The organism is Methylocapsa sp. S129 (assembly GCF_009765995.1).
GTDB lineage: Bacteria > Pseudomonadota > Alphaproteobacteria > Rhizobiales > Beijerinckiaceae > Roseiarcus.
Genome location: NZ_LMUI01000059.1, coordinates 273,048 through 329,742, shown reverse-complemented (window position 1 = coordinate 329,742; position 56,695 = coordinate 273,048). Strand labels below are relative to the sequence as shown.

The 56,695-nt window shown below is 62.3% G+C and carries 52 protein-coding genes and 2 pseudogenes (1 of these 54 running past the window's edge); 29 read left to right on the top strand and 25 right to left on the bottom strand.

Features of this window, described 5'->3' with window-relative positions; translation table 11 throughout:
* Positions 1 to 1,131 carry the 3' portion of a 5-guanidino-2-oxopentanoate decarboxylase gene (locus GSQ90_RS30120; protein ID WP_210255016.1) on the top strand. The gene continues 624 nt to the left of window position 1, outside the view, so 1,131 of the gene's 1,755 nt are visible here — the last part of the coding sequence; its start codon lies beyond the left edge, outside the window; the stop codon is at positions 1,129 to 1,131.
* Complete coding sequence (locus GSQ90_RS30115; RefSeq protein ID WP_158818667.1) at positions 1,128 to 2,501, top strand: FAD-binding oxidoreductase; 1,374 nt, start codon at positions 1,128 to 1,130, stop codon at positions 2,499 to 2,501. Before GSQ90_RS30120 ends, GSQ90_RS30115 begins: the two co-directional genes overlap by 4 nt.
* A 53-nt stretch (positions 2,502 to 2,554) precedes the next feature.
* On the opposite strand, the gene GSQ90_RS30110 is transcribed toward GSQ90_RS30115, so the two are convergent.
* The 6 genes from GSQ90_RS30110 to GSQ90_RS30085 all read right to left on the bottom strand — a co-directional run bounded on the left by GSQ90_RS30110 (position 2,555) and on the right by GSQ90_RS30085 (position 8,392).
* Entirely contained in the window at positions 2,555 to 2,740 is a 186-nt protein-coding gene (locus GSQ90_RS30110) for a hypothetical protein (protein WP_158818666.1), read from the bottom strand.
* A gap of 348 nt (positions 2,741 to 3,088) precedes the next feature.
* The gene (locus GSQ90_RS30105; protein WP_158818665.1) at positions 3,089 to 4,363 is read right to left on the bottom strand and encodes a D-tagatose-bisphosphate aldolase, class II, non-catalytic subunit; all 1,275 of its coding nucleotides are present in this window, start codon (positions 4,361 to 4,363) and stop codon (positions 3,089 to 3,091) included.
* On the bottom strand, positions 4,360 to 5,313 hold the full coding sequence (locus GSQ90_RS30100) for a sugar kinase (protein ID WP_158818664.1): 954 nt from the start codon (positions 5,311 to 5,313) through the stop codon (positions 4,360 to 4,362). Before GSQ90_RS30100 ends, GSQ90_RS30105 begins: the two co-directional genes overlap by 4 nt.
* A gap of 3 nt (positions 5,314 to 5,316) precedes the next feature.
* Positions 5,317 to 6,087, bottom strand: a complete 771-nt coding sequence (locus GSQ90_RS30095; protein WP_158818663.1) for an L-iditol 2-dehydrogenase — start codon at positions 6,085 to 6,087, stop codon at positions 5,317 to 5,319.
* 40 nt (positions 6,088 to 6,127) lie between these two features.
* On the bottom strand, positions 6,128 to 6,913 hold the full coding sequence (locus GSQ90_RS30090) for a GolD/DthD family dehydrogenase (protein WP_158818662.1): 786 nt from the start codon (positions 6,911 to 6,913) through the stop codon (positions 6,128 to 6,130).
* Between the two features lie 171 nt (positions 6,914 to 7,084).
* A complete protein-coding gene (locus tag GSQ90_RS30085) occupies positions 7,085 to 8,392 on the bottom strand; it encodes a sugar ABC transporter substrate-binding protein (protein ID WP_158818661.1) in 1,308 nt (435 codons plus the stop codon).
* 134 nt (positions 8,393 to 8,526) lie between these two features.
* Between GSQ90_RS30085 and GSQ90_RS30080 the strand changes: the two genes are divergently transcribed.
* The gene (locus GSQ90_RS30080) at positions 8,527 to 9,558 is read left to right on the top strand and encodes a LacI family DNA-binding transcriptional regulator (RefSeq protein WP_158818660.1); all 1,032 of its coding nucleotides are present in this window, start codon (positions 8,527 to 8,529) and stop codon (positions 9,556 to 9,558) included.
* Between the two features lie 631 nt (positions 9,559 to 10,189).
* Here GSQ90_RS30080 and GSQ90_RS30075 read toward each other — a convergent pair.
* A complete protein-coding gene (locus GSQ90_RS30075; protein WP_158818659.1) occupies positions 10,190 to 11,989 on the bottom strand; it encodes a gamma-glutamyltransferase family protein in 1,800 nt (599 codons plus the stop codon).
* Between the two features lie 25 nt (positions 11,990 to 12,014).
* Entirely contained in the window at positions 12,015 to 12,872 is an 858-nt protein-coding gene (locus GSQ90_RS30070) for a GntR family transcriptional regulator (protein WP_158818658.1), read from the bottom strand.
* 219 nt (positions 12,873 to 13,091) lie between these two features.
* Between GSQ90_RS30070 and GSQ90_RS30065 the strand changes: the two genes are divergently transcribed.
* From GSQ90_RS30065 to GSQ90_RS30035, 7 genes are read left to right on the top strand one after another with little or no spacing between them, the layout of a single operon-like run.
* Positions 13,092 to 13,958 (top strand): ABC transporter ATP-binding protein, encoded by an 867-nt coding sequence (locus GSQ90_RS30065; RefSeq protein WP_246731841.1) that lies wholly within the window; start codon positions 13,092 to 13,094, stop codon positions 13,956 to 13,958.
* Positions 13,959 to 13,983: 25 nt separating this feature from the next.
* Entirely contained in the window at positions 13,984 to 14,853 is an 870-nt protein-coding gene (locus tag GSQ90_RS30060) for an ABC transporter permease (protein ID WP_158818657.1), read from the top strand.
* Between the two features lie 34 nt (positions 14,854 to 14,887).
* Entirely contained in the window at positions 14,888 to 15,991 is a 1,104-nt protein-coding gene (locus tag GSQ90_RS30055) for an ABC transporter substrate-binding protein (protein WP_158818656.1), read from the top strand.
* A gap of 28 nt (positions 15,992 to 16,019) precedes the next feature.
* Complete coding sequence (locus GSQ90_RS30050; protein WP_158818655.1) at positions 16,020 to 17,627, top strand: FAD-dependent monooxygenase; 1,608 nt, start codon at positions 16,020 to 16,022, stop codon at positions 17,625 to 17,627.
* A 7-nt stretch (positions 17,628 to 17,634) separates the two neighbouring features.
* Positions 17,635 to 18,423 carry an alpha/beta fold hydrolase gene (locus tag GSQ90_RS30045; protein ID WP_158818654.1) on the top strand — a complete coding sequence of 263 codons (789 nt, stop codon included), beginning with the start codon at positions 17,635 to 17,637 and terminating at the stop codon, positions 18,421 to 18,423.
* A 14-nt stretch (positions 18,424 to 18,437) separates the two neighbouring features.
* Positions 18,438 to 19,625 (top strand): Xaa-Pro peptidase family protein, encoded by a 1,188-nt coding sequence (locus tag GSQ90_RS30040; RefSeq protein WP_174247548.1) that lies wholly within the window; start codon positions 18,438 to 18,440, stop codon positions 19,623 to 19,625.
* Positions 19,626 to 19,675: 50 nt separating this feature from the next.
* Complete coding sequence (locus tag GSQ90_RS30035) at positions 19,676 to 19,954, top strand: chorismate mutase (RefSeq protein ID WP_158818653.1); 279 nt, start codon at positions 19,676 to 19,678, stop codon at positions 19,952 to 19,954.
* Positions 19,955 to 20,208: 254 nt separating this feature from the next.
* Here the strand turns inward: GSQ90_RS30035 and GSQ90_RS30030 are convergent, their stop codons facing one another.
* The 5 genes from GSQ90_RS30030 to GSQ90_RS30010 form a co-directional block, all read right to left on the bottom strand.
* Positions 20,209 to 21,717 (bottom strand): aldo/keto reductase, encoded by a 1,509-nt coding sequence (locus GSQ90_RS30030; protein WP_158818652.1) that lies wholly within the window; start codon positions 21,715 to 21,717, stop codon positions 20,209 to 20,211.
* Positions 21,718 to 21,855: 138 nt separating this feature from the next.
* On the bottom strand, positions 21,856 to 22,803 hold the full coding sequence (locus GSQ90_RS30025) for a branched-chain amino acid ABC transporter permease (RefSeq protein WP_158818651.1): 948 nt from the start codon (positions 22,801 to 22,803) through the stop codon (positions 21,856 to 21,858).
* Complete coding sequence (locus tag GSQ90_RS30020) at positions 22,800 to 23,708, bottom strand: branched-chain amino acid ABC transporter permease (RefSeq protein ID WP_158818650.1); 909 nt, start codon at positions 23,706 to 23,708, stop codon at positions 22,800 to 22,802. Before GSQ90_RS30020 ends, GSQ90_RS30025 begins: the two co-directional genes overlap by 4 nt.
* Positions 23,705 to 24,427 carry an ABC transporter ATP-binding protein gene (locus tag GSQ90_RS30015; RefSeq protein ID WP_158818649.1) on the bottom strand — a complete coding sequence of 241 codons (723 nt, stop codon included), beginning with the start codon at positions 24,425 to 24,427 and terminating at the stop codon, positions 23,705 to 23,707. The genes GSQ90_RS30020 and GSQ90_RS30015 overlap by 4 nt, the downstream gene beginning before the upstream one ends.
* Positions 24,424 to 25,188: an ABC transporter ATP-binding protein gene (locus GSQ90_RS30010; RefSeq protein ID WP_158818648.1), complete on the bottom strand. Its 765-nt coding sequence runs from the start codon at positions 25,186 to 25,188 to the stop codon at positions 24,424 to 24,426. Before GSQ90_RS30010 ends, GSQ90_RS30015 begins: the two co-directional genes overlap by 4 nt.
* Positions 25,189 to 25,380: 192 nt before the next feature.
* Between GSQ90_RS30010 and GSQ90_RS30005 the strand changes: the two genes are divergently transcribed.
* Genes GSQ90_RS30005 through GSQ90_RS29990 form a run of 4 tightly spaced genes read left to right on the top strand, consistent with a single transcriptional unit; the run spans position 25,381 to position 28,748 of the window.
* Positions 25,381 to 26,067, top strand: coding sequence for a GntR family transcriptional regulator (locus GSQ90_RS30005; RefSeq protein WP_246731840.1), 687 nt, complete (start codon positions 25,381 to 25,383; stop codon positions 26,065 to 26,067).
* Entirely contained in the window at positions 26,064 to 26,423 is a 360-nt protein-coding gene (locus tag GSQ90_RS30000; RefSeq protein WP_158818646.1) for a TIGR04076 family protein, read from the top strand. Before GSQ90_RS30005 ends, GSQ90_RS30000 begins: the two co-directional genes overlap by 4 nt.
* Positions 26,420 to 27,475 (top strand): aldo/keto reductase, encoded by a 1,056-nt coding sequence (locus GSQ90_RS29995; RefSeq protein WP_158818645.1) that lies wholly within the window; start codon positions 26,420 to 26,422, stop codon positions 27,473 to 27,475. Before GSQ90_RS30000 ends, GSQ90_RS29995 begins: the two co-directional genes overlap by 4 nt.
* A 13-nt stretch (positions 27,476 to 27,488) precedes the next feature.
* Positions 27,489 to 28,748 carry an ABC transporter substrate-binding protein gene (locus GSQ90_RS29990; protein WP_158818644.1) on the top strand — a complete coding sequence of 420 codons (1,260 nt, stop codon included), beginning with the start codon at positions 27,489 to 27,491 and terminating at the stop codon, positions 28,746 to 28,748.
* A 253-nt stretch (positions 28,749 to 29,001) separates the two neighbouring features.
* Here the strand turns inward: GSQ90_RS29990 and GSQ90_RS29985 are convergent, their stop codons facing one another.
* The 3 genes from GSQ90_RS29985 to GSQ90_RS29975 form a co-directional block, all read right to left on the bottom strand.
* Positions 29,002 to 29,220 carry a hypothetical protein gene (locus tag GSQ90_RS29985; protein WP_158818643.1) on the bottom strand — a complete coding sequence of 73 codons (219 nt, stop codon included), beginning with the start codon at positions 29,218 to 29,220 and terminating at the stop codon, positions 29,002 to 29,004.
* 640 nt (positions 29,221 to 29,860) lie between these two features.
* Positions 29,861 to 31,504 (bottom strand): ABC transporter ATP-binding protein, encoded by a 1,644-nt coding sequence (locus GSQ90_RS29980; protein ID WP_158818642.1) that lies wholly within the window; start codon positions 31,502 to 31,504, stop codon positions 29,861 to 29,863.
* Between the two features lie 57 nt (positions 31,505 to 31,561).
* A complete protein-coding gene (locus GSQ90_RS29975; RefSeq protein WP_371418505.1) occupies positions 31,562 to 32,077 on the bottom strand; it encodes an ABC transporter permease in 516 nt (171 codons plus the stop codon).
* Positions 32,078 to 32,229: 152 nt separating this feature from the next.
* On the opposite strand from GSQ90_RS29975, the gene GSQ90_RS29970 reads away from it, so the two are divergent.
* Positions 32,230 to 32,625, top strand: coding sequence for a LysR substrate-binding domain-containing protein (locus tag GSQ90_RS29970; RefSeq protein WP_158818641.1), 396 nt, complete (start codon positions 32,230 to 32,232; stop codon positions 32,623 to 32,625).
* A 134-nt stretch (positions 32,626 to 32,759) separates the two neighbouring features.
* On the opposite strand, the pseudogene GSQ90_RS29965 reads toward GSQ90_RS29970, so the two are convergent.
* Positions 32,760 to 32,944: pseudogene (locus GSQ90_RS29965) on the bottom strand (IS5/IS1182 family transposase); the annotation flags it as partial.
* A gap of 486 nt (positions 32,945 to 33,430) precedes the next feature.
* Between GSQ90_RS29965 and GSQ90_RS29960 the strand changes: the two are divergent.
* The 4 genes from GSQ90_RS29960 (at position 33,431) to GSQ90_RS29945 (ending at position 39,042) form a co-directional block, all read left to right on the top strand.
* On the top strand, positions 33,431 to 34,933 hold the full coding sequence (locus GSQ90_RS29960) for a HAMP domain-containing sensor histidine kinase (protein WP_158818640.1): 1,503 nt from the start codon (positions 33,431 to 33,433) through the stop codon (positions 34,931 to 34,933).
* Positions 34,930 to 37,866, top strand: a complete 2,937-nt coding sequence (locus GSQ90_RS29955; RefSeq protein WP_158818639.1) for a bifunctional [glutamine synthetase] adenylyltransferase/[glutamine synthetase]-adenylyl-L-tyrosine phosphorylase — start codon at positions 34,930 to 34,932, stop codon at positions 37,864 to 37,866. Before GSQ90_RS29960 ends, GSQ90_RS29955 begins: the two co-directional genes overlap by 4 nt.
* A 200-nt stretch (positions 37,867 to 38,066) precedes the next feature.
* Positions 38,067 to 38,531 carry a YbaK/EbsC family protein gene (locus tag GSQ90_RS29950; protein ID WP_158818638.1) on the top strand — a complete coding sequence of 155 codons (465 nt, stop codon included), beginning with the start codon at positions 38,067 to 38,069 and terminating at the stop codon, positions 38,529 to 38,531.
* Positions 38,532 to 38,541: 10 nt separating this feature from the next.
* Entirely contained in the window at positions 38,542 to 39,042 is a 501-nt protein-coding gene (locus GSQ90_RS29945) for a peptide deformylase (protein WP_246731838.1), read from the top strand.
* Positions 39,043 to 39,070: 28 nt separating this feature from the next.
* Here the strand turns inward: GSQ90_RS29945 and GSQ90_RS29940 are convergent, their stop codons facing one another.
* Together GSQ90_RS29940 and GSQ90_RS29935 are read right to left on the bottom strand one after the other, a co-directional pair.
* Positions 39,071 to 39,862 (bottom strand): SDR family NAD(P)-dependent oxidoreductase, encoded by a 792-nt coding sequence (locus tag GSQ90_RS29940; protein ID WP_158818636.1) that lies wholly within the window; start codon positions 39,860 to 39,862, stop codon positions 39,071 to 39,073.
* A 103-nt stretch (positions 39,863 to 39,965) separates the two neighbouring features.
* Positions 39,966 to 40,562 carry a TetR/AcrR family transcriptional regulator gene (locus GSQ90_RS29935; protein ID WP_158818635.1) on the bottom strand — a complete coding sequence of 199 codons (597 nt, stop codon included), beginning with the start codon at positions 40,560 to 40,562 and terminating at the stop codon, positions 39,966 to 39,968.
* A gap of 86 nt (positions 40,563 to 40,648) precedes the next feature.
* Between GSQ90_RS29935 and GSQ90_RS29930 the strand changes: the two genes are divergently transcribed.
* The 3 genes from GSQ90_RS29930 (at position 40,649) to GSQ90_RS29920 (ending at position 45,817) form a co-directional block, all read left to right on the top strand.
* On the top strand, positions 40,649 to 41,164 hold the full coding sequence (locus tag GSQ90_RS29930; protein WP_158818634.1) for a DUF6622 family protein: 516 nt from the start codon (positions 40,649 to 40,651) through the stop codon (positions 41,162 to 41,164).
* Positions 41,165 to 41,340: 176 nt separating this feature from the next.
* On the top strand, positions 41,341 to 42,657 hold the full coding sequence (locus GSQ90_RS29925; RefSeq protein ID WP_246731837.1) for an efflux RND transporter periplasmic adaptor subunit: 1,317 nt from the start codon (positions 41,341 to 41,343) through the stop codon (positions 42,655 to 42,657).
* 13 nt (positions 42,658 to 42,670) lie between these two features.
* A complete protein-coding gene (locus GSQ90_RS29920; protein ID WP_158818633.1) occupies positions 42,671 to 45,817 on the top strand; it encodes a multidrug efflux RND transporter permease subunit in 3,147 nt (1,048 codons plus the stop codon).
* Between the two features lie 19 nt (positions 45,818 to 45,836).
* On the opposite strand, the gene GSQ90_RS29915 is transcribed toward GSQ90_RS29920, so the two are convergent.
* Positions 45,837 to 47,051: a TIGR03862 family flavoprotein gene (locus GSQ90_RS29915; protein ID WP_158818632.1), complete on the bottom strand. Its 1,215-nt coding sequence runs from the start codon at positions 47,049 to 47,051 to the stop codon at positions 45,837 to 45,839.
* Between the two features lie 422 nt (positions 47,052 to 47,473).
* Here GSQ90_RS29915 and GSQ90_RS29910 point away from each other — a divergent pair, with 422 nt between their 5' ends.
* The gene (locus tag GSQ90_RS29910) at positions 47,474 to 48,136 is read left to right on the top strand and encodes a hypothetical protein (protein ID WP_158818631.1); all 663 of its coding nucleotides are present in this window, start codon (positions 47,474 to 47,476) and stop codon (positions 48,134 to 48,136) included.
* Between the two features lie 139 nt (positions 48,137 to 48,275).
* On the opposite strand, the gene GSQ90_RS29905 is transcribed toward GSQ90_RS29910, so the two are convergent.
* Positions 48,276 to 49,295, bottom strand: coding sequence for a LysR family transcriptional regulator (locus GSQ90_RS29905; RefSeq protein ID WP_158818630.1), 1,020 nt, complete (start codon positions 49,293 to 49,295; stop codon positions 48,276 to 48,278).
* Positions 49,296 to 49,519: 224 nt separating this feature from the next.
* Here GSQ90_RS29905 and GSQ90_RS29900 point away from each other — a divergent pair, with 224 nt between their 5' ends.
* Together GSQ90_RS29900 and GSQ90_RS29895 are read left to right on the top strand one after the other, a co-directional pair.
* Positions 49,520 to 50,098, top strand: coding sequence for a hypothetical protein (locus GSQ90_RS29900; protein ID WP_158818629.1), 579 nt, complete (start codon positions 49,520 to 49,522; stop codon positions 50,096 to 50,098).
* Between the two features lie 14 nt (positions 50,099 to 50,112).
* Complete coding sequence (locus GSQ90_RS29895; protein WP_158818628.1) at positions 50,113 to 50,445, top strand: hypothetical protein; 333 nt, start codon at positions 50,113 to 50,115, stop codon at positions 50,443 to 50,445.
* Positions 50,446 to 50,504: 59 nt separating this feature from the next.
* Here the strand turns inward: GSQ90_RS29895 and GSQ90_RS29890 are convergent, their stop codons facing one another.
* Genes GSQ90_RS29890 through GSQ90_RS29875 form a run of 4 tightly spaced genes read right to left on the bottom strand, consistent with a single transcriptional unit; the run spans position 50,505 to position 53,819 of the window.
* Positions 50,505 to 50,744: an energy transducer TonB gene (locus GSQ90_RS29890; RefSeq protein WP_158818627.1), complete on the bottom strand. Its 240-nt coding sequence runs from the start codon at positions 50,742 to 50,744 to the stop codon at positions 50,505 to 50,507.
* Entirely contained in the window at positions 50,741 to 51,286 is a 546-nt protein-coding gene (gene hutX / locus GSQ90_RS29885) for a heme utilization cystosolic carrier protein HutX (RefSeq protein WP_246731836.1), read from the bottom strand. Before hutX ends, GSQ90_RS29890 begins: the two co-directional genes overlap by 4 nt.
* A 10-nt stretch (positions 51,287 to 51,296) precedes the next feature.
* Positions 51,297 to 51,632 (bottom strand): antibiotic biosynthesis monooxygenase, encoded by a 336-nt coding sequence (locus tag GSQ90_RS29880; protein WP_158818626.1) that lies wholly within the window; start codon positions 51,630 to 51,632, stop codon positions 51,297 to 51,299.
* 39 nt (positions 51,633 to 51,671) lie between these two features.
* Positions 51,672 to 53,819: a TonB-dependent hemoglobin/transferrin/lactoferrin family receptor gene (locus tag GSQ90_RS29875; protein ID WP_158818625.1), complete on the bottom strand. Its 2,148-nt coding sequence runs from the start codon at positions 53,817 to 53,819 to the stop codon at positions 51,672 to 51,674.
* A gap of 269 nt (positions 53,820 to 54,088) precedes the next feature.
* On the opposite strand from GSQ90_RS29875, the gene hemP reads away from it, so the two are divergent.
* The 4 genes and pseudogenes from hemP to GSQ90_RS29855 form a co-directional block, all read left to right on the top strand.
* Positions 54,089 to 54,271 (top strand): hemin uptake protein HemP, encoded by a 183-nt coding sequence (hemP, locus tag GSQ90_RS29870; protein ID WP_158818624.1) that lies wholly within the window; start codon positions 54,089 to 54,091, stop codon positions 54,269 to 54,271.
* A gap of 11 nt (positions 54,272 to 54,282) precedes the next feature.
* Entirely contained in the window at positions 54,283 to 55,248 is a 966-nt protein-coding gene (locus GSQ90_RS29865) for a hemin ABC transporter substrate-binding protein (protein WP_158818623.1), read from the top strand.
* Between the two features lie 41 nt (positions 55,249 to 55,289).
* Positions 55,290 to 56,336 (top strand): iron ABC transporter permease, encoded by a 1,047-nt coding sequence (locus GSQ90_RS29860; RefSeq protein WP_158818622.1) that lies wholly within the window; start codon positions 55,290 to 55,292, stop codon positions 56,334 to 56,336.
* Positions 56,337 to 56,401: 65 nt separating this feature from the next.
* Positions 56,402 to 56,695, top strand: a pseudogene (locus tag GSQ90_RS29855) (ATP-binding cassette domain-containing protein); the annotation flags it as partial.

Below are 56,695 nucleotides of genomic sequence, written 5' to 3'. Positions count from 1 at the left end.
CTGCTTGCGTCCCCTGTCGACGTTCCAGCGGCGCGCAAACCCGTCGTCTATCGGCCTGGACCGCAGCCCGCGGCGGTTCTGGAGGCGGCAAAACTGCTTACATCCGCCCGGCGCCCTCTGATTATCGCCGGAGGCGGCGCTCGAGGAGCTAGCGAAGAGGTAGGCCGTCTAGCTCGACGCTTAGGCGCACCGGTTGTCACGACAAACACCGGCAAGGGAATCTTGCCGGAATCCGATCCGCTTTCTCTCGGGTCGAGTCTGCCTTTTCAGGCAGTCGCCGAGTTCATAGCCGAAGCCGACGTGGTGCTTGCCGTCGGCACTGAACTCAGCGAAACCGATCTGCTCTACACTTGCAACAGATACAGGATCGAGGGGGTGCTGATCAGGCTCGATATCGACCCAAAACAATTGACCATGAACTATCTTCCCGAGGTCGCGATATTGGCGGACGCGACCGCAGGGCTCAGAGCGATTTGTCTCGCCTGCGACGAAAAGCTTCCTCGGGCGGAGAATGATGCGAAAAGACGCGTCGCTGCCGTCAGAGCAAGCCTGGAATCGTGCCACGGCTGGTCGGCGGAAGCGCCGAAGCACAAGCTGGTGTTACGGACTATGGCCAAGGTGTTCGAGCCGGACGCTCTGATCTGCGCCGACTCTACGCAGCTCGCATACACCGGCAATCATTACTTCCCCTCGGCCAGACCCGGCGCGTGGCTGTTTCCCAATGGCTATGGAACGCTTGGAAGCGCGGTGCCTGCCGCCATCGGAGCGAAAATCGGCTGCCCAGACAGGCAAGTCATCGCCATCGTGGGCGACGGCAGCTTCTTATATTCGATCGAAGAGCTGACGACAGCCGTGGAGAATGAGGTGAGCTTACCTATCATTCTCTGGAACAATAGGGCGTATGGCGAGATTCGCGACGCCATGCGCTCGGCCGATATTCCGACAATCGGCGTCGATCTGTACACGCCGGATTTCCAGATGATTGCGCGGGGCTTCGGTTGCCATGCGGTGAACATCGAGTCCTTTCACCAACTCGAATCAGAGTTGCGCGGCGCCTTTAGTCGCCGAAAGCCCACGCTTATCGAAATCGACTCCGGAGCCGCTATGTTCTCAGAGGCGCCGGCAGGATGATTTCGGGCGAGGTAAAGGGGCAGTTTGAGATGATTGTCGGCGGCAAAAACGTGCTGACGAACAAGGCCACGGGGCCGGGCTTGATCGTTCGGCCCGGTTCGACAGAGGAAGTAGCGCAATGTCTGTCGATCTTGCATTCACGATCGCTTCCTGTCGTCACCCTTGGCGGGTTGACCGGTCTCGTTCGGGGAACAGATGTTTCTCCCGACTTCATCGGACTATCGACCGAGCGCCTCAACAAAATCGAGAATTTAGATCCAATCAGAAAGCAGGTTCTCGTCGGGGCCGGCGTCAAATTGCAAGAAGTGCACAGTTATGTCGCCGAACGCGGCCTGCGCTATGGGGTCGATTTCGGGGCTAGAGGCAGTTGCACGATAGGCGGCAACGTCGCGACCAATGCCGGGGGCAATTCCGTCGTGCGTTTCGGGATGACCCGCGCGAACGTGGCGGGCCTCGAAGTTGTCCTTGCCGACGGTAGCGTGATTTCGGACCTCGGCGGACTGGTCAAGAACAACGTCGGTTACGATCTCAAAGAGCTGTTCATAGGATCGGAGGGCACGCTTGGAATCGTAACCCGAGCGCTCCTGAAGCTCGTTCGTGCTACGGCGGGGACGGCCAGCCTGTTGATGGCCCTGAACTCTGTCGAAGATGCGCTGATGGTGATGGATATGCTGCAGGCTAAATGCGGCGGTTCATTGCTGGCGCTGGAAATCATGTGGAATCGATATTTCAGAGCAGCCGGGTCGGCCGTGATGAACAGCTCTCCGCCGCCTCTATCTGATACATATCCGGTCTATCTTCTGGCGCAGGTGGAAGAGAGTGAAGAAGGAACGCCAGCCGAGGAAATTCTCGTGAACGCGTTGGTTGGGGCGGAGTGCATCGCCGACAGCGCCCTTGCGCAGACTACCGAGCAGGAGAAAGTGCTTTGGGCTATTCGAGATGGTTCCGAATTTGTGGAGCGTAGCCATCCGTCTGTTTTGTCTTTCGATGTCGGCATGTGGCCGCAACACTATTCGTCCTACGTTGCGGAGGTTGAGAGGGCATTGAAACGGCGGATACCAGACGCGGCGCCATACTACTTCGGGCACCTCGCTGATGGAAACGTCCACTTTATGATTGGCCACGACAGAACCGTTCCGAACGCAACGGCGATGATCGAGGAATGCGTTTATGGGCCCCTGTCGCATTACTGGCCGTCCTCGATTTCGGCGGAGCACGGCATCGGTCAAGAAAAGGCCCATCATCTCTGGCGCAGCCGGTCAACTTCGGAGATCGCTGTCATGAACAAGATACGAAAGGCTCTAGATCCCACTGGAGTTCTAAATCGGCACATCCAATATCATTCGTTGGCGGTATATGCTCGGACGTGAGCTCCAGCCTAGTTGGGACGAGGAGAGCCGCCCCATGTTGAAGAAGCTCGAATTCAAACGCGAAGAGGCTTTTGTCCGGGCCAGTGGATCGCCGCCGATAGCGGCAAATCGCTGACCATCGACAATCCGGCGACGGGCGAGCGGTTGGGAGCCGTTCCCGATTGCGGCAACGCAGAGACAGCGCGGGCGATCGAAGCGGCAAGCTCCTGCACCGGCTCGCCGACGTGATCGAGCAGCATGTCGAGACGCTCGGCGAGTTGCCAGAGGCGTAAATCCCGCGCCGCTCCATCCTATGCGCCGCGACGAAGCATATGAGGGCGGCCTGAACAGATTCGGATAAGGAGACTTATGGAACCAAGCGTCACTGTTTTGTGGCACGTGGAGAGTCGATCCCACCGCCAAAGTCGAAGGTCAAGATTTGGCGGCGTCACAGGCTTCGGACCCACGCACATGAAAGCTGGCCTTCGTTCCTCGCTCTGACCCGGCCGCTGTCGACGCTGCCGCGCCGATTTGGCTCGGGAGAGCGGCCATCGCCATGCAGAGCAAGTACGCGATCTGACGCAGACATCGCCGGTGAGAGATCTAGTCTAGCGATGACTGCAAGCTTCCTCGTACCGCATCAGAACCTGTTGTATAGCGCCGACCACCAGATTTTTGGGTCTTGCGGTCAACGATCCGTCGACAACTTCCGGGTACAAGGCGCCTAGATATTGGCTGATTAGCGGCTCAGGAATTCGTTCGTCGCCAAGCTTGGTGAAAAGCCTTTCAACGGCGGATCGCGCTTCTGGGTGTGGCCAATAATATCTAATGCGGTCGCTGAAACTGAAGTGACGCTGAAGCCTGAGTTGATCTGCGCTCCCGTCATAATATTTGCGCCAGTTTTCGGGCTCCTTCAGCATCAGGGCTTCCATAGCGGCCGGTAGGCTGTCCTCGCGCGGAGCCGGATTGAGGGCATCCGCGATACAATCGAGTCCGTAGAGCGCCTCACGCAGCGCAAACGTTAGCCAAGGGCCGACCTTGAGGATTGAGAACCCGTCTCCGACCAAAGCTTCGAGGCAGTCGGTGGGTTGATAATCGGTGGAATGCGCCTCGAATATGAACCCGGGTAGGTCGGACAGAGCCGCCGTCAGGTTTTTTGCCTTCTCGGGCTGGTATGGAACGACCTCGGCGCTCGCGAATTCGACGCCCGGTTGCACCACCACGCCGATGGCCCGGCCAAAAGCCGCCTCCAGCCCGGCCTTTTTGAAGGCTTGTCGATGCACGGCGACGGTCTGCAGCGCTGCTTCCGGCCGCGTAACCGCAACGGACGCCAATGCGTGCTGCGCGCCGCCGGGCACAGGCACCTCCGTGCCGATGACATAAACGGGGGCTGGACTGTCTACGACGGCAGTTTCCGCGACTTTCGCCAATGAAGCGGCGCGCTCGGCGGTCAACTCGTCGGCAAGCGCTGCCGGTTCGCCTGCGCACCCCATACTGGTATCGAGATGTAACTTGGTGAAGCCGGACTGGGCATAGGCTTCGATCATCGCTCTTGCCCGATCCATGGCATCGGCCGCGGCCAGATGTTTCCACGGGTTGGGACCGAGATGATCGCCTCCGAGGATGATGCGAGCGGGATCAAAGCCGACGCGTGCTGCGATGGCCTCCACGAACCGCCGGAAGTCAGCCGGCGTCATTCCGGTATATCCGCCGTGTTGGTTGACCTGGTTGCAGGTCGCCTCGATCAGGACGCGCCGGCCGCTGCGAAGCCCAAGGGAGAGCGCCGCCTCAATAACCGTGGGATGGGCTGTACAGACCGACGTAACGCCGGCATGGCCGTCGGTCAGGCGTTGACTAACGAGCGCCGGCAACGGCCGGCTCATGACGGGTGCTTCTGAGAATGAGCGGCGAGAAAGGCGTCGAGATCGCCTTGGCTCGCGGCGCCCTCCATGGGGCCTTGCCGAGTTACCGCCAAAGCGCCGCTCGCCGCCGCATAAGCCAGGCAAAGACTTGGGGGCATGTCGCGAAGCCAGCAACTGACGAATGTTGCGCCAAAGCAATCGCCGGCGCCGGTCGGATCGACCTCGTCGACCTGAAATCCTGGTTGCTGCAAATGTGCAGCCGCGTCGAAATAGCAGGCGCCGTTCGCGCCGCGTTTGTGGACGATCGCTTGCACGCCGTGGCCGAGAATTTCTGCTATGGCGGCTTTCTCTTCCTTGGCGTCGGTGAAGAGATAGAGTTCGGTTCCGCTTGGCAAGTAGAGGTCGCAGCGGCGGAACAGGGTTTCGCAGGCTTGCCGGAGCCCTGGCAGGTTCAAAATCTCCGGGCGAAGATTGGGATCGAACGAAATCGTCCCTCCACGAGCCCGTATGGCCACAACGCAGTCGAGGACAATATCGATAATGCGCGGCGAGAACAGAGCCGTGCCCATCACATGAAGATGGTCGCTGCGGCTTAGAACCGCGCGGGCCGCCCCATCAAGCGCAAGCTGGCCCGATGCGCTGTGTTTGATGTTGAACACAAATGAGCGCGAGCCATCGGGCCGATATCGCACGAATGCGCTGCCGGTCGCCATCTCGGGATCGATGCGAACGCCTTCAACATTGACGCCGTCACGACGCAGACGATCGAGGTTCACTCGGCCGAAATCATCGTCGCCCACGCAACTGATGATCGCGCTTGGCTGACCAAATCGCGCCGCCTGATCGATGAAGATCGCCGGCGCTCCGGACGGGAAGGGGCCAACCAGCGAGACCGGCTCAAGGAAGCCGTCTCCCTTATCGGTCGCCATGATCTCGACGAGAATCTCGCCGATCGTGAGGATCGATTTCATCGCTCAGTTCATCCAGTTGCCGCCGTCTATATTGTATGTTTGCGCGACGATATAGTCGGCGTCTTCGCTCGCGAGAAATGTCGCCAGCCCGCCAATCTCTTCGGGGCGCGCCATTCGCCCGTACGGCACCGATGCCCCGACCCGATGCCTTTTCTCGCCGGGCTTCAGATTCTCGTATTTGGCGAACATTGCGTCGACGTGATCCCAATGTTCGTTATCGACGACGCCGGGTGCGATGCCGTTCACGTTGATGCGGTGCTTGATAAGATCGAGGCCCGCGCTCTGGGTGAGGCTGATGACCGCCGCCTTCGAGGAACAATAAACCGCGACGAGCGGTTCTCCTCTGCGGCCGGCCTGGGAGGCGAAGTTGATGATCTTGCCTCCGCGGCCTTGGCTGATCATCCGTTTCGCGACCGCCTGCAGCGTGAACAGAAGGCCCTCGACATTCACCGCATAGACGCGATGGTAGCTCTCGCGCGTGATTTCGATGATCGGAGCAAGGTCGAAGAGCCCGGCATTGTTGACGAGAATGTCGATGCCGCCAAACTTGGAAACCGTAGCGGCCACCATAGCGTCAATCGAAGTCTGATCGGTGACGTCGAGCTTGCGACCGATAGCGTTCGGCCCCAGCGCCACAGCGACGGCGTCTGCTCCCTGTTCGTTCAGATCGGCGACAACGACCTTTGCGCCTTCGCTCACATAGCGTTCCGCGATCGCCTTGCCGATGCCGCGGGCGGCTCCTGTGATGATGGCGACCTTATTGTTCAGTTTCATGATGGTTGCTTGTTGTTCGGCCAGGGTAACACGAGTCAAATTAGCGAATGGTGTTTCCGCCATCCACAGGGAGGTTGGCGCCATTGATCATCGCCGCGGCGTCGCTCGAAAGAAGCATCGCAGCGTAGGCGATTTCCCTGGGTTTGACGAAGCGACCGACCGGGATCTCCGCTCGGGCGCGCTCGCCTTTCTCGCCGCCCCAATAAATCGCGGTCATTTCCGTATCGACCACAGTTGGGGAGATAGCGTTGACCGTCATTCCACGCGGCCCCCATTCAACTGCCATGGATCGCAACATTCCGAGCAGGCCCGCTTTCGACGCCGCGTAGGCTGCGTGTCCGTCTAGGCCGATGAGCGCCGCCTGGGACGCCATCATCACGATACGCCCGCGTCCAGCCTCCAGCATGTATTTGGCGACCTCGCGGGCTACAAAATATTGGCCGGTGAGATTGATCGAGACGACCCGATTCCAGTCTTCGCTTCGCGTCGCTTCGGCCGGCCAGATTCCTCCGACGCCAGCATTGTTGATGAGCACGTCGATCCGGCCAAACGTCGCGGCGATCTCCCCGACTACTCGCGCCACCTGCGCATCCTCGGTGATATCTGCCTCCCAGGATCGGGCGTCGCCGCCTAGCGCGCCTGCGACTGATTGGATATGCGGCGACTTGTCAATCAGCGCGAGCCGAGCGCCTCGCTCGCTGAACAATTCCGCGATCGCCTTTCCGATTCCGCTGGCCGCTCCGGTTACGACGATGACCTTGCCTGAGAAGTCGAAGACGCGCGAAAACTCTAACGCGCTCTCGTCGGCCAAATTTTCGTGAGACATCTAACGTACCTCGGTTTTTCTCGGTTGGACCCCGGGTCTGTTTGTCGCCATGGTCCCCGATATGCTTGACGCCACGATCCATTCGGCGGCGGCTGACTTTGCCAGGCGGTTGCGGAGAACTCGGATTTGAGAGCGGGTCGCGGTCGTCGCCGACCGTGACCCGCGCCGGCGCTATTTGATGTAGCCAGCTTTCGTCATCGTCGCCGTGGTCGAAGCCTGCGACTTCTGCAGCGCGTCCGCGACGCTTTCCGAGCCGACCAGCGCGGTGGCGATGCTCTGGCCCACACTCGTGCCAATGCCCTGAAATTCGGGAATGGCGACAAACTGCACGCCGGTGTAGGGAACCGGATCCTTGGTTGCGTGGGTCGGGTCGGCGGCCAGGATGGCGTTCACCACGATGGACGCAAACGGCGCGGCTTTCTGATATTCCGGGTTGTCGTAGGTGGACTTGCGCGTGCCGGGTGGCGCGGCGACCCATCCCTCCGTTTCGCCCACCAGCTTGATGTAATCCTTCGACGTCGCCCAACGGACGAAGTCCTTGGCGGCCGCCTCCTTTTTCGAGGAGGTTGGAATGGCCAACGCCCAGGACCACGCCCAGGCCGATCCGTTCGGCGTCACCGCGGTCGGGGATGCAGTGAAGCCGATCTTATCGGCGACGTGGCTTTCCTTGGGATTGGAGACGCGTCCGGCGGCGGAAGTCGCGTCGATCCACATCGCGCATTTGCCGCCCGCGAACAATGCTTGATTTTCATTGAAACCGTTCCCCACGGCGCCGGGCGGTCCGTCAGCCTTCATCAAGTCGATATAGAAGCTGATCGCCGTCTTCCAGGCCTCGGAATTCAGTTGGGGCTTCCAGTCCATGTCAAACCAGCGGCCGCCATAGGTGTTCACCAGGGTGCCGAGAAACGCCATATTCTCGCCCCAGCCGGCCTTGCCGCGCAGGCAGATGCCGTAGGTCCCGTTCGCCTTGTCGGTCAGCTTGTCGGCGAATTGTTTGATCTGGTCGTAAGTCGGGTGCTCCGGCATGGTGAAGCCGGCATTTTGGAACAGATCCTTGCGGTACATCGTGAAGGAGCTTTCGGCATAGAAGGGGACGGCATAGAGCTTCCCGTCGACCGACAGTCCCGCCTTCACCGGCGCAAGCAGATCGTCGTAGTCATAGTCCTTGAAATCGTCGAGTTCGGTCAGCCAGCCCTTCTTGCCCCAGATCGGCGTTTCATAAGCGCCGATGGTAATAATGTCATAAGAGCCGCCCTTGGTCGCAATGTCGGTGGTCACTTTCTGACGAAGAACGTTTTCTTCCAGGATGACCCAATTAATTTTATTGCCGGTCTGTTGCTCCCATTTGGAAGAAAGCCTCTGCATGATGATCATGTCTTCGTTGTTTACCGTAGCAATTGTCAGATTCTCGGCGCTTGCAACAGTAACAACACCCGAGGCCAAGGCTAAACCAGCCGCAAAGGTCTTCAATCCCACCATGACGTTCACTCCTCGTTGTCGGACTTGACGACGCTCCAGTCCTTGTGACCTCTATGGCAGTACGTATCGACCACGTCAATCATATGTAACAAATATTTTTTACATATGTAAAAATTAGTGAGAGAAAGAAACTTATGCACGACGGTGAGTCCAACATCTCAGGCCGCATTCGCACGATGGAGGAATTTTCCGCCGCGAGCGGAATCTCACGTCCGACTTTGTCGAGGTTCTTCAATGATCCAACCAGCGTGCGGCCGGCCTCTCGCGAAAAGATCGAAGAGGCGATGGAGCGATTGGGCTATCGCCCGAATCTGCTCGCCGTGAACTTCAACCGACGCAATCCGAAAACGCTTGGCATTCTAGTCCCCACTCTGATGGACCCGTTCTATGCTGCGCTCGTGCAGCGAATCGAATTGCAGGCTTCGTCCTCCGGCTACTGGACGGTCATCCGAAGCAGCCAGGGCGAGCCCGAACGGGAAGCAGAAGCGGTCGCCACTTTGATGTCGATCAAGAGCGCCGGAGCCATCGTGGTTCCCCTCGGAGAAGCTTCACGCAAGGATCTCTACCGCCAGATGGCGACAGCCATGCCGTTGGTGTTCCTCGATGCGCGCGCGGAGGCCGACGGCGCGTTCGTTGGGACGAACAACTACCTCAGCATGAGCCTCATGGTCGATTATCTCCTGCGATCCGGCGCACCGCCAAGTTACTTCGATATGCCCGATGTCAATCAAAACGCACGTGAGCGACGCGAGGCCTATGTAACCTCAATGCGGGAGCGCGGCGTCGAACCCCGCATCTTTTCCGTTCGCTCGCTCGACTGGGACTTCGAACGCCTGGCTTTCGAAGAGGCGACGCGTCTTTTCAAGGCGGGCGCCCCCGTGGGGGAGACGGTGCTCTGCGCCAATGATCGCGTCGCCTTCGGGGTCATGTCGGCGGCCTGTCAGTCAGGAATATCTGTCGGCCGTCGCTTGCAGTTGCGTATTGCGGGACACGATGACCACCCCTTGAGCCAATACGCATGCCCATCACTGACGACGGTCGCACAAGACGTCGAGCGGTTGGCGACAATAAGCCTGGAGCGCGTGATGCAGGGCATTTCCGACAGAACAAATCAAAATTCGACCGACCTGCTCGAGGCGCGGCTAATCATGAGAGAGTCAGCATAAATGTGCATCGACGTGTCAATCGGAGATCCGCGTCAGCAAGCAGGATCTGTCCGCCCAGAACCTGGCGCATCGCGACGTGGTGGAGATAGCATCCGCCGTCCTGGGCCAGGAACACAGGCGCATTGGCCTCACAGCGATCGCGCATGACATCGCCCCGGGGTTCGATCGGAGCCCATTGCTCCGAGGCGAACAACCACTGTCCGCCGACCTATCGGGACCTGCAAAGCGGCGCGCCGTCGTACAAGTATTTGCCGGTGCGTTGGCGAAAGGTCGCGTAATCCGTTGGGGTCTTCTGCCCGGCGGAAGCTACGTCCAACCGGGCTCTTGCTGCGCGCAGGCCTGCGCACCGGTGAGATTGAAATACGTTGGGATGACGTCGGCGGTCTCGCAGTCCACGCCGCGTACCGCGTCATGGCGCAGTCATCGCCCGGCGAAGTCTGGGTCTCGCGCATCGCGACAGAATTGACCGCAGGCGCCGGCCTCAAGTTCGTCGAGCACGGCGTGCGCGACCTCAAGGGTCGTTTGCGGGCCACATATGCGTCAGAGTCCTTACTGGGCGCGCTTTTGCGGTCCTTGGATAGACGGACTCGAACTCGAGCGTCTCCAATCGCCCTTTGAATGAGGCTCCGCGCTATCGTCCTATCGCGTAGCCTTGCATTCCGCGGGGATTGGCGGCGGCGCGGCGGCGGGCTCCCACCTTGGACGCGGCGGTCAGCCGGCCCTCCGACCAATCGGGACCGATCTCCACGATATGGCCGCGGGCCCGCAGCGCCTCGACGGTCGTTTTCGGCAATTGATTTTCGGCGACCAGCACGCCGGGCCGCGCGGTGCGCGGCCAGAACGAGATCGGGAAATGCTCGGAGTGCCAGGCCGGCGCGTCGATCGCTTCCTGGAGATTCATGCCCGCGTGGACGTGACGCAGGAAGAACTGCGTGATCCATTGATCCTGCTGGTCGCCGCCCGGCGTTCCCCAGGCCAGATAGGGCTCGCCGTCGCGTAGCGCCATGGTCGGGCTCAGCGTCGTGCGTGGACGCTTGCCGGGCGCCAGAGCTGCCGGGTGGTTCTCCTCGAGCCAAAACATCTGTGCGCGGCTGCCCAGACAAAAGCCCAGTTCAGGGATCACCGGCGAAGACTGCAGCCAGCCGCCCGACGGCGTCGCAGAAATCATATTGCCGGCTTGATCGATGATGTCGAAATGCACCGTGTCGCCGCGCACCTCGCCGAGCCGCCCCACCGTCGGCTCGCCCGCGCCCATCCCTCCCGCGCCGCTCTGCAAACCGGTTCCGCGCATCTCGACGCGCGCGCCGAAGCCCTCGACAGAGCCGGGGCGAAACTCCAGCGATGCTTCGCGCGTTATCAGTTTGCGCCGCTCGTCGTTGTAGCGATCGGTAAGCAACACCTCGATCGGAACCTCAATGAAGTCGGGATCGCCGTAAAACTTCTCGCGATCGGCATAAGCGAGCTTGGCGCATTCGACTTGCAGATGCACGAACTCGGGGCCGGCAGGATCGAGCCCATCGAGTTCGAAGCCCTTAAGCAACGCCAGTTGCTGCAGCATAACGGGCCCTTGGCTCCAGGCGCCGGCCTTGCACACCGTGAATCGGCCGTAATCGTAGGTCAGCGGCGCTTCGATCGTCGGCCGCCAGCGCGCCATGTCCTCGCCTGTCAACACGCCCCGATGCGGCGAGCCGCTGACATCCATGACAGCTTGGGTTCGGCAGAATCGATCGATCGCCTCGGCGACGAAGCCTTGCGACCATGCCTTGCGGGCGCGCTCGATCTGCGCGACGCGATCCCCGCCGCCGCTCTCGGCTTCGATCAGGATGCGCCCATAGGCGTCGGCGAGCTTGGCGTTAGTGAAGAGGGAGCCGGGCGCCGGGACCTCGCCGCCCGGCAGATAGATTTCGGCCGACGTCGTCCAATGTTGGCGAAACAAGGTTTCGACGGTTCTGATCGTCGCGCTCGCGCGTTCGACGAGAGGGTGGCCGTTTCTGGCGTAGCCGATCGCCGGCTCCAGCACTTGGCGCAGAGACATCGAGCCGTAGTCGCGCAACAGCAGCATCCAAGTTTCGAACGTGCCCGGCACGCAGGCGGCTAGCAGGCCCGTCCCCGGGATCATATCGAGACCCTCGCGCCGATAATGCGCGATCGTGGCCCCCGCAGGCGCCGGCCCCTGGCCGCAGATCACCTCCGTGCGTCCGCGCGAAACATCGTGGACAATAATCGGAACGTCGCCGCCCGGACCGTTCAGGTGCGGTTCGACGACTTGCAGCGTGAATGCGGCGGCGACCCCGGCGTCGAACGCGTTGCCGCCTCTCTCGAGCACGCCCATGCCTACCGCCGTGGCGATCCAGTGCGTCGAGGCGACGACCCCGAACGTGCCCTCGATCTCGGGGCGAGTCGTGAAGGAAGCAGGCTTCGCCGTGCTCATCGGGATTCCTCTTTTCTGAAGGGCCTTAGGTTTGCGCCTTGGGCGGGCGGCCTCTGCGCTTGGAGCCGACGAGGCTGCCCAGCGCGCCGGCGGGAAGGGTGCGTTTACGTACGAGATGGGCGACGTTGCTCGGCGAGCCATTGCTGGCTTCCGCGTCACTCGCCGCCAGCAGCGCCAACTGGATCTCATAAGTGGCGCAACAATCCTGCACGATGGCCGCGCGCGCCATGATTGGATCGCGGCTCCGCACGCCTTCCAACGCACGGGCATGATTGGGAAGGGTTCCGACCGCTTCTTCGACCGCAACCAGGCGGCTATTCGCGCTGGATTTCACCCAGATGGATTCAATCAACTGGAATAGCGTAGCGGAGCGGCCAGCCCGATAGAGCGTCATGTGGAATTTGAGATTGACAGCGATATATCGCTTGATGTCCGAGCTTTGGACGACTTGCTTCATGACTTCGAAATGGCCTGCGAGTTCGTCGATCTCGCGCTGCGTCGCGCGCTGCGCCGCCTGTTCGGCCGCCAGACCCTCCAACGCGATGCGCACGTCGCGAATTTCGATGATCGACGTGCGCGTGGCGGTGGGAACCGCCAGCGACCGGTTCGGCTGCATCACGAAAATGCCTTCCGCCTGCAGCCGGCTCAAGGCGTGCCGAACCGGCATCTGGCCGACGCCCAACGCCTCGGCGGCGCTGCGCAGGCTGATTGTCTGGCCCGCCCGGAATTCTCCGTTCAGAAGCGCGGCTCGCAGGGCTTCGTAGGTCTTCTGCGCCAGCGAGGTAAAGGGGCCGTGTTCGCGGCCGCCTGAGGCCAATTCCTCCGGCGCTTCGACATTAGGCTCGGAAAGGGCCCCCCGTCGCCTATCTGAACTTTGCCGCATTTTGCTCCTCGATCGCTCGCACTGATCCTCGCCGATTTGGGCTAGGCGCGCCAGAGCGATATCTTTGATCACAAATATCTATAAGCCGCTCGCCGGTGTACAAATTCGTGGCAATTCATCACGACAATACTCTAAAATGAGGTCTCTTCAAGAATTCTGTTGACAGAATTGCGGTGCTGAGCAAAACTTGTGATCACGAATTAAATGGCGTGCGGCGGGATGATATTGACCCCCTCTGTTCCATACTCCGACAGGATGCCGAGCCGCCCGCCCGACGGCGACGACAGTCGTCAGCCTGGACCCTCTCCCAGCCCACGCGATCTGATCCGCATCGACCATCTGCGCAAAGTCTTCGGCGACGGAACCCCTAACGAACTCCTCGCATTGGACGACGTCAGTTGCTCGATCCAGGAGGGCGATTTCGTGTCGATTGTCGGGCCGAGCGGATGCGGCAAGAGCACGCTGCTGCGAATCCTCGCCGGCCTGCTCGATTATTCCGACGGGTCGGTCACCCTCGACGGCGCGCCAGTGCAGGGGACTCGCCGAGACATCGGCGTCGTGTTCCAGAACCCCGTTCTGCTGCCGTGGCGCACGATCCTCGACAACGTCCTGTTGCCCGCCGAGGTGCTCGGCCTCGACATGAACGCCGCGCGCGTTCGCGCCCGGGCACTGTTGGCGATGGTTCGCCTGGAGGGTTTCGAGAACCGGCTGCCGAGCCAATTGTCCGGCGGCATGCAACAGCGCGCGTCGATCGCGCGCGCGTTGCTGCACGATCCGAGAATCCTGCTCATGGATGAGCCCTTCGGGGCGCTCGACGCGATGACGCGCGAACAGATGAACCTCGAACTGCAACGCATCTGGACCGAGAGTCGCAAGACCATCGTCCTCATCACGCATTCGATTCCCGAGGCGGTCTTTCTCGGCGACGTCGTTCTCGTGATGACGGCCAGGCCGGGAGCGCTGCGGCGCGTCGTGCCCATCGATCTACCCAGACCCCGCACGATGGCGCTGACGGCGACGCCAGAATTTGGCGAGAGGGCGCAAGAAATCCGGGCGTTCTTCAACCATGCGGGATCGTTTGACTGACCCCGACGATTCCACGGAGCGAAATATGGCCGAGATAGCGACGCTCGACGCTTCCGCCCCGCGCACGGGTCAGGCGATAGCGACGAAACGCAGGCGCCGGCGATCGATTCCGGCGAAAGTCTATTCTCTGATCCTGCTCGTCCTCCTGATCGCGGTTTGGGAGGGGAGCGTTCGTCTCTTCCACGTGCCGAGTTGGCTCATTCCTTCGGTGAGCGACATCGTCGTGGCGCTCTGGAATGGATTTGCGGTCAGTCCGTTGGCGCGCGACGGGTTCTGGCTCCATAGCTTCGTGACTATTTCGGAGACGGTGCTCGGCTACTTCGTCGGCTGCGGGCTCGGCCTGGCGCTCGGCGTCGCGATCTCGCAAACGGACAAGCTGGAGGCGGTGCTGCGGCCCTATGTCGTCGCGTTTCAAAGCCTGCCCAAGGTCGCCGTCGCACCGATCATCGTGCTTTGGTTGGGCTTTGGTCTGGCCTCGAAAGTGGCCATTATCGCGCTGCTCACCTTCTTTCCCGTGTTGATCACCTGCCTCGCCGGCTTCAAGGCGGTCGAGCCGGAGCGGATCGACCTGCTGCGATCGCTTTCGGCGAGCCGCTGGCACATTTTCACGAAGGTCAAATTCTGGACCGCGCTGCCCTTCATTTTCGCCGGCCTGGAAATGGCCGCCGCTTTCGCCGTGGTCGGGGCCATCGTCGGCGAATTCATCGGCGCGCAGTCCGGACTGGGCGTGCTGATCTTGCAATTGGACAGCGCGATGGATGTCGGCGGCAGCTTCGCGGTGTTCATCATCCTGTCGCTGATCGGCGTCGGGTTGAGCGCCGTCATACGGGTCGTCGAGGCGCGGGTCCTCTACTGGCTGCCGAAGGATCAAGCGCGCCGGAGCATCAACCTGTGAACGCCCATCTGTTCGAGCGCTGAAGGAGGGTGATATGATCAATCGCAGAGAATTCGGCCTGTCGGCGCTCGCACTGACGATGTCGGCCGCCGCGCCGCGGCGCGCGCGCGCGGACGCTCCGATGATGTTTCGCATCGGCAACGCCGCAGGCGTCAACGACCCGCAGCAAATCTTCGCGACGGCCGGGCGCCATCCTCGCCTCGGCTATTATCAGGCCGAGGGCGTCGACATTGAATTTGTCGGCGTCGCTAACCCCTCGCAAGGCATGCAATCGGTCGCGACCGGCGAGACGACGGTGGCGACGCTGGCCTCCGGCATTTACCTCCCCGTCGTCGCCAAAGACCCCTCATTCCCGGTGATCTCGACCTATTGCTGGCTACCGCGAAATGTCGCGGTCGTCGCGGTGAAGCCCGATGCGCCCTATCAATCGATCGCCGATCTACGCGGTAAACGGATCGGCGTGCGCAATCAGGGCGACATCGGCAGATACGTCGCCAAGACCATGTGGAGCGAATTGGGTCTCGACGACGGCGGCGCGGATTACATCGCGATCGGCGAGGGAGGAGGCGCGGGCGCGGCGCTCTACAAGGATGGCGTCGACGTGATCGTGACCTACGATACTTCGGCGGCGCGAGTCGAAATCGCCGGCTTTAAGCTACGCTATCTCCCGCTGACGCCAAAATTCGCGGCGACGCCCTCCGGATTTCTCGGCTTCAACAAGAGCTTCCTAGCCGAGCATCGCCGCCAGATGGTCGGCTTTCTGCGCGCGATGGCAAAGTCGACGATCTTCGCGCACACAAACCCAGAACCCTGCATTTCCATGCACTGGGAGCAATATCCCGAAAGCAAGCCAAAATCGAAATCGGAAGCCGAGGCGAAGGCAGACATGCTGTTTTTGCTGAGCAAGCGGATCGATCACTGGATGCCGAGCCCCGACAATCCCGACCCGCGCATGGGCGCGACCGATGTCGAGGCGTGGAATGCGCTGATCGCGATGACCGCGGAGACCGTGGGCGATCCGCAATTCGCGGCCAAGATTGGCGATCCGCATAAGCTCTTCACCAACGATCTCATCGAGGAGGTCAACGCCTTCGACAAGGCCGCGATCATCCAGCAGGCCAAGACTTTCAAGCTTTAGAGCTGCGCTCATCAACGGAACAGGTCTCATGAAAAACAACGAACGCACGTCTGTGATGATCGTCGGCGGCGGCCCGGTCGGCCTCTCGACGGCGCTGCTGCTCGATCGCTTCGGCGTCGATTGTGTCGTCGCCGAACGCAGCCCCGCGACGACAGAGCACCCCAAGGCGCGCGGTTGCATGGCGCGCACGATGGAGCTGTTCCGTCAATGGGGGGTCGAGGACGCAATCCGCGACCGCGGCCTGCCGAGCGACGCCGATGTCTTCTCGGTCGCCTCGAGCATTGCGGGAACGGAATACGGCCGCTCGCGACCCGAGCCCAACCTCGATCAGACGCCGTCCTGGAAGAGCATCGTCGCGCAAGACGCGGTTGAAGAGGAGCTTTTCAAGAAACTGAAGAACGCTCGCCATGTCCGCGTTCGCTTTAGCACGGAGGTCGTCTCCGTTGAGGAAGATGGCGCCGGCGTCGCCGTCCGAACCCGGTCGGTGGAATCCGGTGAAGAGACTTTGTGGCGCTCGACCTACGTCGTCGCCGCCGATGGCGCGGGAAGCGGCGTGCGGCGCGCCTCGGGCATCGAGATGGGCGGCCCTCCGACGCTCGCGGTGATGTCAAACGACTATTGGAAGGGCGATCTCTCCAGCATCCGCCATTCCAGCGATTGCGCGGGTTGGCTGCTGTTTCCCGAGGACAGGAATGAGCCGCGGCTCACCATCCTCAACACGAACGGCCGCGACCGTTGGTTGTCGGTCATGAAGATCGGCGACGTCAAAGACGAGCGCGAGCGGCCGTGGACGGAGGCCGAGTTCGTAGCGATGACGCGCCGCTATGTGGGACTCCCCAATCTCGGCGTCGAGATGATCAATCGTTCGATCTGGCGCGTGAGCAAGCAGGTCGCGGCGACTTTTCGTAAAGGGCGCATCTTCATCGCCGGCGACGCGGCGCACCGCTTTCCTCCCAATGGCGGATATGGCATGAATTCGGGCATCCAGGACGCGCACAATCTCGCGTGGAAGCTCGCTTTCGTGGTGAAGGGTTTCGCGACAGACCGGCTTCTCGACACCTACACAGCGGAGCGCAAGCCCGTCGCCCAATCCAACGCCAATTTCAGTCTCGGCAATCTCGAACGTTTCAACGCGCTCGAAGAGGCGGTGCGATCGAACAACCAAGATCGCATCCAGTTCTGGACCGACGATATGGACAATCACACCCACAGCATGGGCCAGAGTCTGGGCGTCATCTACGAGGAGGGCGCCGTGATCCGCGACGGGACCGTTCCGCCCCCCTACAACCCCCGCGTCTACACCCCCAACGATCGCGCCGGATCGCGCTTTCCGCATCTGTGGCTGGATCCGAGCCGCAAGCGCACGACTCTCGATTGGTTCGACACCGAATTTGTCGTCGTCGCCGGCCCCCTCGGTTCCGGATGGCTGGAGGCGGGGCGCGACGTCTCGGCGAAAACAGGCGTCCCGCTCGGACTGCGCGCCCTGCCGCGCGCCGACCATCGCGATGGCGTTCGCATGGGGCAACGCGGCGTCGCGTTGGTGCGCCCGGACGGCCATGTCGCCTGGCGCATGCCGTGGATGCCGTCGGATCCCGCCAAGGAACTCGCCGGCGCCCTATCAACCTTGCTTAATTGAGGCGTCGATGGTGGACACGATTGAAGTCAATGGCGTCACGATCGCGTTTACGCGACGTGGCAAAGGGCCGCCGCTGGTCCTCATGCACGGGCAAGAGGCCGATCACTCGATGTTCGACGCGTTGTCCGAACGTCTCGAGGGCGATTTCACGATCGTCGCGTACGATCAGCGCGACTGCGGCGCGACGATAAATCCCGAAGAACCCTGCACGCTCGCGGATCTCGCCGATGATGCGGCCGCGCTTGTCGCAGCGCTCGGAGTTTCCCGGGCGCATATCTACGGCAGCTCTTTTGGCGGCCTTGTCGCGCAATTCTTCGCCGCGCGCTTTCCTGACCGCGTCGACCGGCTGGTGTTGGGCAATACGTGGCGCGCGGGACTGAGTGTGCAGGAGGTTAACCCCGAGGGCGTCGCGCGCCTCGTGCAGTTGCGCGGCGATCTCGACGCGAACGCGCAGAACATTGCCGAATTGTTCTTTACGCCGGACTTCGTCCGCGACAACCCGTCGATCGTCGGCATGTTCCGTTCCAATAGCCGTAGTCCTCAGAAGCGCGGGCGCCGGGCCGCCTTGGCTTCACAAACAATGAGCGCCGATATCTCGACGTTCCCGCGTCCGGTGCTGCTGCTATCAGGCAGCGAGGATCGCGTCATACCTCACGACGCAACCGCCGCGCTCGCCGAAGGCGTCCCGCGGACGCAATTCGCTCTGCTCGACGGCGTCGGCCATGTCGGCGTCATCCAGGCGCCCGACCGAGTTGCTGAAATACTGAAGCGCTTTCTTCTCGATCAACCTCAATAAAGGAGGCACATCCCGTGATTGATCATCCCGAGAAGACCGGCATGCTCGTCCCGTTTGACGCCGCGCGTCTTGACGCGCTGATGGACGACAGGGGGATCGATGTGATCCTCGCCACATCCCCGCACAACGTTCAATATCTGCTGGGCGGCTATCGTTTCTTTTTCTTCGAGACGATCACGGCGATTGGGGTAAGCCGTTATTTGCCGATCGTCGTCTATTTCAAAGGACGACCTGACGCGGCGCTCTACGTCGGTTCCGTGATGGAAAAACACGCCTGGAGCATCGGCGCCTTCTGGACACCGCATTGCGTCGCTGGATCTTGGGGTTCCACCGATGCGATGGCGACCGCGATCGACCATATCAAAACGTCAGGTTTGCCGGCTCACCGTATTGGCGTCGAGGCAGGCTTCATGCCCGCGGATTCGAAGGACGCGCTGACGTCGGCTTTTCCGAGCGCTGAAATCGTCGACGCGCTGCGAGTCCTCGAACTGCTGCGCGCGATGAAGACGCCAGAGGAACTGGCTCTGCTGAAAAAGGTCGCCGAGGGCGTCGAAGGCGGAGTTCTGGCGGCCTTCGCATCCGCGCGTCCCGGCATGAACGGGCATCAGTTCGTCGAGCAGGTCCGCGCAGAGCAATTCGCTCGCGGCGTGGACTTCGCCTTCTGTCAGATAGCTATCGGGTCGAGCTTCAACAGGGTCCCATCCGACCAGATATTGAAAGAGGGAGAGATCGTCTCGCTTGACGCCGGCGGCACTTTTAAAGGCTATGCCGGCGATCTTTGCCGCATGGGCGTCGCCGGCGAACCCGACGCGGAGCTCATCGATCTGCTGGAGGAGGTCGACATCATCCAACAGGCCGCACGCCACGCAATACGCGCCGGGGTCGCGGGCGGCAGCCTCATCGCCGCCGGCGACGCCGCGGTCGAATCCTCGCCGCATCGTTCGGCAATGGATTTCACTGTCCACGGCATGGGACTTGTGCTGCACGAGGCCCCGCGTCTTGCAAGCGGCCGCCCGTTGCCCTATCCCGCCGACGACGCGGAGCGGCCCCTGGAAGTCGGGATGCTGCTGTCCGTGGAAACATCGATCCGCCACCCGACGCGAGGTTTCATCAAGATGGAGGATACGCTCGCAGTGACAGCGGATGGCAGCGAAGCCTTCGCCGACAACGGACGCGGCTGGAACATCATCGGCGTCGGGTGATCCCGAACCTATCAGCGCCAGCAAAGTGCGATCGGACGCGAGGAAGCACTATGATAGTGAACGAAGTTCTGGCGCTGCAGCAGGCGATTGATCAGATCGACGATCAACTCATTGAGCTTTTGAGGCGGCGTTTCGAGCATTCGAGGCGGATCGGCGTCATCAAGAAAAGCGCGGCGCAACCGCCCGTCGATCCCTCCAGGGTTCAAAGCCAGCGCGATCGGTTCCTTCGCCATTGCGCCGAGAGCGGACTCGATCCCGAAATGTCAAAGCAGCTTCTTCTTGCGATCACCGACCGAGTGATCGCCGAGCGTTTGGCGGCGGCGGATTAGGGACATAGGCCGGCTATGCTCGGGATGAATTCCCGCGATGCGAAACGATCGCAGCGCTGTCGGCGGGCTGCGATATTTTCGATCGGTCCGCTATGAAACCTGCGGCCGAACAATCTCGGCGCTTTGACCGAAAAGAATTCGTTCGGATTCCTCAGAAGCGCTTGGGGTCACAGTTGGAGGCCGATTCGCGATAACGCAGCCGCAGGACCTCCGACCGAACTCTAACGGCAATTCGGCCTGGAAAAACAAGCTCATCAAAGCGGGTCGTTCTCGATGGGGCGTCCCGGCGCGACAACGGCTTCCGCCTCTATCTCGACTTCGTAGTCACCGACGAGCCGGGAAATTTCGAGCAATGTATTGGCCGGGCGAATATGACCAAAATATCGACCGTGGGCGCGCGAGACAGGCTCCCACTGATCGGCATCCTTGAGGTAGACGCGCGTGCGAATCACGTCCTCCAACTTACCGCCCAATGCCGCCAGGCTGGCGGCGATCTTGTCGAGAATGAACACGGTCTGTCCGGCGGCGTCGCCGGGACAAACAACTTCTCCCGATCCATTCGTCGCCGTGGTGCCGCTCACCAATATCCGCTCGCCGACCCGCACGGCCCGGCTGTAGCCAGCAATGGGCTCCCAAACGCTGCCCGAGTCGACGCGCCATCGGTCCGCGCGCCCCTCGACGCGTTCGGCTTTGTACACCTTCGGCAAAGTTTCGAGATGATGGCTGAGATCGCCCGAAGCCGTGAGAAAGGGCGGACGGCGGTATTCGTCGCCGCAATCGCCGTGAAGTGGCCTCGTCGTGGCCAATGCGGCTGCGATCGCGTCCTTGTCTCGCGCATCCAGGGTGAACGCGAAAGCCCTCGCATTGTCCGCGCTGTGATCGCGCTCGCCCAGCCGCGCCCCGACAACGACCGCGGCGACGGCAGGGTGATCAAGAGTCCAGCGCGTGGCGATATTGGCGAGCGAAACGTCGTTCTTGAAAGCGATTTTCGCTAGCGCTTCGAGGATACCCTGAAGCGCGGACCAACCACCGATCGCATCGACGAAGCGCTTGTATTTTGACTTACTCCAATCGGCGATGGCGCTTGGAGCCGGTTCGGGCTGGCCGAGCCAACGCTCGGAGATGAGCCCACCCGCGAGAGTTCCGTAGGCGAGCAGGCGAACGCCATGCTCCAAACAGAACGCACTCATCTCGCCGGCGGCGCGACGATCGAGCAGCGAAAACGAAATCTGGTTGGAGACCACCGGAATCCCATGCTTCACCAACACGCGCAAATGCGCAGTGTCGAAATTGGTGACGCCGATATGGCGGATGAGGCCTTCCCGCCGAAGCGCCTCGAGTTCTTTCATCGCGTCGAGATAGCCCGGGTGATCGAAGCTCCACCAATGAAATTGCATCAGGTCGATCGTCTCGACGCCCAGTCTTTTCCTCGCGCGGTCAACGCCCTCGCGGACGATCTCGCGCGTCATGGATCCCGGGACGGGGCACCATTTGGTGAACACTGCGGGACGCGCGCCGCCGGCCGGCTCGCCCGAGGCGACGCGTTGCAGGAACCGTCCGGCGATGATCTCCGCGCTGCCGTAGTGATCAGCCATGTCGAAGCTGTCGAAACCCGCGCGCGCATAGTCCAGCAGAGTGGAAGACGCCGACTCTGGATCGAGCGGACCGTTTGCGCGCTCCTGGTCTGCGACCTGCCAGAGTCCGGTGACGATGCTGCTGATTTCGAAATCGGGAGCGAGCAGGGAGCGCAAAGGGTGGGTCATCGCATGTTCGCCTTGTTCAAATCGTCTAACCTGGCCCGCGTCTTTCTCGCCTGCGGGCCGCCGCGCGAAGAAAGGTACTGCGCAGAGCATGATGGATGAGAAAAGTCGAGCGTCGCGAAGTGGGATCGCCAATGTTTCTCATTCATCCAAATGCCGCGAAACCACCGTCCGCTCTCCAATCAACCCACGCGGGCGCAACAGCAACGCCAGCGCCAGGAAGACTCCGACTGCAACGATCTTCAAGGCCGCCGCACGGGCCTGTTGCTCGGCGGGAACAATCGCGCCTATCGCGACGCCCGACGCGCTCCACAGCGCCCAGACAAGGACGCCGCCGAGGATGGCGCCACGATTGTTGCCGGAGCCGCCGATGATCAGCATCGTCCAGACCAGAAACGTCAGGCTCGAGAGGTAATTGTCGGGCGCGATGAAACCGATGAAATGCGCTTGCAGGGCGCCCCCGAGCCCCATGACCGCGCCGCCCAGCGCGAAGGCTTGCAGGCGATAGAGGCTCGGACTCTTGCCAAGCGAGGCGGCTGCGCGTTCGTCCTCGCGAATCGCACGCAGCACACGCCCCCAGGGAGACCGCACGAGCCGTTCGCTGGCGATGTAGAGCACGAACGTCAAAGCCGCGACTAACGCGAGATTGAGGCCGTTGAACAGCAGCGGTCGATCCGCGACTTCATTGAAGGGCCTCGGAATAAAGGCGATGCCATAGGGACCGCCGGTCAGCCTCTGGGCGTTGAGAGCGATGAGATGGATCGTCACCGCAACGCCGAAGGTTGTGATCGCCAGATAGTCGGATCGCAGCCGTAGGGTCGCGAAGCCGATCAAGGCCGAGGCGGTCCCCGATACGAGCATCGCACCGAGCCAGCCGGCAGCGATCGGCAATCCCCATCCCATGAGGTGCGCGTCCGTCGCGGGGGTCGTCAACAACGCTGATGCGTACGCGCCGATGCCGACGAAGCCCGCGACGCCGACGTTGAACAGCCCCGTCTGCCCCCATTGGAGGTTCAGACCGAGGCAGATGATCGCGTAGGAAAGCGCAGTCGTCAGAAAGAAGAAGGCATAGCTCGCAAAGCCGATCATTCGCGCGCCCCAAACAGGCCGGCTGGGCGGATCAACAATATGCCGATCAGCAGCACGAACGCCGCCGCCGCGCGCCATTCCGCCCCGACCGTCGCGGCCGACAGCGCCTCGGCGATGCCGACGACAAGGCCACCCATCAGTGCGCCGGGAATGCTGCCGATGCCGCCCAGGATCGCCGCCGCGAACAAAGGCAGCAGCATGTCGAAACCCATGAACGGCCGGATTTGGACGACGAGGCCAATCATCACACCGGACGCGCAGGCGAGCGCGCCGCCGATCAGCCAGGTCACGCGCACGACATGATCTACATCCACGCCCGCAACGCGGGCGAGCGCACGATTCTCGCTCACCGCGCGCATCGAGCGCCCGATCTGCGTGCGCGAAAGCACCAGATTCAGAGAGATGACCAGGATCGCCGTCAGGGCGACGAGCGCCAGTTGATCCGCCGTCACCCGTACGCCCCAACCCAAGCGGATCGCGATCTGCAATTCCCGGCTGAAATATGCGGGGCGCGAGGTGAACAGGAATTCGAGCAGGTTTCGCAGCGCCATCGAGGCGCCAAAGCTCGCCATCACGACGGTGATGCTGCTCGCCTTGTCGCGCAGCCGCGCGAATAAAGCCCAATCCAACGCGAGCGCGAGCAGCCCGGTGAGCGGCATCGCGATGAGCAACGCCAGGACAAGCCCCCAACCAAACGAGAGCGGTCCAATTGGAATCGCCGCGCCGGCAACGAGCCACCCTGAAGCGCTCGCAACGCCGAGCGCGAGATAGGCGCCCCAGGCGATGAATTCGCCATGTGCGAAATTGGCGAATCGCAGGATTGAATAGGTAAGCGTCACGCCGATCGCGCCCAGGCCGATCATCGCGCCCGTGAGAATCCCGTCGGCAAGGAATTGCAGGTTCACGCCCTAACGCCTCCGAGATAGAGTTCGGCCACGCGAGGATCGCCCCACAGCTCCGACGCCCGTCCTTCGTGGCGCTCGCGGCCTTCGACGAGGATCAAGCCGCGATCGGCGATGGCAAGCGCGGCGCGGGCGTTCTGCTCTACGAGCACGATCGCGACGCCGTGCGCGCGGATTTCGGCGAGTCGTGCGAATACGCCTTCGACGAGTTTGGGCGAAAGCCCGGCGGAGGGTTCGTCGAGCATCAGCACGCGCGGCGCGACGATCAGCGCGCGAGCGATCGCCGCCATCTGACGCTGACCGCCAGAAAGACGCCCTGCCGCAAGGCGCCGCTGGCGCGCCAGATCGGGAAAGAATCGGTAGATCTCGGCGATGCGCCCAGCGCGCTCCGTAGGCTTCAATATGCCAGCCGCCAGCAGCAGATTGTCCTCGACCGAGAGCCCCGTGAAGATGTTTTCGGTCTGCGGCACGAACGCGAGGCCGTGGCGAACCATGCGATGGGCGGGAAGGCGGGTGATATCTTCCTCGCCGAGAAAAACGCTGCCCGATTGTACCGGCGTCACGCCCGCAATAGCTTTGATCAGCGTGGATTTGCCCGCGCCGTTGGGGCCAAGCACCGCAACGATTTCGCCAGCTGCGACCGTCAGGGATGCCCCATTGACGATAGGCACGCCGGGGTCGTAGCCCGCGACGAGGTCCGTGACAGCCAGAGCCGCGCTCACGCGGCGCTCCCGCCTAGATACGCCTCAATGACGGCCGGATTGCGCGAGACCTCGGCCGGCGCGCCTTCTGTGAGCCGCTTGCCGCTCGCCATCACCATCACGCGCCCACAGAGTCGGACGACCATGTCCATATTGTGCTCGATAACGAGGAACGTCACGCCTCGTCGGTTGATGTCGAGAATGCGTGCGATGATCGTCTCGAGTAGGCTCGGATTCACGCCCGCCGCTGGTTCATCGAGAAGGATGATCGAGGGCTCGGCGATAAGCACCCGGGCGAGTTCCAGCAGTTTGCGCTGCCCGCCCGATAGGGTGCGCGCGGGTTCACGAGCGAGGCGCGAGAGCGCCATAAAATCAAGCAGAGCCATTGCTTTGTCCCGCGTCTCGCGCTCTTCGCGCGCCACGCGGCGCGGGGCGAGCCAGTTAGGGAGGATGCGCTCGCCGATCTGTCGCTGACGTCCCAGCATGACGTTTTCAACGAGGGTCATCTCAGGGAAGGGCCGGGGGATCTGAAATGTACGCCCCAGCCCCGTGGCGATGCGATGATACGCGGGGGCGGCCTGTACCTCTCGGCCTTTGATGAGGATGCGTCCAGAATTCGCAGTTAGGCTGCCCGCGAGCAGGTCAAACATCGTCGTCTTGCCGGCGCCGTTAGGGCCGATCAGTCCCGCGATTTCGCCGGGGCGCACGCTCAGCGAGACGCCGTCGACCGCCGCGAAGCCGCCGAAGCGCTTGACGAGGTTCTCCGCCACCAGGATCGGCATGGCCTCTTCCGCTTTTGGCGACTCGCTCAATTTTTCAGCTTACATTTTGTGATCACACTTGTTATGATCAAATAACAGGTCGCGTGGCGCGGCGGAAGAGGGAAAATGCTCGCGGACGGAGGGACAGGCGTGAGGCGATCGGGTCGGCAACCCTCTCGGTTGAACAGCGCGACCTCGGCGAGGCTCACGCCCGTGCCTCGAGAGACTGTCAACGATCGCGTTTATGGCGAATTGCGCCGCGCGCTGATCAAAGGTCTGTTCGATCCCGGCCAAGTGCTCACGATCCAGGAACTCGCTACGACGCTGGAAACGAGCACGATGCCGGTGCGCGAAGCGCTGAGTCGGTTGATTTCCGAGCAGGGCCTGGAGGCGATGCCGAACCGTTCGGTACGCGTGCCCCCGGTCGACGCGACGCGGCTGGAAGATCTATTGCAGGCGCGGATTGTCATTGAAGGGGCGACGCTGGCGATGGCCGCGCCCCGATTGTCGTCTCCGGATCTTGACGAACTCGAATCGCTGGTACGTCGGCACGACGCGCAGCCGCGGGCGCCTGCGGCGATTGATTTGCAGCTTGAACTCAATCAGGCCTTCCATTTCCGCATCTATCAGGCCTCGGGCTCGACCGTGATGATCCCGATCATCGAAAGCCTTTGGCTACAGTCCGGTCCCTATATCCGGGCTGCTGCGATGGCGTTCGATCCCAATAGCGAGATATCGACCTCGCATTTTCATGCCAAAATCGTCGGCGCCCTTCGGGCGAAGGACATTCCCGCCGCTCGGGCTGCATTGGCCTCGGACATCGGGCGAGCGTTTGACCTGTTGCGTGACAAGCGGCGAGGCGCCGGGGTGAAGACGCCGCAGGCGGGAGCAGCGGGATGAGCGCGCCGATCGATGACTATTTCGAACTTTACGACCTGCGCGTCGAAGTCGTCGCGCCGGCGGGAACGAAGCTTTTTTGCGGGGCGGCGCCCGGCGACTATTTCGAATTGCGCGGTGAGATGCTGACGCTGCCGCCGGGTCAAGGCATGTCGATCTATTCGATCGCCTCGGTCATCCCGTTCCTGGCGGCCAAGCAGCGCCCGACGCATGCGCACGATTGGATGACCAGCGACGCGGAAATCGCTTGTCCAGACCCGAATTGTCCAAGCCGGTTGCGGATCACCCGCATGGGTCTCAGACGCTTCAGTCATGCGCAGACAACGGCGACGCCAATGCTGGGAGCCGAAGTCCCATGAGCGCAATCGCGCAGATCAATCTTCGGCCGGACTACGAGATAACGCGCGTGATCCGCGGCGGTTGGCAACTGGCGGGCGGCCATGGCCCGATCGATCGCGAAGCGGCGATCGACGATCTTGTCGCTGCCTTCGACTCCGGCGTGACCACCTTCGATTGCGCGGACATCTACACCGGCGTCGAGGAACTGATCGGCGCCTTTCGCGCCCGCGTCGCGACAACGCGCGGAACGCAGGCGGCGCGTTCTATCCATATTCACACCAAGCTCGTGCCCGATCTCGCCACGCTGGAATCCATCGACAAGGCCTATGTCGAGCGCATAGTCGATCGCGCCCTCAAACGGCTGCGAATGGAACGGCTCGATCTTGTGCAGTTTCATTGGTGGCGCTACGCGGCGCCGGGAATGATGGATGTCATTGGTTGGCTGGATGAATTCCGCCGCGCGGGGAAGATCCGACATGTCGGGCTTACGAATTTCGACACAGCGCATCTGCGCGAAGTGCTGTTGTCCGGTGTCGATATCCTGAGCGTGCAAACGCAATACTCTGTCCTCGATGGGCGGCCGGGGAACGGCGTCGCTGCGTTATGCGAAGAGTATGGCGTCTGGTTGCTTTGTTACGGCTCGGTGGCGGGTGGCTTCCTGAGTGATCGCTGGTTGGGCGCGCCCGAACCCGTAACGCCCTTGGAGAACCGTTCGCTCGTCAAATACAAGCTCATTATCGACGATTTCGGTGGCTGGGACCTATTTCAGGAGCTGCTGCGCGCTCTGCGCCGCGTCGCGGATCGGCACGCCGTCGATATCGCCACGATCGCGAGCCGCTATGTCCTCGACAGACCGCGCGCGGCCGCGGTGATCGTCGGCGCGCGCAATCGTGCGCATGTCGATGACAACGCGCGCATCATGGCCATAGCGCTCAGCGACGCCGACGAGGCGGAGATATCGCCGGTGACTGCGCGCGCAACAGGGCCGCTCGGCGATTGTTACGAGCTGGAACGCGATTTGACCGGGCGGCATGGCTCAATCATGCATTACAACAATAATGCGAAGACATGAGACGGAGGGCGTGATGGTGAAATTGATGGGAACGACAGCGGCTTTGGCTTTGCTGCTTGGCGCAGCGCCTGCGCGCGCCGCCGACTGCTCGATTGTGGTCGGCGTCGTTATGGAGCTGACCGGCCCTGCGGGCGAATATGGTCAGGCGGGCGCGAAGTCTGTCGAAATGGCCTTCCGCGATCTCAACGACGCGGGTGGTGCGCATGGATGCAAGCTCGTCACGGACACGCGCGATTCGCAGAGCGCGGGCAACGTCGCGGTAGATGTCGCGACGCAACTCGTGCAGGTCAAGAAGGTCCCCGTCATTATCGGCGGCATCATTTCCTCTGTGTCGATCCCGATCCTGACCTCGGTGACGGCGCCGGCGAAGGTCGTGCAAGTCTCGCCTGCGTCATCCTCGCCGACGCTGACGGCTCTTGGGCGCGACGGCAAGAGCAATGGCATCTTTTTCCGCACCATTACCTCCGATGCATTGCAAGGCGTCGCGGCGGCGAAATACGCACTTGATCAAGGCTTCAAGAGGATCGCCGTCATCCACGTCAACAATGATTTCGGCGCCAATCTCTTCAAGGAATTCGCGCGCGCTTACAAAGCCCTCGGCGGCGAGATCGTCTCTGTCACGCCCTACAACGAGAAGCAATCGAGTTACCAGGCCGAGGCGACCGCTGCGATGTCGGGTGATCCTGACGGGCTCTATCTCATCAGCACGCCGGTCGATGGCGCAACCATCGCGCGCGCGTGGATCAGCCAGGGCGGCGTCGCGAAATTCCTGCTTAACGACGGCATGAACAGCCCGGACTTCATCACGAGCGTCGGCGCTAAATATCTCAACGAGGCCTACGGCACGTCCTCGGGCACAAGCCCGACCGCTTCAACCGAATATTTCAACGCCAACTACAAGGCCTTCTCCAACATCGACCCCGCCAATCCCGCGGCGGACCGCTCCTATGACGCGGGTGCGATCGTTGGCCTTGCCATCGCCGCCGCCCCCACACAGGAACCGCTCACCATTCGCGACGCCATCTTTAAGATCGAGGACCCGAACGGAACGGTTATTCACGCCGGAAAGGCGGATTTCGAGAGGGCGCTCAGCCTACTGAAAGAGGGTAAGCCGATTCGCTATGAAGGCGTAATCGGTCCGGTGTCGTTCGATAAATACGGCGACATCACCGGACCGTTCAGGCTGTGGAAGATTGCCGACGGCAAGGTGACGACGACGGGCGAGATGAGTACCGCAGACGTCAATGGATTGATCGCGAAGATCGCGAAGTAATCTGTCGCGCGACGGGATCGCGATTCGCCTTAACCCGCAGGACCACGCTTGTCTCTGCCTCCAGCCGCGACAAACTAATTGCGGGTCGACAAGGTCAACGGGACTGCGTGTGTTGCGGCTTCGAGTTGGACTATCCCGTAGAGCCGCCATCACCCTCTCCCTTAGCCCATAGAGCCTTGCAAGCAGCATTCGGCGTCGGGCGGGATCAATGCGAAGGCGGCCTTGGTCGAGTGGCGAGGGCGGGGCTCCCGAGTTACCGCGCTTTATCCAGATCGCGCTTGATCATCCACTCGCCGGCGATGCCTTTCGCTGACGCGAGCGCCACAAGCGCCCTTACCGTCAATTGCTCGCTACCCCTCGTTCCCGCGCCGACCATCTCGACGATGGCGCCAGCGAGATGATGGCTAACCGCCGCGCTATCCTCCGGCGCGACATGAACTCTGGCCCATACATTGGCGAAAGCGTCTTTCATCAACTTGGCGAGTTCTGGATCGAAAGCGCCTGAATCAAACCGCTTCGGTATCGTAATTCCTCTTCCTAAGCCTCGTGCCCGCACCTTAAGGTGCGAACCCATCGCAAGCCAACAAGCCCACGACGACGGCGCCCACACAATTCAAGCCGATCACAACGCGGCGGCTCAGCGCTCGTTTCCTTTCATCAGCGGTCTGGGCTCGTGTCTTCATCACTCGGTCTTCCTCAGCCTTGCGCCAGAGACGCCGTCGATAAACTCGATGCCGGTGTCCTGGGGGTTCGCGAGCCGCGCTCGAAAGTCGAAAGCGAAGATTCTATGGTTTGCGCCTTAATAGATGGCTTAATGCGGGGCCATCGCAGGAGATCGCGTCCAGCTCTGACCTGCGCCCGTTGAACGGGAACCTTCGCGCGTAGATCACGGCCGCGCCGGCCATCCCAACCATAGCGCCCAGGCCCTTCATTAAACTTCAACTCCGACCACCGATCGGGAGGTGGCCACATGGGTCAGTTTATTTTCGTATCCTATTGATTCGACCAAAAATTGATGTTTCCTAACTTAGGTCAATGTTACATATCTAATGCCTATGTAGAATAGAAGCTAGTCGTGGCCCATGGGCATCGTTGCACCGCGCTAAACAGCTTCAGATTCGTTGTAAGGGCTGGGATTTGTTTGGGTTGCGGTTGGCTAGCAGGGTCGTCAACCAGGCCGCATCCAGCTGCGGAACGGACGATAGCAGCAATTCCGTGTAGGGCGCGTGCGGTGGTTGGAGAATAAAGTTCTTGTTTCCTTGTTCAACAACAACGCCCCGGTGCATCACGACGACTTCGTTCGCGATTGCGCGGACCGTCGCGATGTCATGAGTGATGAATATGTAGGCGATACCAAGCTCGTGCTGCAGCCGCATCAGGAGCAGGAGAATGTCGCGCTTTACGATTTGATCGAGGGCGGAGGTTACTTCGTCGCAGATGATCAGGTCCGGTTTCGCCGCGATCGCGCGCGCGATCGCGACGCGTTGCTTTTCACCCCCGGACAGTTCGCTGGGGAAGCGGTCGAAATGCCTGTCCTGCAACTCGACAAGCCGCAGCAGTTCCCGCGATTCGCTTTCGAGCGCGTCGCCTCTCAATGAGCCATAGATATGGAGCGGCCGCCCGATGATCTTCCTCACCGTTTGGCGAGGGTTGAGCGCTGTGTCGGCGGACTGATAGATCATCTGGATGCGTCGAAGAAGGCTTCGATCTCGTGCTCGGTAGTCGTCGGCCAGGGTCTCGCCGTCAAATTTGATGGTTCCGCTGGATGGCGCAAGAAGGCCGGCGATGGTCCGGCCCAGTGTCGATTTGCCAGAGCCGGACTCACCGACGACGGCGACCGTATGTCCCTTGGGGACGTCGATCGTGGCGTTCTGAAGGACCTGCTGCTCCGCGTAGCCGGCGGAAACGTTCTCGATTCTCAGGAGGATGGCCGACTCCGAAACCGGATCTTTCGACAGATTCCGCACCGCCCACAATGACTTAGTGTATTCTTCTCGGGGCGCGGCCAGCATCGTTCGCGTCGGGGCCTCCTCGATCGTCTCGCCGTTCTTGAGAACCATGATCCGATTCGCGATTTGGGAAACCAACGCCAGATCATGCGTGATATAGATCGCCGAGAGATTGCGTGCGGCGATCAAGTCGCGGATCGCCACAAGAACCTCGATCTGCGTCGTGACGTCGAGGGCAGTCGTCGGCTCGTCAAAAACGATGAGGTCGGGATCTGACATCATGGCCATCGCCATAATCGCTCGCTGCAACTGGCCGCCTGAGACCTGGTGAGGAAAGCGCTTTCCGAAGTTATCCGGGTCCGGCAACTGAAGCTGTCGGTAGAGCGCGATTGCACGCCGGGTGGCGTCAGCGCGTGTTGCCACGGCGTTGATCACTGTGGTTTCGATGGTCTGGTCAAGCAGGCGATAGGCAGGGTTGAATGAAGCCGCGGCGCTCTGGGCTACATAGGCGATCCGCGTTTCTCTCAGTTTGCGGGTGACCGCGTCGGGCGACCGAACGAGATCGACGCCGTCGAATTCGATGCTGCCGCCTGTGATTCGACAGCCGGGCCGAAAGATTCCAGTGGCGGCGAGCCCGATCGTCGACTTGCCGGCGCCGGATTCTCCAATCAGGCCCAGAACCTCGCCATGATGAAGATCAAGGCTGATATCGCGCAGGATCGGATGGTGAACGCCGTCAACCTCACCGGTCACGTTTAGGTTGCGGATCGAGAGCAGGGGCGCTTCGACCAATTGCTCACGCCTCATCGCGAAGTCCACTTATGACATGGAGATACCAGTCGACCACCACATTGACGCTGATCGTCAAAACTGCGATGGCGGCGGCCGGAAGTAGGGGGTAATGTCTCCATAGGTGATCAGTGTTGCGTTTTCCCGGACCATTGAGCCCCAGTCTGCGGTCGGCGGCTGGATGCCGACGCCCAGAAACGACAGGGCCGAAATCGGAAAGACAAAGCAGAACCTCAGCCCAAATTCGGCGACCAGTGTCGGAAGAATATTCGGCAGCACCTCGTGGCAGAGGATCCACCATTGTCGTTCGCCGCGCAGTTGCGCGGCTTCGACATATTCCAAGACGACCACGTTCATGGCGACGGCGCGCGAGAGGCGAAACACACGCGTCGCGTCCAGAACCGTAATGATCATGATGAGATTTGGGATCGACGCCCCAAAGATCGCCAGGAGGACGAGGGCGAAGATCAGTTGCGGGATAGCCATCAGTATGCCGATGGCCCGTGACAGGAGATGATCGACCCAGCCCCGCGACAGGGCCGCGAATATTCCGAGCACCCCGCCGAGGATAAATGCGGCGATGGTGGTCACGAGGGCGATCCCCAGCGAATTGCGCGCGCCATAGATAAGTCGGCTCAGCATGTCGCGGCCTAGTTGGTCCGTGCCGAGCAGAAAATTCGCCGACCATTCCCCGAACGGCTCGGGCGCTCGGTGAGGGGTATCTCGCCTTCCATGAGCTTTGCGTGGCCGATATCGGGTGCGTCGTTCCCCGCAACCACCGTCTCGCTGGCTATGTCGCGATCGAGCCGGAAGACTTGCGCGGCGAGGTTCTGATCACCTTTGCGGAAACGACCGTCATTGGCTTCCTGTTGCGGGAACGGCTCAGGCAGTTGGATGCGCCGATCAATATTTCGATCACGACCAATCAAGCGCTCGTCGCGTGTACGCTTGCTGCGATCGGGGCTGGCCTTAGCCTGATCGACCCATTTCTGTTGCTGTCGGACATGTTTCCGTCACTGATGATCATTCCCCATCAAGCCGGCTGTTCAACTGCGCCCAAGGATCGCGTTTCCGCCCAATCGACCGCTCTCGATCGTCGCAAGGGAATTCGTGGAGACTGTCAAGGAGACGGTCAATGAGCTCATTCCGCAATCGACTCTCCTAAAGCATGCAGTGCCATCAATCGGTCAATAGTGTTGAAAAACACTATCATTGGTCAGTTCGGCGTATTGCATTGATGGCCTTTGTCGCGGTCGATGAAGCTCTCTGCGCCTCACCCCGCCATGATTGACGCTTCGACGGGGATCAGCTTGACCAGTTTCTGCAGGTTCTGGGCGATGGAGGCGAGGGGGAACTCGTCGCGGGCGCCGCAGGGACCTCGCAGTCGCAGGCGGTCGAGCCCAAGGATGCATTTACGGTGGGCGAACAGCATCTCGACTTCTTTCGCTCTCGGCGTGAGACGAGGTAGGCCTTCCACCTCACTCCGTTTCGTCGTGCTGCGCATTCCGCGGATGAGCTAACGGATCCATAGGTGAGCGGCTCGCATTCGAAGGTATATGGCCCGGCGGCCGAAGACGCTCGGGCCGCACCTGCGATTCGCATAATGTTGTGCACGGAACGAGGTTCAGACTGGCGGCGCGTCGCGTTGTCGCAGCGGATCTATCGCCGCCGCTTTGGGTCGTCGCAATTCGTCTCCAACCCCAGAATGAAGGCCCAGTGGGCCAACCACCTCAACGCCAATCTCCGATCAGGGGCTTTTTCGGGAGATAGGGCTCGCAAGCGCGTCATGTCTGGCTATAGTGATCGATAGTCACTAGATGCGGCGGTGGGTGGTGAGGAACGGAGAATGGCGGCGTCAAATCGTGAGCCTGCGACTCTGGCCCTTGGACACGCGATCGCGGGGGATCTGACCGCGGTCCTGGTTGCCGTCACGGTATATGATTCGTGACAGCGCTCGGTAAGCTTTTCCGCACGACCGCTTTCAAGCTGTCGCTGGCCTTTCTCGTCCTCAGCGCGATCGGCGCCGGACTGGTGCTCAGCGTTGTCGCCTGGCAGGTGCAGGAATTGGTCGACCAGGAGACGGCGAGCACGATTGATGCGGAAGCCGCCGGCCTGTCCGAGCAATATGCACAGGGCGGCATCCGGCAACTCGGCATTATCATCGATGGGCGCTCGCGCGAGCCGGGATCTTCGGTCTATCTCTTGACCAATTTTGCCGGCCAGCCGCTGGCGGGCAATGTCGCGCGATTGCCGCAAGGCGTGCTGGACCGGCCGGGATTTGTCGAGACGCCTTATGAAACGGTTGACCAGCCGACGGCCGATCGGCGCGCTTTGGCGAAAATCTTTCTTTTGCCTGGCGGCTTCCGGCTGCTGGTCGGTCATGACTTGCGCGATCGCGCCCGCATCGGCGCCGTCATGGTTCGCGCCTTGGCGACCTCGCTGATCTTTCTGACGGCGCTCGGCGGCCTCGGCGGCCTGTTCGTTGCGCGCCGGGTGCTGCATCGCATCGACGCGATGAGCACATCGGCGCGGGCGATCATGGCGGGCGATATGAGCCAGCGGCTCGCCGTCATCGGTTCGGGCGATGAACTCGACCGGCTTGCGCTCAATCTCAATGAAATGCTCGGCCGCATCGACGAATTGATGGCGGGCCTGCGCGAAGTTTCCGACAATATCGCCCATGATCTGCGCACCCCGCTGACGAGGTTGCGCAACCACGCCGAAGCGGCGCTTCGTCGCGAAGGCGACAAATCCGACTATCGCGCCGCACTCGAGAGGACGATCGAGGAATCCGACGGGCTCATCAAAGTGTTCAACGCGCTGCTAATGATCGCGCGGGCGGAGGCGGGCACAGAACGCGCCGGGATGAGCGAATTCGATATCGGCCAGGCGGCGCGCGGCATTGCAGAGCTTTACGAGCCTTTCGCCGAGGAAGCGGGCGTCGCGTTGCGCATCGATGTCGAGCCGGGGCTGACGGTCGTGGGAAACCGCGAACTGATCGGCCAGACCATTGCCAATCTACTCGACAACGCCTTGAAATACGGTGCGCCGGCGCTGCCGCACGCCCTGCCTTCTCTTCCGGGCCCCGCTTCTGAGGTCGGGGAGGGGCCCAGCAGGCCCGACGCGGCGCCCGCTTCGCCAACGGATGTGACTCTCAGCGTCCATCGCGTCGGCGCTGAGGTTGAGCTTGCCGTCGCCGACCATGGACCGGGAATCGCGGCGGCGGACCGCACGCGCGTGCTCGGCCGGTTCGTTCGGCTCGAGGGCGCCCGTTCGCGGCCCGGCTCGGGCCTTGGCCTGTCGCTGGCGGCGGCGGTCGCGCGCATGCATGGCGGCGCCGTGCGGCTGGAAGACAATGCGCCGGGTCTGCGCTTCATCCTCGCCTTGCCGGTGCGTCCCCGCGCTCTTCCCGAACCTGCGATGGCGAGACTGGAGCCGCCGCGATGAGCGGCGTTCTCGCCGACCTGATCCGCGCGTCGCCGCGTCTGTCGAGTCCTGCGACGGCCAAGCGTCGCCTCGCCAGCCTCATGCGGGAGGCGGGCGCCGCGCCGCTCGCTGAATTTCTCGCCCGGGCGCTGCTGCGCGATCTCGCTTTGGGTCTCGCCGATCACTCGCCCTATCTGTGGGGCCTTGTCACGGAAGATCCCGCGCGGCTCGCACGTCTGCTTGGCGCGCCGCCGCAGCTTTCGCTTGATCGTCTCGTCGCTGATATGGCCGGGCGGCGCGACGAAAGCGAAGGCGATCTCATGCGCGCGCTGCGTCTGGCCAAGCGCGAATCGGCGCTGCTGATCGCGCTCGCCGATATCGGCGGCGTGTGGGATCTTGTGGAGGTGACGGAGGCGCTGTCGCGCTTCGCCGATGCCGCCGTATCCTGTGCGTTACGTTTTCTGCTGCGCGAGAACGCCGCCGCGGCCCGGCTCGCCATCGATGCGGATGAGGCCGATCCCGAGCGCGGCTCGGGGCTCGTGGTGCTCGCGTTGGGCAAGCATGGCGCCCGCGAATTGAACTATTCGAGCGACGTCGATCTGATCGTGCTGTTCGATCCGCAGGCGCGCGCCATCCCCGAAGGCGTCGAACCGGGGCCGCTGTTCGTGCGCGTCACCAAAGCGCTGGCGCGCCTTCTGCAAGAGCGAACGGGCGAGGGTTATGTGCTGCGCGTCGACCTGCGTCTGCGACCAGATCCCGCCGCTACGGCGGTCGCGCTCTCGATTCCCAGCGCCTATTCCTACTATGAGACGCTCGGCCAGAACTGGGAGCGCGCGGCGATGATCAAGGCGCGGCCGGTCGCGGGCGACAAGGCGATCGGCGAGCGCTTCCTGCGGGAATTGTCGCCGTTCATCTGGCGCAAATATTTCGACTATGCCGCGATCGCCGACATTCACGCGATGAAGCGCCAGATCCATGCTTTCCGCGGGCATGAGCAGGTGACCGTGCCTGGCCATGACATCAAGCTCGGGCGCGGCGGCATTCGCGAAGTGGAATTCTTCGTGCAGACGCAGCAGCTCATTTTTGGCGGGCGCCGGCAGCGCATGCGCGGCGCTCGCACGCTCGACATGCTCGCTGAATTGCACGCCGACGGTTGGGTGAGCGCGGAGGCGGTGAAGGAATTGTCGGAGGCTTATGAATTCCTTCGGCGCGTCGAACATCGGCTGCAAATGGTCGCCGACGAACAGACGCAGCGCCTGCCGTTCGAAGCGCTCGAACTGACGCGTTTCGCCAAATTCTGCGGCTATAACAGCCTCAGTCGTTTCAGCGACGACGTCGTCAAGCATTTGCGCGACGTCGAGACCCATTATGCGCGCCTGTTCGAACATGCGCCGGGCCTCGATGTGAGCGCCGGCAGCTTGGTCTTCACCGGCGTCGTCGACGATCCCGAGACGCTGACGACTTTGCAGCGCCTTGGTTTTCGAAGACCCGAGCAAGCCGCCGAGACGATCCGCGGCTGGCATTTCGGGCGCCGGCTCGCCGTTCGCGGCGCGCGTGCGCGCGAAGTGCTGACCGAGCTGACGCCCGCCTTGCTCGACGCCTTTTCGCGATCGGGCGATCCCGACGCCGCGCTGGCGGCGCTTGACGCCGCGCTCGGCCGGATGACGGCGGCGGTGGAATTATTCTCGATCCTGCGCTCCAACGCCGAGTTGCGCGAATTGTTCGGCGACATCCTGGGCAGCGCGCCTCGCCTCGCCAATGTCATCGCCACGCGCCCGCATGTGCTCGATGGCGCGATCGATCCGGCGCGCGCGACGCTGATCGCCGAAGGCCTGGATGAATCCTTGGTTGCGCGCCGCATCGCCGCCTATGTCGCCAGCGCGGCGACGATCGAGGGCGTGCTGGACCGGGCGCGCGATTTCGCCGCCGAGGAAATGTTTCTGATCGGCGTCCGGCTGCTTTCCGGCGTGCTCGATCCTGATCAGACGGGGCGCGCCTATAGCGCGCTCGCTCAGGGGATAACGGGCGTGCTTCTCACCCATGTCATGGCCGCTTTCGCACTTGAATATGGCCATTTGCCGGGCGGTCGCGTCGCGGTGCTCGCGCTGGGCAAGCTCGGCTCGCGCGAGATGACCGCCGCCTCGGACCTCGACCTGATCCTGATCTATGATTTTGCGGAAGACGGCGAGTCGGACGGGCCGCGCCGGCTCGGCGCGGGGCAATATTATTCGCGCCTGACGCAGCGCTTGCTCGCCGCGCTGACGGCCCCGACCAAGGCCGGGCGGCTTTATGAGGTCGATTTGCGCCTACGTCCCTCGGGACGCAAGGGGCCGGTGGCGACGCAATTCGCCGGCTTCGTGCAATATCAGCGCGACGGGGCGGAGACGTGGGAGCATATGGCGCTGACGCGCGCCCGTGTGATCGCTGGGGACGCGGAATTGGCCGGGGAGATCGAGGGCGCGATCGCCGCGACACTCTGCGCGAGGCGCGCCCGCGCCGCTCTCGCCAAGGACGTGCGCGACATGCGCGCGCTGATCGCGCGGGAGAAGGGCGATGCCGACCCCTGGGATTTGAAGCTCGTTTCGGGCGGACTGCTCGACATCGAATTCATCGCGCAATTTCTTGTGCTGGCCTGCGCGTATGACCGGCCCGCGATTCGCGACGTCTCGACGCGCGCCGTCCTCGTGAAAGCCGGCGCGGCAGGCTTGCTGACGCCCGCGCAGGCCGAAGCCCTGACGAATGCGCATCGCCTGTTCACCGACACGACGCAGATCATGCGCCTCGCCGTCGATGGGCCGTTCGATCCGGCCTTGGCCGCCGGCGGCGTCAAACGCCGCATCGCCGCCGCCGCCGCATTGCCCGATTTCGACGCGCTGGCGGGCGCGATCGTCGAGGCGCGCGAGAAGGCGCGGGAGGTTTTTCGCGACGTGTTGGGGACGGGGAAGCGGCGATGATCGAGTCTTGTGAATCCCCCCACCCCCAGCCCCTCCCCGCAAATGCGGGGAGGGGAGGCGCCAAGATTTCCCCGTGCAACGGGGAGGGGTTAGGGGTGGGGCGGAGCGTCGGTATAAGCGGACCCATAGAAGGTGCTATATTTCTGCGCGCTCCGTGCGTCCCGCCGAGAACTCAGCATCAAACCGAGCGATCCCCCAACATGAGCCTTGAGTCCGTCCGCGCCTTTCTCGTGCAGAATGCGCCCGACCTTCACATCATTGAAAGCGATGCGAGCACCGCGACGGTCGCGCAGGCGGCAGCGGCGCATGGCGTCGCGCCGCGCCAGATCGCCAAGACGCTGTCGCTGCGGATCGGCGAGCAGGTTGCGCTGATCGTCGTGGCGGGCGATGCGCGGCTCGACAACCGGAAATTCAAGGCGGCCTTCGGCGCCAAGCCGCGCATGCTTGACGCGGTCGAGGTGGCCGATATCACTGGTCATCCCGTCGGCGGCGTCTGTCCGTTCGGCCTGGCGCGGCCGCTGCCGATCTATTGCGATTCCTCGTTGCGGGATCTTGGCGAGGTCGTGCCTGCGGCGGGCGCGGTGAACGCCGCCTTGCGCATCGATGCGCTGCGCCTCGCCGACCTCGTCGGCGCGCAATGGGTCGACGTCTGCCAGGATCTCTAGGGCGAGGCGCGTGACCATCCGCGCGATCCTGCGGTTTCCCGATCCCCGGCTGCGGTTGGCGGCCGCGCCGATCGTCGCCTTCGACGAGACGCTCGCCGCCTTGGCGGACGAACTCCTCGCCGCGATGCGCGCCGCGCCGGGGATCGGCATTACGGCGCCCCATATCGGCGTTCTGCTGCGGCTCGTCGTGATCGAACTTTCCGCCGCCGACGGCGCTCGGATTTATGCGAATCCGTGCATCGAATGGGCTTCCGCCGAGCGCGCCCGCCACGAAGAGGGCAGCGTCTCGATGCCGGGCGTCATCGAGACGATCGAACGGCCGGCGCGCGTGCGCCTGCGCTATCAGGACCTGACCGGCGCGACGCGCGTCGAGGAGGCCGACGGCTTGCTGGCGGTTTGCTTGCAACACGAAATCGACCAGCTCGACGGCATGTTCTGGATACAGCGGCTGTCGAAGCTGAAGCGCGATCGCGTGGCGAAGCGGTTCGAGAAGATGGGGCGGGCGGGATAGGGCGCTTGCAAGCGCCGCCGCGCCGGCCTCAAGGCATCAACTGCCCGCCATTGACCTCGATGATCTGGCCGACGACATAGCCGCTGAGCATTTCGGAAGCGAGAAACAGAAAGGCGCCAACGCATTCTTCCGGCGTCCCGACGCGGCCGAGCGGTATTGTGAGACGCTGCGTCTCGAGCTGCGCGGCGCTCGTGTAGCGGTCGTGAAACGGCGTCGCGATCACGCCGGGCGCGACCGCGTTGACGCGGATTTTCCTGCCGATCAATTCCTTGGCGTGACCGCGCGTCAGCGTTGAGACGAAGCCCTTGGCCGCTGCGTAGATGACGGCGCCATTGCCCCCGCCGTTGCGCGCCGCGACGGAGGTCGTGTTGATGATGAAGCCGCCCTGGCGTTCCAGCCAGGGCGCCGCCGCGCGAGTCACCCGGAGGATCGAGCGCACGTTGAGATCGATGACGTCCTGAATATGCTCGTCGCTCGCCTCAAGCGAGGGCAGCCGGCCCAGCATCAGGCCGGCATTGTTGATGAGGCCGTCGATGCGGCCAAAATGAGCGGCGGTCTCGCCGACGATGCGCGCGCATGCGGCGGCGTCGGTGACGTCGCCCTGCACCAGCAGCGCCTCGGCGCCCGCGCTCGCGATCTCCCGCGCGAGCGCTTTGGCCGGCGTCTCGCTGGAATGATAATGGATCGCGACGCGCGAGCCCTGCGCGCCAAAACCCCGCGCCAATGCGGCGCCGATGCCGGTGGAAGCGCCGGTAATAAGCACGACCTTGCCCGCGAGGTCGGGAATGATCGGATGTATGGGAGCGTCGGAAAGCGCCATAGGTTTCGAGCCTCGATGAGAGCGTTTGTATGATGTCATTGTCTCTTTCGGACGCTGGCGTCAAACGACCGGCCCGGGAGACGCCTCGCGGCCGTCGAACCCTTCACGCCGAAGGCGGCAGGCCAACGCCCGCGAGGCGCAAGACGCTGCGGATCACCGCCTCCGCGTCCGCGCCAGCGTCGACTTGCCTGTCGATCATCAGCAAAGCGAGGCCATGCGCCAGGGACCACAGGAACAGAGCGGCGACGGGGAGTTCGTCGGCCGGCAGGCGCGTTCGCAAGCCCGCCACCACCTTTTCATAAGCGCGCTCGCGCAGCGCGTGAACGGCCTGGCTACCTTTGGAGGCGTCGCGAAATCCCTCGCCGAACATCAGCCGGTAGAGCCCGGGGTTGGCGCGCGCAAAGGCGATATAGGCGTGCCCGGTCGGGGCGAGCTGGCCCTCCGCATGGATCGGAGCGGCTTCAAGCCCCTCAGTCAGCTCGGTGAATCCTTGTTCGGCCAGAGCGACGGCGATGGCATCGAGGCTGGAGAAATGGTGGTAGACAGAGGGTGCCGAGACGCCGACGCGCCGCGCGAGTTCGCGCAGGCTCAGCGCCGCCGGCCCGCGCTCCTCCAGCAGCGTCCGCGCGGCGTTAAGGAGCGCCTTGCGCAAATCGCCATGGTGATAGCGGTCGTCAGCGCGCGTCGCGGGGGACGGCATGGCTTGGGGCGCTCCGTATCTTTACATCGTTAGGATGATAGTCTATCAAGCGCCGTCGCTCGTCAAACAAAACACGGGACGCCGCCATGTCGCATATTCCCGCTTATGTTTATGTGCTGTTCCTGGCGCTGTTGTGGATGGGCGTCGCGCGTTGTTATCCGCGCACCATCCGCGTCGAACGTCTCCTCATTCTGCCGGCGCTGATGGTCGTGCTAGGCGTGCGAGGGTTTTTCGGCCTGTTTCCGGCGCCGGTTCTCGCCGATCTCGCGGCGGCGTTGGCGGGCGGCGCGATCGGGCTGGCGATCGGCTGGCGCCATGCCGGGCGCTGGGCCATCGGGATCGACAGAAGCGCGCAGACGATCGCAACGCCCGGCGACGTCATGATGCTCGCCATCATCCTGGGCGCGTTCGTCTTCGAATTCGTCCTCCATTACGGCGTTGAGTCGCATGCCGGATGGACCGAGGTTTTGCCGATCGAGCTGCTCGCGGCGGCCTTGTCGGCATGGTTCGCAGGCATGTCGATCGGCCGCAACGGCAATCTGGCGCTGCGCTACTGGAGCGCGGCGCCCGAGCCGGTCGGCGAGAATATGCGCGTGCGATGAGAATCGCCCATTGAAAACGAGCGTGCGGTACGGATGCCACATGCGATCGTCGCAGCGAAACATTCGCTCGGCTCGGACTTGTTTATCTTTTGACCGGCTCCCTATATGAGGGCGCTCCAATCACGAAAAGTTGACGCCAAGAGCGCGCGTCATCGGCACGAAGGACAGTCCGCCGCATGAATCGAATTCTTTTGGCGCTCGTGGTGTTGGCCGCCGCCGTTGGCGGCGCGGCGAGCTCGAATCTTTTCAAACTTCCCTTTCCCGCCGCGGTTCTTTTTGTCCTGGCTGGCGTGTTGGCGCTGCTCCTGGTTTTGAGGCTGTTGCCTCTGGGGGTGCGCCGGCCCGTGGTTTTTCTGCTGACCTTGGCGATTCTGGCGGGACTCGGCGGCGGCCTCTATTATTTTCAGTTTGTCATCAAACCAGACATGGTCAAAGGCTTCATCTCCGCCGCCTTCGCGCCCAAGCCGTCGGCGGTGTCGGCCGAGCCCGCGAAAATGGAAAAATGGACGCCGCAGATGCCGGCCATCGGCAGCTTGCGCGCATACCAGGGCATTGACATCGCGCCGCAGGTGGCCGGCGTCATCAGCGCGATTCACTTCAAGTCGAGCGACGATGTCGCCGCCGGCGCGCCCCTTCTTCAAATCGATGATTCTGTCGACCAGGCGGATTTGAAGAACGGAATGGCGCAGCTCAGGAATGCCGACGCGACGCTCGAACGCCAGCAGACGCTGGTGCAAGGCGGCAATACCGCGAAGTCGCAAGTCGATTCGGCGGTCGCCGCTCGCGATTCGGCCGCCGCGACCGTCGAGCGCACGCGCGCCATCATCGCCCAAAAAGCCCTCGCGGCGCCCTTCGCGGGACGCCTTGGCATCAGCAAAGTCGATGTCGGGCAGTTTTTGGCGGTCGGCACGAGCGTCGTCACCCTGCAGCAACTCGATCCGATCTATGTCGACTTTCAATCGCCCGAACAGTCGTTGCGCACATTGGCGGTCGGCCAACAGGCGACGATGACGCTGGACGCGTTTCCGGACCGGACATTTACCGGCAAGATCGCCGCGATCGATGCGCGCATCAGCCAGGACACCCGCAACCTGCTGGTGCGCGCCGAATTCCCCAATCCCGATCACAAGCTTCTGCCTGGCATGTTCGCCAATATTGCGGTGACGACCGGCGCGCCCGCCGATGTCCTGACTTTGCCGCGCACGGCGATCATCTTCAGCCTCTACGGCGACAATGTTTTCGTGGTCAAGCCGGCGCCGCCTAAGGCTAGCGAAGCGCAGGCGGCGGGGAAAGACGACAAACCCAATCTCATCGCCGAGCGGCGCTTTGTGCGGGTCGGCGACACCCGCGGCGAGCGCGTGTCGATCCTCGAAGGCGTGAACGCAGGCGAGCTCGTGGTCACCTCCGGCCAGATCAAGCTCCAGCCCAATGGGCCGGTCACGATCGACAGCACGGCCGGCCTGCCGACGCCGGCGCAAACGCCCAAGCCGTGAGCCTCGAGCGATCATGAACCGCTTCACCGATCTTTTCATTCGCCGGCCGGTTCTCTCCACCGTGGTCAGCCTGCTCGTTCTGCTGGTTGGCGCCATGGCGGGCCTTAAATTGCAGATCCGCCAGTTTCCCGAGATGTCGAATACGACAATCACGATCACGACGACCTATCCCGGAGCCAATGCGGATCTGATCAAGGGATTCATCACGACGCCGCTTGAGCAGGCCGTCGCCAGCGCGGAGGGCATCGACACCCTCGTTTCGAATTCGCAGCAAAACGTCTCGACGATCACCTTGAATCTGCGGCTGGACGCCAATCCGGACCGCGCCGTGGCCGACGTGCTCGCCAAGACCAATCAGGTGCGCGGCGTTCTGCCGCGCGACGCCAACGACCCGATCGTCATCAAGCAGACGGGCCAAGGCTTCGCCCTGATGTATATATCGTTCAACTCCAAGGTGATGAATTCTTCGCAAATCACCGATTATCTGACGCGCGTCGTCCAGCCGCGCCTGCAAACGATCGACGGCGTCGCCACGGCGCAGATCTTGGGCGGCCAGACGTTCGCAATGCGCATCTGGCTTGATCCGACCAAGATGGCCGCGCTCAGCGTGACGCCCGCCGACGTGAGCCGGGCGCTCAGCGCGAATAATTTCACGACGGCGGCGGGAGAGATCAAGAGCGACTATACGCAGGTCAGCGTCAATGCGCTCACGTCGCTCGACAATGCGCAGGCCTTCGGGCAGCTCGTCGTGGCCACGCGCGGCGACGCGCTGATCCGCCTCGGCAATATCTCGAAAATCGAATTGGGTCCGGAAAATTCCGACAGCTCGTCGGTCTTCGACGGGCTGAAGGCGGTGTTTATCGGCATCTACGGAACGCCCGAGGCCAATCCGCTAACGGTTATCGATGGCGTTCGCGCCGCCATGCCCGACATCCAGCGCCAATTGCCCACCGGACTGCAATCGGCGATCGCCTATGATTCGACGCAGTTCATTCGCGCCTCGATCTATGAAGTCGCCAAGACGCTCGCCGAAGCCGCGGTCATCGTCATTGTCGTGATCTTCCTGTTTTTGGGCAATTTCCGCTCGACGATCATCCCGATCGTGACGATCCCGCTGTCGCTGGTCGGCGTGATGATTGCGCTGCTTGCGCTTGGCTATTCCATCAATCTGCTGACCCTGCTCGCGCTTGTGCTGGGCATCGGCCTGGTGGTCGACGACGCGATCGTCGTGGTCGAAAACATCCACCGCCATATCGAAGACGGCATGACGCCGTTCGATGCGGCGATAAAAGGCGCGCATGAAATTGCACTGCCTGTCATCGCGATGACGATCACGCTGGCGGCGGTTTATGCGCCGATCGGCTTCGTTTCGGGCGTCACCGGCGCGCTATTTCGCGAATTCGCCTTCACTCTGGCGGGCGCCGTCGTGGTCTCCGGCTTTATCGCGCTGACGTTGACGCCGATGATGTGTTCGAGGCTGCTGAAGCATCAGACCGGGGAGAGCGGCGGATTCGCGCGTTTTCTTGATCGTCGCTTCGAGGGCTTGCGCCGCGTCTATCAGCGCCGGCTGCACAGCACCTTGAATTTTCGCGCGCTGACCTTGCTGATCCTCGTCGGCGTTCTCGGGCTGACCGGCCTCCTCTATATCTCGACTCCAAAAGAACTCGCCCCTGAGGAAGATCAAGGCGTCGCCCTCGCGCTCGTCAAGACGCCGCAAGTCGCCAATCTCGACTATCTCGAACAAGCGACGCAGACGCTGTACGAAAAAGTGCGCGACATTCCCGAAGTCGCGCATGTCTTCACCATCAATGGTCTAAACGGCGTGCGGTCCGGCTTTGCGGGCATTCTCTTCAAGCCCTGGGACGAGCGTGTCCGCAGCGCGAAGCAATTGCTCGCCGCGATGGGGCCGAAATTTCTGGAAATCGCCGGCGCGCAAGTTCTCGCCTTCTCGCCGCCCGCGCTGCCCGGCTCAACCGGCGGGCCGCCGATGCAGTTTGTCATTCGCACGACCGGCGACTTTCAGACTCTGGCCAACGTGACCGCCCAATTGCAGAAAGAAGCGCGTGAAAGCGGCCTGTTCCTGTTTACCGATACCGATCTGAAATTCGACACGCCGCAATATCAATTCAAGGTGGATTTCGACAAGGCGAACCGCATCGGCGTCAATATGCAGGACATCGGCACAGCTTTGTCGACGATTCTGGGCGGCAATTACGTCAACCGGTTCAATCTCTACGGGCGCAGCTACGAGGTCATCCCGCAGGCGCCGCGCGAATTCCGGCTGACGCCCGATTGGCTGACGCGCTATGAAGTGCGCACCAGCAATGGTGAACTCGTGCCGCTTTCGACAGTGGCGAGCGTGACCCAATCGGTGCAACCCAATGCGCTGACGAGTTTTCAGCAATTGAATTCCGCGACCCTTTCAGGCGTGCCGTTCCCCGGCCGCACGCTCGGCGAGGCGCTCGATTTCCTCAAGGAGAAGGCCGAGAAAATATTCCCTGAGGGCTACACCTATGATTTCCAGGGCGATTCCCGCCAATACGAGCAGGAAGGCAATGCGCTGGTCTATACCTTCATCTTTGCGCTGATCATCATCTATCTCGTGCTCGCCGCGCAATTTGAGAGTTTCAGGGATCCGCTCATTATTCTGATCGCGCTGCCGACGGCGATGTTCGGCGCGCTATTGCCGCTCAATATTGGCGGCGTCCTGGGCGCGACCAGTATCAATATCTACACGCAGATCGGCCTGGTCACGCTGATCGGCCTGATATCCAAGCACGGCATTCTGATGGTCGACTTCGCCAATCACCTGCAGATGGACCAGGGCTTGTCGCGCCGCGAGGCGATCGAGCGGGCGGCGGGCGTGCGGCTGCGCCCGATTCTGATGACCACGGCGGCGATGGTGGTGGGCATGCTGCCGCTGATCCTGGCGGCGGGCGCGGGGGCCCGCAGCCGCTTTTCGATCGGGCTGACGATCTTTGCGGGCATGAGCATTGGCACGCTGTTCACGTTGTTCGTGACGCCGGCGGTCTACACATTTGTCGCGCGCGATCATCGCCTGGGGCATGGCGCGGCGGACTCTCACGCCGCGCCAGCCGACGATGCGCCGCATCCCTTGCGGCCTTCTTCTGTTGGCGAAGTGAAGGAAGCGGCGGAATAGCGAACGCGTCGCGCGGCGCTTACCTTTCCAGCCATTTCAGCGCGCCTCGGCCCGCCGCCGCGCCTGTTGCAAAGCACGCCTGCAGGAGATAGCCGCCTGTCGGCGCTTCCCAATCGAGCATCTCGCCAGCCGCAAAGACCCCAGGCAGGCGGCGCAACATGAAATTGTCGTCGAGTTCGCTCCATGCGACGCCGCCGGCGCTTGAGATCGCGCGCGCGATCGGCGCGACGGCGGTGAGGCGAACGCCGGCATGCTTGATACGCTGCGCCAGCGCGGCGGCGTCCGAGGGCGGAGGGCCCGCTTCGCGAAGAAGCGCTATTGCGATCGGCGCCAGGCCGACCGCCTTGCGCAGGAAAGTCGCAAAGGATTGTGCGCCGCGCGGCTGCTCAAGTCGCCGCGTCAGCGCGTCTATGGCGATATCCGGCTTGAGGTCGATTTCCAGCAGCGCCTCGCCATGCGCGTTGATCGCCTCGCGCAACGGCGCGGAAAGCGCATAAACGGCGCCGCCTTCCAGCCCCGTCGCTGTCACGACAGCTTCGCCGCGAACGCGGGCGCCATCAAAGCTCATGGCGATCGATTTCAGCGGGGTCCCTGCGAAGCGCTCTTTGAACGGCGCCGACCAACCCACCTCAAGGCCGCAATTGGCCGGCTGCAACGGCGTGGTTTCAACACCGACCCTCTGCAACCCTTCCACCCAGGCGCCATCCGACCCAAGACGCGGCCACGAGGCGCCGCCGCAGGCGAGAACGATCGCATCGGCGCTCTCATCAAGCCGCCCTTGCGGTCCGTCCAGAATGGGATTGCTGGCTTCGCCAAAACCGAGGAAACGGCAGCGAGGACGCAGCTCGACGCCGAGCGTTGCAAGCCGACGTAGCCAGGCGCGCAGCAGCGGCGAGGATTTGAAGCTTTTGGGAAAGATGCGCCCGCTCGTGCCAACGAAGGTTGGCTCACCGAGCGCCGCGCACCAGTCGCGTAAAGCTTCCGGCGGGAAGGCCTCGATGGCGGACGCAAGATGGTGCGCCGCCGCGCCATAGCGCTTCAAAAAGTGGTCGGGCGGATCGCTATGCGTCAGATTGAGGCCGCCGCGTCCCGCCAGCAGAAACTTGCGCGCGGGCGATGCCGCCTGATCGAATATGGCGACGCGGCGGCCTGCCCGCGCGATGACTTCAGCCGCCATCAGCCCCGCGGGGCCGCCGCCGATGACGATCGTGCGAGCGCTGCGGGAGTGGTCCATGAGCAAGTGGTCTCGCGGTTTCCTGAGCGCGCGCCGATAATCCGAACCCCGTCGCCATCGACATGAACAACGATATCAGAATCGTCGACGGCGGTAGCGCAGATCGCCAAATTCCGGCGGTGGGGGCTCCGGCCGCGTCAAGGCGGCCGTGATTGACGGCCTAGTCGAGGATGCGCTGCTCAGTGAGGCGGCCCGCCTCGGAAATCGGGCGCGTGGAACGTCGACAGCCGCTTGAATGCGCCATCGATCGCAGCGCGATCTCCGGGGGCCAGGGCCTCTATCCGCCCTTTGACATAACCGAGGACCTTTTTCCAATCGCCTCCGTGCAGGCAAACAGCCTCTTCGAAAAACCTATTAAGTAAATTCAATTTGATCTCTTCGGGAGGCATGACGAATCCGCTTTTACTCGCTGATGCACAAATATGAACAACGGCGGTTCAAATCAATCGCTTCCGGTATGCCGCCGACTCACCCATGTTTGGCGGAGCGAATCGACAATCCAGAGCGCCAAGATGAGCGGCCCAGCAGCCCATAAATCCGACAATACGATCCGCGTCGTCATCGTCACGAATAACGAGCAGCTTCTACATGCCTATGCCGTGCGGAGCATCTGCTTTATGGAGGAGACCGGACTCGCCGCACGGCGAGCTTTCGATGGCAATGATTTTCAGGCGACGCATATCGTCGTCTATGCGGAAGACGAGCCCATCGGAGCCTGCAGAATACGTTGGTTCAATGGTTTTGCCAAGGTCGAGCGGACGGGGTTCCGTCAAGCCTACCGCAATGTGCGTGTGATCAAGCAGATGACGGACTTCATCTTCGCGCACATCGCCCGCAAGGGCTATTCTAAGGTGGTGACGCTGGCCAAGCCTAAATATGCGACGATATGGGTTCGTATGTTCGGATTCCGTGAGGTCAGGGATCGACCGCCTACATTGTCGGGAGACGGGGAGCCGTTTCTCGAATTGGTTAAAGACCTGTCGCTGCCCGCCGACGCAATTTCAATCGATACCGATCCGAACGTTCTTTTCCGGGTGGAGGGATCCTGGCATGTGCCCAGCGCATTCGAAGGCGGTGATGGTTGACGCCTTGCGCCGGAGCCCGTGGGCTCCGGACCCCGAAGACGAGCTCCGATCCGCTGGCGAGGCGGCGGATTTCAATTCTCCATCCACCTTGATCCCGGACATAACAAGCCAAGACCATGAACCGCTCGCGCGCCGGCCGCTAAAGATTGAAAAGCCTCTGGTAGCCTTCGTTGAACGGAGAGTCGCGGCCCACTTCGAGAGTCATCTGCTTGGCGAACCACGGATTGTCCGCGCTCAGAAGAGACAAAAGCAAATCGAAGACGACCTGCACGGGTTTGGCCTGGAGACGCTCGGTCAAGGCCGTCAAATAGAGCGGGATCGCGACCGTACAGTCGAGGTCGAGCCGAATGAATGCGGGCTCCTGAACGTTATAGCTGGCGAGCAGGCCGATGCCGAGGCCAGCCTTGACCATCATGGCGTAGGTGATCGGAGCATCGCAGCGATGCGAGACGGTCCCGCGTTCAACGAGGTTTCGCCACGGGCTCCAAACCTCCACCTTCGACGAATATCGATCAGAATCGATGAACAGATGATTCTGAAGATTGTCGGGCGTCGGCAGACCCATTCTCTCGACATAGGATCGGCTGACGAGCGGCATGTAGCGAAACGTCCCCATGCGCACCGACGTCAAATCCTGATGACTCTCCCGCGCAAATCCGACCATCAGGTCGGTCTGGTTTTCGACCAGGCTGAGATAGTTCTGGGGGCTCTTCAACTCCACGCGAATGCGAGGGTGGTCTAGCGCCAACCTCCTCAGGCCAGGAACAACGAATATGACGCCGATCCCATCGGTAACGCTGAGCCGCACGGTGCCTTCCGCCTGGCCGAGTTCGGCGCGAAGATCGTTGGTGAGCGTATGGATTTCCTGGTCGACTCGTTGCAGCGCCTGAGCCAATCCCTCGCCTCTTCGGGTGAGGGCCGCGCCGGTCTTGCTGAACACGACAAGCTGAGCGCCGATCGCGTCCTGCAGCCGCCTGATCTCGCGCCCCGCGGTCATCCGGCTGACGCCTAGTTCGTCGGCCGCCCGATTCAGGCTCTTGGCCTTCGCCACCGCAAGAAAAGTGCGCAATTCCCCCCAGTAGCGACCGCTTAGCAGACTCCCGTCTTCGATCGCCAATTTGCTAATGGACGGTGCTCCAGTCCTGAAGGGATGGTCCATGACAATGTTCCCGGCAATCGGTTGGGCGCCGCTGACGAACGATGCGGCGACGTCCAAATATCGGCTTCGCTGCGCAGAATTCCTGGCAGTCGAATTAAGTATACGCGTTCTAACAGAACACATGCTGGCGGCGAGAAAATGAAATGGTTAATTCAAATTAAATGCTTGATCCACAAGTAATTTATTTCACGGCGCTCGCCCGATGGACGGGCGTTGGCGCCCTCATGCCATTTTTGGCGGTTGCGGCGACCTTCACAGTGGTCCGGCTTTGCAAGCCGGAAATCGAGTGCTTCCTAGCAAGTCGCGATCAGTTGTTTTCGCAGAGTTTCCGATCCATTGCCGTGCGGCGTTTCGATCTGGCTCACGGCCGTCTCTCAATCTTCACCGCGCATAGCGCAGCCAGTCGAAAGTCACGATGGATGGTTTCGGTTGGCGCTTTGAGGGGTGTGAAAGACTGGCGTTGGCGATTGATGCACATTTTTGAACAGTCGCTGTTCAAATGGATCGCTTCCGATACGAAAGCTCATGCCTTAACTCATTATTGTTATCTGCGGCGCGGGGCGAAAGCATGGCGCGCCGGGACACGGCGATTTGGTCGCGGCCAAGAGCCGGGATTACGCGGGGAATGCGCCTTGCTCATCAGCGCGTCGGAACCGATGCCCATATCATTCAATCGGCTTGGGGGAGCCGGAATGTCAAGTCTGGGCACAGGAGACCTCGTTCCAGATTATGACCCTGAACGCCGCTGGGAACGAATCATCGCCGCAATATTCGACGCGGCGCAGACGGACTGCGGCGGGTGACTGCCGATTCGACAATGACCTCAATCAGCGACCTGCGAAAATTGGCGGATCAGCTTGAGGAATGCGCTCAAGCCGGCGCGGGCGCTCAATTGTCGCCACATTCGACCGAGCTTCTGCTTGGCGTCATCCATACCCATTACGATAGCGATGAGGCGGCGCGGCGAACGATCGTCGAGCATGGGTTTCGCATCGTTGCCGCCGACGCCGAAGGCGAGTCTGAGGAAATTCTGGGGAGCGCCTCCGATCTCTCGATTGCGAGAGCGATGTTTGACGAGGCCGTCAGACAAAAACTTGATCGGAAGATCAGCTTGAAAAAGGGCTCAGACGTCCTCGACGAAATACGATAGCGAGCGTGAATCGCACGACTCAGGCGCTCTCTGCCAAGCCCGCCTCGTCGCGCGTCACTCTAACGATTGAACCGGATCGGCACAGTCAGCGTAATGACGTGGCCGTGACCAAATTCGGGCGGCGGGAACGGAACCGGGCTGCAGCGACGGGGCAGCGCGACAGCCTCCGCGTCAAGCGCGGGATCGCCCGATGATGCGACAAGGCGCTCGGAGATCACGAGGGCGAGCAAACTCAACGACGCTGCGGCGAGGCGCCAGAGCGGATTTGTCCGTCGCCCACTCGCACGTGCGCCGTTCACGCGTCCGCCGCCTCTTCCATCGTCTTCGCGCTCAGCGCCTCGGTCTGGCGCAGACGCTCAAAGCGATCGAGCTGATCGGCGAGAAGCTCCCGCTTATTGTCACGCGCGACGAAGACCTTGAACATCGCGCCGCCGTCCAGGTTGATGAACTGAAGCGAGCAGGAGCGACGCTTGAAGAAAGGCCTGTCGATGAAATAGATCGCCGCGCAGCGATCGGCGCGGATATGCCCGCCGAGCGGGCTGTCGCCATGAATGTTGAAATAGCCTCGCCCCGCCTCTCCCGGCGGCAGTTCGGCCTTCGTTTCGAAAACGCCGTCCTCGGTATGGACGATGAACATGACCGGCCCCCAGGTCGTCAGTTCACGCCAGACGGCCTCGAATCGCGCGCCGGCCGCGGCGAACGCCGCGCCAGCCGGCAGACGATCGAAGACCGCGCGCAGCGGCGCGCCATGGCGGCGCGCGATCTCATCGAGGACGCCATCGGGCTCGACCGCCAGCGCCGCGCGAATCGCCTGGTCTGTTTCGGCGGATAGGGCGAACATGGTCATATCCTCAGGCGACATCTTGCAGGCGAGGATTCCTAATGAGCTGGATCGTCTCAAAACCCTCGAATTCGGGATGGCCGAGATGCAGCGGTTTATTGCCGCCAGCTTTGGCGTGAGCGGCGCGGAACTGTTCCGATTGCGTCCAGGCGGCGAACATCTCCTTGTCAGCCCAGAGCGTGTGCGAAGAGTAGAGCGTGTGATCGTCTCGCTCGGGTCCGCGCAACAGTCGGAATTCGATGAAGCCTGGCAATTGATCGAGATAGGTCTCGCGCGAAAGCCAGAGATGCTCGAAGGCCTTCTCTTCGCCTTTGATGACCTTGAACCGATTCATGGCGATAAACATCTTGCAACTCCGTGAGGTAAAATAGCGCTGGGGATCAGATCATTTCGAAGCGAATTTGATGGTCAGGCCGGCTTTGACGGTGATGCCGGCGTTGGGTTCGACGTCGAGAAATTGGGTGTATTGCTTGTTGAACAGATTGGTGATGCTCAGGTCGCCGCTGACCCGATCGTTGTAGGCATAGGACGCGAAGAGGTCGACGAGGCCATAGGCGGCGCTCGGCAGGGGTGTCGTTCCGTCGCTGTCCGCAGCGATCGGCACGTTTTTCGCACTGGCGCCGACCAGCGTGAAGCGACCGCCGACGGTTAGCGAATTGTCGTTGAGGAAGCGGAACCCCAGCGTCGTGCTGGCTCGATAGGGGGGGACGGTGGCGAGCGCCAGGCCGTCGACCAGATTCTTGCCGTCGATCGCCGAGCCAGCGACGGAAAGGAAGCCACGGCCCCAGTCGTAAGCGCCTTCGAGCTCGACGCCCTGAAGCCGCGCCTTGGCGACGTTGACATATTGATACGACGTGATGGGAAAACAGAGAAATGGCTCCGCCCCGCAAAGCGAAGCGGGCGCTCCCGGGATGAACGGCACGAGATAGGGCGAGCCGACCGGCTCTATGTCGATGTAATCGTCGACCCGGTTGGTGAAGGCCGTGATCTTGCCCCGAAAGCTGTCGCCGGACTTGAACACGTCATCGTACTTTAAGTTGACGCCGGCCTCCAGATTATGCGCCGTCTCCGGCCGCAGCGTTGAGTTGGGCAGGATGTCGAAGGCCGGAAAGGGATGCACGCCTTCGATCAAGGTCTCGGTGACCGAGGGCGCGCGATAGCCTTCCGCATAGGTGCCGTAGAACTCCAGGCCCTTGATTGGCGTAACGCCGATCGTCAGTTTGGGCGAAACATGCTCGCCGCTCGATTCCACATCGCCGCCGTGCAATTGATAATCGTCATAGCGGATCGCGCCCAGCACGCGCAGCCAGCCGCCATAACTCATCTCGTCCTGGATGAAGGCGCCCGAAAGCGTGCGCCGCCCCGAAGGCGTCAACGCCGCGACGTAGCCGCCAGCGTCGTCGAATGTATGAACGTTGTCCAGCACGCCGTCGCCGCCAATCGTCAGAGCGTGGTTGACCGCGCCCGTGCTGAACCGTGACGTGTTGTGAATGTCGAAGCCGTAGGTGTCGACCTTGTCGTCCAGAGCGTCGCCAGGCATGACGCCGAGCGCCGAATAAACGCCGAGCGCATCGGGCGCGACGAAGGTCTGGCGGTTCTGGGTCGTCGAATAATAGATCTTCGAATCGAAATCGATCAGCGGCGTGTCTGGCGACGCGAACTTGTAGCCCAGCGTGTAAGTGCCGGTCGTGACGTTGTTGTCGAAGCGGGGGCCGGCTGTGCTCGTGCCATCATTCGTGAAGCGATTGTTCTGCGTCAGCGCGGTCGCGGAGATCTGTTGTCCGTCGGAGGGCCGTACGTTAAGCTTCAGCAATCCGCCGAGCAACTGGCTGCCGGTATCGGGCGCCGTGTCTCCCACGCCGTCCTGAAAAGAGTCGGCGTTGCGGTAGATGAGCTGCCCATAAATATCGGCCGCCGTGCCGATTCTGGCGCCGGCTGATGTCGAGGTGACGACGCCAGCGCCGTTCGTGCCGACGACGACATGCTCTTGCACGCCATAATTTTCGTCTGGCTTGAGGAGGTCGTTGATGTCGCGGGTGCGAAACGAGACAACGCCGCCGATGGCGCCTGACCCATAAATGTTCGACACCGGGCCGCGCACGACGTCGGCCTGGCCAACAAATTCCGGATCGAGATAGAACGTGCCGTTCGCGTTGTGGCCGGAGATTTGATAATCCTGCCGCGCGCCATCGACGAGCACATTGACGCGGCCGAAATCCTGCATGCCGCGGATGTTGATCGACTGTCCGGGATCGTTTGGCGTCACCTGCGCGGCGACGCCGGGAACGTTCTGCAGCATCTCGGAAATCGAACCCGGCTGCTGCTGCTTGATCTGCTTGCCTGTCACGACGCTGGCGCCCGCCATCGTGTCGACGACCGATTCTTCCGTCTTTGTCGCGGTCACGGTGATCGTGTCGAGATTGACGTCGACGCCGCCCTGCGCGGGTGCGCTTGCGGCCAAGCTGCCGGCCTGTTGCGCTGACGCCGCCCCGACGGAAAGCGCGAGCGCCGCCAACACGGCGGATGAAGACATGAGCAACGATACGCGGCGAACAGAATCCATAGCCCTTAAACCCCCAGCTTTATTGAATATTTGCTGGCTGGCTTGACGCTTCTAAAGCGTCGCTGGCTGGCTCGCCGCCGCGTTGGACGATCCATGCGGCTTGACTGGATTTACTAACTCATAATATTCGTGTCAACACGACTTACGAAATCCACTTTTATTCAATTCTAAACTGAACGTTGTTGAGAAAAATTCTAAGGAATCGTAGTTTTGACACATTCTAAACTTGCGAAGCAACAATGATCGGCGAGACGCTAAATCCGCCCGCGGCTGGAAGCCAGAACAGTCCGCAGCGACCGGGCGCGCCCGTCATCGACGTCCGCGATCTCCTCGCCGGTGGTCGGGAGGCGACCATCATCCATGCCGGCGAGCGTTATCGACTGCGCATCACGGCGAAAGACAAACTCATTCTTACGAAATGACGAGGTTCGAAATGCTAGCTGGAAGTCGCGCGCGCATTGCTCATATCCTGTCGGGCGCTGAATGTTGCGCCATTCCGGTCGTGCTGGCGGCTTGTCTTTTCTGGACGGGACCGATCGGCGTGATCAACGCGCCCGTCGAGACGGCGCGCGCCCAGACGGTCGGCGCCAATCGGGTCGTGACGATCGGGGGATCGATCACCGAGATCGTCTATGCGCTGGGTCTTCAGAATCGTATCGTCGGCCTGGATACGACGAGCGTCTATCCGACCGAGGCGCTGAAAAACGCGCCGAACGTTGGCTACATGCGGGCGCTATCGGCCGAAGGAATCCTCTCGCTCAAGCCACGTTCGGTGATCGTCATCGACGGCTCGGGTCCGCCCGCGGCGCTCAAGCTCGTGACCGATGCGGGCGTCCCGTTGACCTATGTGCATGACGAGCCGAGTGCAGACGGCGTAGCCCAGAAGATTGAGGCCGTCGGCCGCCTGCTTGGCGAGAGCGACCGCGCCGCCAAACTCGCGGACGAGACGCGCGCGCGCTTTACGCTCATCGACGCGATGCGCGCCAAGATCGTCAAGCCGGCGCGCGTTCTCTTCGTGCTTTCGTTGCAGAACGGCAGGCCCATGGTCGGCGGCCACGGCAGTGCGGCCGATGCGATCATCAAGCTCGCCGGCGCGGTGAACGCGGCCGAAGGCATAGAGGGTTACAAGCCGATGACCGACGAAGCGGTGATCGCCGCCGCGCCTGATGCGATTTTGAAAATGACCAATGGCAATCTTGTCGGCGCAGCCGATGAAATGTTCGCCCTGCCGAGCTTTGCCGCGACCCCGGCCGCGACAAAGAAGACGCTGATCGGGATGGACGGGCTCTATCTTCTCGGATTCGGTCCGCGCACGCCCGACGCGGCGCGCGATCTGATGACGGCGCTCTATCCCGATCTCGCCCTGCCGCCTCTGCCCAAGGCGACCGCGTGGCGGTGAGCGAACAAGGGGACGAAGCGCGCTCCGGCGCGCGTATAACAATGGACGAACCGCCGCGAACGGCGCAGGTCGGCGTGGCGCTGGCCGCGCTGCTCGCCGTCATCGCGATCCTGTCGCTGACGCATGGCGCAATGTCGGTCGCCCCGTCGCGCGTCTTCGATATCCTGTTCCGGTCGGGCGCCTATGGCGCCGGCGATATCGGCAGAGACGCGCTCGTCGTCCTGAACATCAGGCTGCCCCGCCTGCTGCTCGGCGCCATGATCGGCTCGGCGCTCGGCGGCTCCGGCGCGCTGATGCAGGGCCTCTTTCGCAATCCGCTCGCCGATCCCGGCCTCGTCGGCGTCTCGGCCGGCGCCGGTCTTGCCGCCGCGGCGACAATCGTGTTGGGCGAAAAGCTGCCCGCGGGCTTGACCGGCGGTTCGTCCTTCTCGCTTCTGCCCGCCGCGGCCTTCCTGGGCGCGCTGGCCTCGACCGCGTTCCTTTATGCGGTGACGACGCGCGGCGGCCGGACCTCGATTGCGACGATGTTGCTCGCCGGCGTTGCGCTCGCCGCTCTTGCCGGTTCGCTCACCGGGCTGCTGGCCTATGTGAGCGACGACCGGCAATTGCGCGATCTGACCTTCTGGTCGATGGGCTCGCTCGGCGGAGCGACTTGGGCGAAAGTCGAAGTCCTCGCACCGGTCTGCGTCTTGCTCGTCGCCGTCGCCCCCTTTCTATCGCGCGGCCTCAACGCGATGGCGCTCGGCGAGGCCGAGGCCTTCCATCTCGGCGTTCGCGTGCAGCGCTTGAAGATCGCGATCATTCTTCTTGTCGCGATCGCGGTCGGAGCGAGCGTCGCGGCCGCGGGCGTCATCGGCTTTGTCGGCATTGTCGCGCCGCATCTTCTGCGCCTGGCGATCGGCCCGGATCATCGCGCGCTGCTGCCGCTCAGCGCCGTCGCCGGCGCGACTCTGATGGCGGGAGCGGATATTTTGGCTCGCACGCTCGTCGCGCCCGCTGAAATGCCGATCGGCATTCTGACCGCCGCCATCGGAGCGCCCTTTTTTCTCTGGCTGCTGCTGCGCGGCGACTGGAGCCTTCGCTCTTGAACGGGTTCCTGTCGGCGCGGGGCGCGAGCTATCATTGGCGCCGCCGTGCGCTCGTCAACGCGGTTTCACTCGAGATAGCGCCTGGCCGCGTCACGATCGTCATCGGCCCCAACGGGGCTGGGAAATCTACCCTTTTGCGAATTCTGAGCGGCGAATTGACGCCGACCGCCGGCGCGATCTGCTGCGACGGCGTAGCTATCGAGCGCTTGGCGCCACGGCTGCTCGCTTGCAAGCGCGCGGTGATGACGCAAGCCGCTCAATTGTCCTTTCCCTTCACGGTCTACGAGGTCGCGCGGCTCGGGCTTGACGGCATCGGCAAAGGCCTCTCGGCGCATCGGCGTGCGCAGCTCATCGCGCAA

Coding starts and splice junctions, on each gene's coding strand:
- GSQ90_RS29865 (WP_158818623.1), top strand. CDS start 54,283: ATGCTAGCTGGAAGTCGCGCGCGCATTGCTCATATCCTGTCGGGCGCT.
- GSQ90_RS29925 (WP_246731837.1), top strand. CDS start 41,341: ATGAATCGAATTCTTTTGGCGCTCGTGGTGTTGGCCGCCGCCGTTGGC.
- GSQ90_RS29985 (WP_158818643.1), bottom strand. CDS start 29,220: ATGAAAGACGCTTTCGCCAATGTATGGGCCAGAGTTCATGTCGCGCCG.
- GSQ90_RS29915 (WP_158818632.1), bottom strand. CDS start 47,051: ATGGACCACTCCCGCAGCGCTCGCACGATCGTCATCGGCGGCGGCCCC.
- GSQ90_RS29875 (WP_158818625.1), bottom strand. CDS start 53,819: ATGTCTTCATCCGCCGTGTTGGCGGCGCTCGCGCTTTCCGTCGGGGCG.
- GSQ90_RS30075 (WP_158818659.1), bottom strand. CDS start 11,989: ATGAGCACGGCGAAGCCTGCTTCCTTCACGACTCGCCCCGAGATCGAG.
- GSQ90_RS29950 (WP_158818638.1), top strand. CDS start 38,067: ATGAGCCTTGAGTCCGTCCGCGCCTTTCTCGTGCAGAATGCGCCCGAC.
- GSQ90_RS30060 (WP_158818657.1), top strand. CDS start 13,984: ATGGCCGAGATAGCGACGCTCGACGCTTCCGCCCCGCGCACGGGTCAG.
- GSQ90_RS29895 (WP_158818628.1), top strand. CDS start 50,113: ATGACCTCAATCAGCGACCTGCGAAAATTGGCGGATCAGCTTGAGGAA.
- GSQ90_RS29980 (WP_158818642.1), bottom strand. CDS start 31,504: ATGAGGCGTGAGCAATTGGTCGAAGCGCCCCTGCTCTCGATCCGCAAC.
- GSQ90_RS30065 (WP_246731841.1), top strand. CDS start 13,092: ATGATATTGACCCCCTCTGTTCCATACTCCGACAGGATGCCGAGCCGC.
- GSQ90_RS30025 (WP_158818651.1), bottom strand. CDS start 22,803: ATGATCGGCTTTGCGAGCTATGCCTTCTTCTTTCTGACGACTGCGCTT.
- GSQ90_RS29880 (WP_158818626.1), bottom strand. CDS start 51,632: ATGTTTATCGCCATGAATCGGTTCAAGGTCATCAAAGGCGAAGAGAAG.
- hemP (WP_158818624.1), top strand. CDS start 54,089: ATGATCGGCGAGACGCTAAATCCGCCCGCGGCTGGAAGCCAGAACAGT.
- GSQ90_RS30055 (WP_158818656.1), top strand. CDS start 14,888: ATGATCAATCGCAGAGAATTCGGCCTGTCGGCGCTCGCACTGACGATG.
- GSQ90_RS29920 (WP_158818633.1), top strand. CDS start 42,671: ATGAACCGCTTCACCGATCTTTTCATTCGCCGGCCGGTTCTCTCCACC.
- GSQ90_RS30080 (WP_158818660.1), top strand. CDS start 8,527: ATGCACGACGGTGAGTCCAACATCTCAGGCCGCATTCGCACGATGGAG.
- GSQ90_RS29860 (WP_158818622.1), top strand. CDS start 55,290: ATGGACGAACCGCCGCGAACGGCGCAGGTCGGCGTGGCGCTGGCCGCG.
- GSQ90_RS30045 (WP_158818654.1), top strand. CDS start 17,635: ATGGTGGACACGATTGAAGTCAATGGCGTCACGATCGCGTTTACGCGA.
- GSQ90_RS30035 (WP_158818653.1), top strand. CDS start 19,676: ATGATAGTGAACGAAGTTCTGGCGCTGCAGCAGGCGATTGATCAGATC.
- hutX (WP_246731836.1), bottom strand. CDS start 51,286: ATGTTCGCCCTATCCGCCGAAACAGACCAGGCGATTCGCGCGGCGCTG.
- GSQ90_RS30030 (WP_158818652.1), bottom strand. CDS start 21,717: ATGACCCACCCTTTGCGCTCCCTGCTCGCTCCCGATTTCGAAATCAGC.
- GSQ90_RS29930 (WP_158818634.1), top strand. CDS start 40,649: ATGTCGCATATTCCCGCTTATGTTTATGTGCTGTTCCTGGCGCTGTTG.
- GSQ90_RS29955 (WP_158818639.1), top strand. CDS start 34,930: ATGAGCGGCGTTCTCGCCGACCTGATCCGCGCGTCGCCGCGTCTGTCG.
- GSQ90_RS30110 (WP_158818666.1), bottom strand. CDS start 2,740: ATGCTGCTCGATCACGTCGGCGAGCCGGTGCAGGAGCTTGCCGCTTCG.
- GSQ90_RS30090 (WP_158818662.1), bottom strand. CDS start 6,913: ATGTCTCACGAAAATTTGGCCGACGAGAGCGCGTTAGAGTTTTCGCGC.
- GSQ90_RS30085 (WP_158818661.1), bottom strand. CDS start 8,392: ATGGTGGGATTGAAGACCTTTGCGGCTGGTTTAGCCTTGGCCTCGGGT.
- GSQ90_RS30070 (WP_158818658.1), bottom strand. CDS start 12,872: ATGCGGCAAAGTTCAGATAGGCGACGGGGGGCCCTTTCCGAGCCTAAT.
- GSQ90_RS29990 (WP_158818644.1), top strand. CDS start 27,489: ATGGTGAAATTGATGGGAACGACAGCGGCTTTGGCTTTGCTGCTTGGC.
- GSQ90_RS30105 (WP_158818665.1), bottom strand. CDS start 4,363: ATGAGCCGGCCGTTGCCGGCGCTCGTTAGTCAACGCCTGACCGACGGC.
- GSQ90_RS29995 (WP_158818645.1), top strand. CDS start 26,420: ATGAGCGCAATCGCGCAGATCAATCTTCGGCCGGACTACGAGATAACG.
- GSQ90_RS29900 (WP_158818629.1), top strand. CDS start 49,520: ATGCCATTTTTGGCGGTTGCGGCGACCTTCACAGTGGTCCGGCTTTGC.
- GSQ90_RS30000 (WP_158818646.1), top strand. CDS start 26,064: ATGAGCGCGCCGATCGATGACTATTTCGAACTTTACGACCTGCGCGTC.
- GSQ90_RS29905 (WP_158818630.1), bottom strand. CDS start 49,295: ATGGACCATCCCTTCAGGACTGGAGCACCGTCCATTAGCAAATTGGCG.
- GSQ90_RS29910 (WP_158818631.1), top strand. CDS start 47,474: ATGAACAACGGCGGTTCAAATCAATCGCTTCCGGTATGCCGCCGACTC.
- GSQ90_RS30010 (WP_158818648.1), bottom strand. CDS start 25,188: ATGCCGATCCTGGTGGCGGAGAACCTCGTCAAGCGCTTCGGCGGCTTC.
- GSQ90_RS30095 (WP_158818663.1), bottom strand. CDS start 6,087: ATGAAACTGAACAATAAGGTCGCCATCATCACAGGAGCCGCCCGCGGC.
- GSQ90_RS29935 (WP_158818635.1), bottom strand. CDS start 40,562: ATGCCGTCCCCCGCGACGCGCGCTGACGACCGCTATCACCATGGCGAT.
- GSQ90_RS29940 (WP_158818636.1), bottom strand. CDS start 39,862: ATGGCGCTTTCCGACGCTCCCATACATCCGATCATTCCCGACCTCGCG.
- GSQ90_RS30100 (WP_158818664.1), bottom strand. CDS start 5,313: ATGAAATCGATCCTCACGATCGGCGAGATTCTCGTCGAGATCATGGCG.
- GSQ90_RS30050 (WP_158818655.1), top strand. CDS start 16,020: ATGAAAAACAACGAACGCACGTCTGTGATGATCGTCGGCGGCGGCCCG.
- GSQ90_RS30115 (WP_158818667.1), top strand. CDS start 1,128: ATGATTTCGGGCGAGGTAAAGGGGCAGTTTGAGATGATTGTCGGCGGC.